The organism is Bradyrhizobium sp. (genome assembly GCF_030654605.1).
Lineage (GTDB): Bacteria > Pseudomonadota > Alphaproteobacteria > Rhizobiales > Xanthobacteraceae > Bradyrhizobium.
In genome coordinates this window covers 1-55,037 of sequence record NZ_JAURXB010000065.1, presented here as the reverse complement: position 1 = coordinate 55,037, position 55,037 = coordinate 1, and the positions used below count along the sequence as shown (strand labels likewise).

The window sequence follows — 55,037 nt, the reverse complement described above, 5'->3', positions numbered from 1 at the left end:
ACGGCTGGGCACTGCTGCAGGAAATCCGCAAGCTCACGAACAAGAAGATCCGCTACGTGGTCGCAAGCCACTATCACGCCGATCACATCTACGGCTTGCAGGCGTTTCGGGATCACACCGACGCGCTCATCGTCGCGCAGGAGCGCTCCGGCGAATACAGGGACAATGATACCATTGCCGACGAGAAGGCGAGCCAGCGCCTCGATCAGCGGCGCGGCGCGCTGTATCCGTGGGTCGATGCCAATACCCGCGTGGTGCCGCCGGATATCACCTTCCGGGAGCGCATGACGATCGCGCTCGGCGACCGCAGGCTGACGCTGCTGTTTGCCGGGCCGGCGCATTCCTCCAGCGACATGATGATGATGGTCGAGCCCGACGGCGTGCTGTTCGCCGGCGATATCGTGCAGAACAGCCGGATTCCCTTCATGAACAGCGACGATGTCTCCACCACGCAATGGCTCGAGGCGCTCGGCGAGGTGGAAAAACTCGATCCCAAGGTCATCATCCCCGGCCACGGCCGTACCCTGAGCGAGGCGAAGCAGGCGATCGCCTTTACCCGGGATTATATTCAATATGTACGCGGTGCCATGGCGGCGGCGGTGCAGAACTGGACCGATTTCGATGTCGCCTATCGCGAGGCCGACTGGTCGAAATACCGCGAGTTCCCGGCTTTTGCGAGCAACAACCGCGGCAACGCCTACCGGATTTTTCTGGAACTGGAGCAATCCCAGTTCAAAGCTGGTAAGCCTTGATCGCAACGGATCGGGCGCGGAAATCGATGGCAGACTATGTCGTGGAATTTGGCAAGGACGGCAGGCAGGTCGAGCCCGACGGCCGACTCGACGCGCCGACGTTCCACCGCAATCATCAGGCGATCCGCGCGGTGCTGCAGCGGTATCTTGCGGGCCAGTCCGGCGATGTGGTCGAGGCCGGCAGCGGAACCGGCCAGCACGTGGTGGATTTCGCCCGGCATTTTCCCGACATCGTGTGGTGGCCGAGCGACCTCAACGAGGTGCATCTGAAGAGCATCGCGGCGTGGCGGGCGCATGCGGGCCTGGAAAATATCCGCGCGCCGCTGCGGCTTGATCTGTCGGATCCGGCGTGGTGTCGCGAATGGCCCGGCGGCAGCGCCCCTCCGCTGCTGGCGGTGTTCTGCGCCAACGTCATCCACATCGCGCCGTGGCAGGTCGCCGAGGGCCTGTTCGCCGGCGCGGCGCGCACGCTTCGCCCCGACGGACGGCTGTTCCTCTACGGGCCGTTCAAGCGCGACGGCAAGCACACCGCGCTCAGCAATGCCGTGTTCGACACCAGCCTGCGTGACCGCGACCCCGAATGGGGCGTGCGCGATATCGGCGATCTGGAGAAGCTGGCGGCGAGCGTCGGACTGGTGCTGGTGGAAGCAGCGGAGATGCCGGCCAACAATCTGGTGCTGGTGTTCGAGCGGCGGGCTCAAGCGTCAGACGCGGATTGAGCCTCTAGAAGCCGTCATTGCGAGGAGCACTTGCGACGAAGCAATCCATCTTGCCAACCGGCACCGCTGTGAAATGGATTGCTTCGTCGCAAGTGCTCCTCGCAATGACGAACGATGGGCCTCACGCCCCGCTATCCCGCCAGCCGATCTTGTTCTTCAAGAACGCATACCCCAGCGCGGTGAACGCGGCGCGCTCCTTGTTGTCCTTGCCGTAGCCGTGGCCGCCCGCCGCGGGCTCGTAGAGATACGCTTCATATCCCATCGCCTGCAGCTTCGCCGCCATCTTGCGGGCGTGGCCGGGGTGGACGCGGTCGTCCCGCTTCGTGGTGGCGATCAGGATCGGCGGATAGTTCTGGCCCGGCACCGCGGTGTGATAGGCCGAATAGCTCTGCAGCCAGGCCCATTCCTCCGGTCTGTCGGGGTCGCCATATTCGGCGATCCAGCTCGCGCCGGCCAGCAGTTTGCTGTAGCGGCGCATGTCGATCAGCGGGATCGTGCAGAACAGCGCGCCGAAGCGCTCCGGATAGCGCGTCAGCATGTTGGTGATCAGGATGCCGCCGTTGGATCCGCCCTCCGCCGCGATCCGATCAGGCCGGGTGACGCCGCGCCGCACCAGGTCAGTGGCGACAGCGGCAAAATCATCATGCGTCAGCCGTTTGCCGGCATAGCGGCCGGCCTCGTGCCAGCGTGTGCCGAACTCGCCGCCGCCGCGGATATTGGCGACGACACTGGTGCCGCCCTGTTCGAGCCACAGCTTGCCGATCGCAGAGCGGTAATAGGGCCGCTCCGAGATGCCGAAGCCGCCATAGGCGTTGAGATGCACCGGCGCCTCGCCGGTCAGGGCGGCCGGCCCGGTCTGCACATAGGGAATGCGCTCGCCGTCGATCGAGATCGCCTCGTGCTGGCTGACCACGAGTCCTTCCGCGGAGAAGGTGCGCGGCGCCCGCTTCAGTACGACAGGAGCCGAGATGCCCTCGATCAGCATCAGGGAGGCCGGCGTCAGCGGGTCCTGGATGTTGGCGAGCAGGTCGCCGTTGCTTTCGGCTTCCTCGGCGTCGAGCGGCCAGACATCGGCGACGCCGATCTCGGGCAAGCCCGGCAGTTTGCCGGCGGTCCAGCCATCGGCCGCCGGCGTCCAGACCTCGAACACCGGCTGCAGTTCGTCGAGAATGGAGATCACCAGCCTGCCACTGGCCCAGAAGAAGTGCTGCACCGCGCGGCGCGGTCCGGCCTCACACAGAATCCGGAAATCGCGCTCGCCCGCCAGAAATCGCGACAGCGACATTCCAAGCACGGTGTCGGACGCGTAAGTCCGCGTTCCCACCGTCCACGGCTTGCGTGGCTTCACCGCGAGCCAGTCGCGATGAAAATCCACCTCGGCGTCTTCAGGCAGATCGAGCTTATGTCGCGCGCCGGTCGCGTCACCGAGCCAGACATTGTGGCTGAAGAAATCGAGCTGCTCGATGAACCATATCCGCGGCGCCGCGCCGGTGCGATCGACGCTGGCGTGCACGCTCATATGTTCGGGCGTGGTCTCGAACAGCACCGGCGCCAGCCGCACATCCGTGCCGCGCCGCCACAGCCTGACGGTTCTGGCGTAACCCGATGTTGTCGCCATATCATCGCCATGGGCGCTCGACAGCAGCAGCGTATCGGCATCGATCCACGCCACGCCGCCCTTCGCCTCCGGCAGCGTGAAGCCGCCGGTGACAAAGGCTTTTCTCTCGATGTCGAATTCGCGCAACGTGGCGGCGTCGCTGCCGCCGCGCGAAAGGCTGACGATTCGCCTGCCGCTTCCCGGCAGCGCCTGTGCCCCGGCAAACAGCCAATCCTCATTCTCCTCGGCGGCGAGCTTGTCCAGGTCCAGGATGGTTTCCCATGCCGGACTGGCTTTGCGAAATTCCGCCAGCGTGGTCCGCCGCCACAGTCCGCGCGGATTATTGGTATCCTTCCAGAGATTGTAGACGAAGTCACCGCGCCGGCTGATGAAGGGAATGTTGTCCGGCCGGTCCAGGATATCGGCCAGCGCGTCACGATCATCAGCAAATCCGGCGTCGCCGAACTTCTGCAGCGTGAGCGCGTTCTGCCGCTCGACAAAGGCAAGCGCCCGTTCGCCCTCGATCTCTTCCAGCCACAGATACGGATCGTCGTCGGGGGCTGCGATCGTCGGCCTGTCGTCGATGGACATGGAGCACCCCGGGAAACAGCATGAATGGCGGATGGGTCATTTACGCGGCTTTCGTGCGTGCTGTCCAATGTGCGCTGCTCGCATGGCGCGCGCCCGTTTGCGTCGGTTGATCGGGCGGAAGCTTGCCGCCATAGTATCGGGAATCAATGCGGCCGAATGCTTCGGGCCGCATCTGCGCGGAAACAATAAATGATCGACGTGACTGCAGCCGACGAAATCGCCGATGACGCCCGCGCGCGATCCAATGTGGCGCGGCTGGCGGCAGCGCAGGCGCTGACCGGCGCGAATTCGGCTGTGATTTTCGCCACCGGCTCGATCGTCGGCGCGACGCTGGCGCCGGATATCTCGTTCGCGACCGTGCCGCTCTCGATGTATGTGGTGGGCCTGGCCGCCGGCACCTTGCCGACCGGTGCGATCTCGCGCGCCTATGGCCGCCGCACAGCCTTCATCATCGGCACCGGCTGCGGCATGCTGACCGGCCTGCTCGGGGCCTACGCCATCCTGCGCGGCTCGTTCGTGCTGTTCTGCGTCGCGACGTTTCTCGGTGGGCTCTACGGCGCGGTGTCGCAATCCTACCGCTTCGCCGCCGCCGACGGCGCCAGCGTCGTTTTCCGTCCCAAGGCGGTGTCTTGGGTGATGGCGGGCGGCGTATTCGCCGGCGTGCTCGGTCCGCAGCTCGTGCAGTGGACCATGGATATCTGGCCGCCCTATCTGTTCGCCTTCAGCTTCCTGATGCAGGCGGTGGTGGCGCTGGTCGCGATGGCGGTGCTGGCGGGGGTCGATGCGCCGAAGCCGGCGCCGGCGGACATGCATGGCGGCCGGCCGCTGCTCGAGATCGCGCGGCAGCCACGCTTCATCGCCGCCGCGCTTTGCGGCATCGTCTCCTATCCCATGATGAATCTGGTGATGACCTCGGCGCCGCTGGCGATGCAGATGTGCGGCCTCTCCGTCAGCGATTCCAATTTCGGCATTCAATGGCATATCGTGGCGATGTACGGGCCGAGCTTCTTCACGGGCTCGCTGATCGCGCGCTTCGGGGCGCCGAAAATCGTCGCGCTCGGGCTGGTGCTGGAGGCCGTCGCCGCTGCGATCGGATTGTCCGGCCTCACCGCGATGCATTTCTGGGCCACACTGATCGTGCTCGGGGTCGGCTGGAATTTCTCCTTCGTCGGCGCTTCCGCCCTGGTGCTGGAGACGCACCGGCCGCAGGAGCGCAACAAGGTGCAGGCCTTCAACGATTTCCTGGTGTTCGGGATGATGGCGGTGGGATCGTTCGCATCGGGCCAGCTGCTGGCGAATTACGGCTGGTCCGCGGTCAACATGGTGGTGTTCCCGCCGGTGCTGCTGGGGCTCGCGGTCTTGATGTTCGCGTCGCTCGCGAGGCGCCGGGCGAAACGGGCCGTGCCGCAATTTCCCGATCCGGGTATTTGATTGCTGATTTTATTGCTGCTTGAACGTGGGAGGTTTCATGCCGTCGCGAGCCCGTCTCGATGAGTTCATCGCCGTCGTCGTGTCAGGCGATCATGCCGGCGCCATCGAGCGCTATTATACCGAGGATGCCAGCATGCAGGAGAACGCAGCACCTCCGCGCGTGGGCCGTGACCTGCTGGTGGCGCAGGAGCGCGCCACGCTGGATCGGGTCGAGACCGTGGTTTCGACATGCGTGGCCTCGATCCTCGAGGGCGACCGCGTCGCGATCAACTGGATTTTCGACTTCACCTACCTTTCCGGCAAGACCGCCCGGATCGATGAAGTCGCGCTGCAGGAATGGCGCGGCGACCGGATTTTCCGCGAGCGGTTCTTTTACGATCCGCCGAAACCGAAAGCCTGATGACACCTGCTGACAGTTCGGTGGCGGTCGAAGCGTTTCACTTGGTAGTTTGCTAATCGTCGTCATGGCCGGGCAAAAGCGCGAAGCGCGTCTTCGCGCTAGGTGACCCGGCCATCCACGTCTTTGCATCTACAGCAAAGAAAGTCGTGGATGCCCGGGTCAAGCCCGGGCATGACGAATTCGAGAAACCGGCATTGAACGAGTCCAAGCCAATCGCAATCGACGAAACCTCGGCCCGCTACGAGGGCTGGCGCATCGTCGTGGTCTGTTTTCTGGTGGCGACCTTCGGCTGGGGGCTCGGCTTCTATGGCCAGAGCGTCTATGTCGCCGAGCTGCATCGGCTGCACGGCTGGCCCACCTCGCTGATCTCGAGCGGCACCACGGTCTTCTATCTGTCTGGCGCCCTGCTGGTCGTATTCGTCAGCGAAGCGATCAAGGCGATCGGTCCGCGCAACTGCCTGCTGGCCGGTGTCTTTACGATGGCGGCGGCCGCCGTGCTGATCGGCCAGGTCACCGAACCGTGGCAGCTCTATGCCGCCAATGCGCTGCTCGCGTTCGGCTGGGTCGGCACCAGTCTCGGCATCATCACCAACACGCTCGGGCTCTGGTTCGACAGGAAGCGTGGCATGGCGATCAGCCTGGCGCTGAACGGCGCCAGCTTCGGCGGCATCATCGGCGTGCCGCTGCTGGTGGGGGCGATCGGGTATTTCGGCTTCCCCGGCGCCATGGTCGCCGCCGCGATCGCCATGATCGTGGTGATGGTCCCGATCATCCTGATCTTTGTCGGACGTCCGCCGCTGCATCCGAGCGCCGCGGTCGCCGCCTTGTCCGCGGACGCACCGTCCGCGACGCGGGTGCGGGCGCAGGCGTTCCGCGACATCGGCTTTCTCTCGGTCTCGGCCTCCTTCGCGCTGGTGCTGTTCGCGCAGGTCGGTTTCATCGTCCACCTGATCGCGTTCCTCGATTCGGTGGTGGGCCGGGAGCGCGCCGCATTCGCGGTCGCGCTGATGACCGCGATGGCGGTGGTCGGCCGCGTGCTTTTCTCGTTCGTGATCGACCGACTCAACCAGCGCCTCGCCTCGGCGATCTCGTTCGTCAGCCAGGCCCTGGCACTCCTCGTCATCATCAACCTGCAGAACGACATCGCGCTGATCGCGGCCTGCGCGCTGTTCGGCTTCTCGGTCGGCAATCTGATCACGCTGCCGGCATTGATCGTGCAGCGCGAATTCGCTCCCTCCTCGTTCGGCGTCCTGATCAGCCTGATCACGGCGATCAACCAGGTGACTTACGCGTTCGGCCCCGGTGTCATCGGCCTGCTGCGCGATGCATCGGGAAGTTATGCGCTGCCGTTTTACGGTTGTATCGGGTTGGAATTGGTGGCGGCAGTGCTGATCATGATTCGGGGGCGGCCAAAGGTGTCGTCACCCGGCTTGACCGGGTGACCCAGTATTCCAGAGACGGTCGTGTTCAACCGAGAAGCCGCGGCGTACTGGATCGCCCGGTCAAGCCGGGCGACGACAGTTTTCATTGTTCGCTTCGCTCCGATGTGGAGGGATCAGGTCTCCCTCGCCCGCAACAATTCCTCCAGATCCAACCGTTTCGTGAACATCGCCAGCGATCCGTCTTCCTTGCGCGGCCATTCCGCCTCGGGCCGGTCCCGATACAGCTCGACGCCATTCTCGTCGGGGTCGCGCAGGTACAGCGCCTCGCTGACGCCGTGATCGCTGGCGCCGTCGAGCGCAATGCCGGCCTCGATCAGGCGATGCAACGCATCGGCCAGTGCTGCGCGGGTCGGATACAGGATCGCGGTGTGAAACAGGCCGGTGGTGCCGGGCGGCGGCGGATGGCCGCCCTTGCTCTCCCAGGTGTTGAGGCCGATGTGGTGATGATAGCCGCCGGCCGCAATGAACGCCGCGCCCGAACTCAGCCGCTGCGTCACCTGAAAGCCGAGCACGCCGCAGTAAAACGCCAGCGCGCGATCGAGATCGGCGACCTTGAGATGAACATGCCCGATCCTTGTGCCGGCGATGATGGGGGGATTGTCGGGCATATGTATTCTCCGCTTGAGGTATTCGTGCCCCGGACGCAGCGCAGCGCACTCGGGATCGCGCGTAGCGCGACTCCGGCGGTGCGCTGCTGAGCCGGGGCCCATGTTCTCGCGCGCATGCATGGGTCCCGGCTCTGCGGAGCAGCGTAAAGGACGCTGCACCGCGTCCGGGACACGAGTGCGTGATTCCTCTCACACCAGCTCCGACACTTCCCCATCCGGCAACCCGAACTCGAACGTGTTCAGCGTCATCGCCACCAGCGTGTAATAGCCGCACAGTCCGATGATTTCGACGATGCCGCGCTCGCTGAGAACCGTTACAGCCTCCGCGTACAGCCCCTTGGGAACGCCGTGGCCTTCATGCAGCGACTTCGCCACGTCGTAGATCATCTGCCCCTTGGGATCGTCGAAGGTGGGCGTGCGGCGGTCGCGGATGTCCTCGATGATCTTCAGGTCCATGCCCCCCTTCAGCGCCAGCCGCTTGTGGGCAAACCATTCGTAATGCGAGGTCCAGTGCCGGGCGGTGACCAGGATCGCGATCTCGGACAGTTTGGCCGGAAAAATCGTGTTGTAGCGCATCACCTCGCCGAGCCGGGTGGCGTGCCGGGCCATTTCGGGACTGTTGAGCCAGGCCATCATCGGCGCCGGCGGGGCGCCGCGCTTGCCGGCGATCGACTCGTCATAGGTTTGTTTCTGGTCCGCGTTCATTTCGCCAGGCGAAAGCAACTTCAGCCGCATCTCGGTTTCCCCTTGTTTTTCAATCGTTGCGCGCGCCTGCGACGCCGGACCGCACAGCCCCATCATATTCCGCATCACGAACGGGTGCGCCAGAGATATATTGAATTCCGCGATGCGACGGCTAAGGTCGATCCAACATCTCCAAATGGAAACGCCTGACATGTCCGATCTGGAAAAATTCCGCAGTGAGACCCGTGCCTGGTTGCAAGCGAACTGTCCGCCGGAAATGCGCAAGCCGATGACCTCGGACGACGACACCTTCTGGGGCGGCCGCAATACCAAATTTTCCTCCGAGCCGCAGCGCGTCTGGTTCGAGCGGATGCGCGACAAGGGCTGGACCGTGCCGGATTGGCCGCGGGAATATGGCGGCGGCGGACTCGATCCCGCCGAGCACAAGGTCCTGCGCGCGGAGATGGCGGCGATGGGTGCCCGTTCGCCGCTGTCGAGTTTCGGGATCTGGATGCTCGGGCCGGCGCTGTTGAAATACGGCACCGAGGCGCAGAAGCAGGAGCATCTGCCGAAGATCGCCGCCGGCCTGATCCGCTGGTGCCAGGGCTATTCCGAACCCAACGCCGGCTCCGACCTCGCCTCGCTGCAGACCCGCGCCGAAAGCGACGGCGACGATTACCTCATCACCGGCCAGAAGATCTGGACCTCCTACGCCAACTACGCCGACTGGATTTTCTGCCTGGTGCGCACCGACGCGACCGCGAAGAAGCATGACGGCATCAGTTTCATCCTGTTCGACATGGCCTCGAAGGGCGTCTCGACCAAGCCGATCCTGCTGATCTCGGGCTATTCGCCGTTCTGCGAAACTTTCTTCGATAATGTGCGGGTCCCGAAGTCGCACGTGGTCGGCACCGTCAACCGCGGCTGGGACGTGGCAAAGTATCTGCTGCAACATGAGCGCGCGATGATCTCGGGCATGGGTGAGCGCGGCGTCGGCCGGCCGCTCGGCCAGGTCGCTGCCGATTCGGTCGGGAGCGACGAGCAGGGCCGGCTGGAAGATCCGATGCTGCGCGGCCAGATCGCGACCTTCGAGATCGACGAGGCGGCACTGTCAGCCGCCGCCGAGCGCGCGGTCGATCTGGCCAAGGCGGGGCAGGCGCATCCGGCGTTTTCCTCGGCGATGAAATATTACGGCACCGAGCTGAACAAGCGTCGCCACGAGATCCTGATGTCGGCCGGCGGCGTCGACGCGCTGGAGTGGGAAAGCGAGCGCTCCAGGGGCGGCGCCCGACCGCGCGCCTGGCTGCGCACCAAGGCCAACTCGATCGAGGGCGGCACGTCGGAAGTGATGCTCGGCATCGTCGCCAAGCGCATTCTGGATCTGCCGGGGGCGTAGCACACTCCTCATCCTGAGGAGCGGCCTCTTCGCCGCGTCTCGAAGGATGGGCCACGGGCTCTCATGGTTCGAGACGGCGCAAGGGCGCCTCCTCACCATGAGGGATCAAACAAGGCAAATTAGTCGAACATCAACGCACCGGAATCCCCCTCATGGCACTCGTCCTCAACCAAGAACAATCGATGCTGCGCGACAGCGCGCGGGGTTTCATCAGCGACAAGGCGCCGGTGTCGCATCTGCGGCAGCTGCGCGATGCCAGGGACGCGACGGGCTTTTCCCGCGAGCTGTGGAAAGGCTTTGCCGAGATGGGATTTTCCGGCCTGCTGGTGCCGGAAGCGTTCGGCGGCAGCGGGCTCGGCTGCGTCGAGGCCGGCATCGTGATGGAGGAAATCGGCTGCACCCTGATGCCGTCGCCGTATCTGGCGACATCCGTGCTCGCGGCGTCGGCGCTGTCGCGCGGCGGCAGCGACGCCCAGAAGTCGCAATATCTGCCGAAAATATCCGATGGTTCGCTGCTGGCCGCGCTGGCGATCGACGAGGGCGCCAAGCATCGTCCGCTGATGACCAAACTGCAGGCGGTGCGCTCCGGTAACGGATTCAAGCTCTCGGGCGACAAGGCCTTCGTGGTCGACGGCCACACGGCGGATCTGTTGATCGTGGCGGCGCGCAGCGCGGGCTCGGCCGGCGAGCGCGACGGGCTGACGCTGTTCCTGGTCGATCCCAAAGCAAAGGGAATTGCGATCGAGCGCACCGCGATGGTCGATGCGCACAATGCCGCGCGCATCGTGTTCGACAATGCCGAAGTCAATGCCGACGGCGTGCTCGGCGAGGTCGATCAGGGTTTTGCCTTGCTGGAAGGCGTGCTCAATATCGGCCGCGCCGCGGTGGCGTCCGAGATGGTGGGGCTCAGCGAGGAAGTGTTCGGCCGCACCGTCACCTATCTCAAGGAGCGCAAGCAGTTCGGAAAACTGATCGGTGAATTCCAGGCGCTGCAGCACCGCGCCGCCCAGCTCTATGTCGACATCGAGATCACCCGCGCCGCGGTGCTGAAGGCGCTGCAGACGCTGGATGCGAGTTTCGACAAGGCCGGCGCCGCGGTGGCCGTGGCGAAGGCCCGCGCCGGCACCACCGCGACACTGGCGGTGCAGGAAGGCGTCCAGATGCATGGCGGCATGGGCATGACCGACCAGTTCGACATCGGATTCTTCATGAAGCGCGCGCGGGTCTGCCAGGAATTGTTCGGTGACAGCAATTTCCACGCCGATCAATTGGCGCGGATGAAGAGTTATTGAGGCTCCGCTCCCTCAGCCGTCATTGCGAGCCAACGGGTCGCGCGAATGCGCGCCCGATGACAGGCTCCGCGAAGCAATCCATCTTTCTTTGCGCGGCAACATGGATTGCTTCGTCGCAAGCGCTCCTCGCAATGACGAAAGGCTGCAAGCGGCGCATCACAACAGGTCGTCATCGCCCGCTTTCGCGGGCGATGACGCGTTGGAGGATGGCGCCGCCGGTGGCTCCGTCCCGCAAGCTTACCGGATCGGCGGGGCGTACTGGATGCCGCCGGCGCTCCAGAGCTGGTTCAGCCCGCGCGGAATCTTGAGTTTCGACTCCTCGCCGACATTGCGCTCATAGACCTCGCCGTAATTGCCGACGTGGCGGATGATGCGCGCGGCCCAGTCCTTGGACAGGCCGAGCACCTCGCCGTAAGCGCCCTCGGTGCCGACCAGCCGCATCACGTCGGGCTTCTTCGACTTCAGCGCCTCGTCGATGTTCTTCGAGGTAATGCCGAGTTCCTCGGCATTGATCATCGCATACAGCGACCATTTCACGATCATCATCCAGTCGTCGTCACGCTGCCGCACCACGGGTGCCAGCGGTTCCTTGGAGATGACGTCGGGCAGGATGACGTGGTCGCCTGGTTTGCCGAGGTTCAGCCGCAGCGCGTAGAGCTGGGAGATGTCGGCGGTGAAGGTGTCGCATTGGCCGGAGCTGTAGGCCTTGAAGACGTCGTCGAACTTGTCGAACTTCATCTCCGTGTATTTCATGTTGTTGGTACGGAAATAGTCGGCGAGGTTGAGCTGCGTCGTGGTTCCGCCCTGTACGCAAACCTTGCTGCCGTCGAGCTCCAGGCCAGAGTCGATCTTGCGCGCCGCGGGCAGCATGAACCCTCCGCCGTCATAATAGGCGACGGCCGGGAAATAGAGCTCGAAGTTGGTCTCGCGCGACATACTCCAGGTCGAATTGCGCGACAGAATATCCACCTTGCGGCTCTGCAGCTCCCTGAAGCGCTCATTGGCGTCGAGCGGTACGAATTTTATCTTCTTGGGATCGTCGAAGATGGCGGCCGCCACGGCGCGGCAGAAGTCGACGTCGAAGCCGGCCCAGTTGCCCTTGTCGTCCGGCATCGAGAAGCCGGGGAGGCTGGCATTGACGCCGCACAGCACTTCGCCGCGCCGGATCGTCCGCTTCAGGGTCTTGGTGTCGTAGCGTTCGTAGGTAATGGCGGCAGCCGCGATCGCTATTGCGACCGCCAATCCAATCAGCAGGCCGCCTCGAAATGTGCGAAACATTTTTTCTCACCAATGCCAGGGAAAGGGAAAGGAAAAGCCGTGAAACCAGACGGCAGCGATCAGAGTTCCGGCTTCTGCCGGATGATCACCTTGGTGCCGACCGGAACGCGCTCATAGAGGTCGGCGACGTCGGCATTGACCAGCCGGAAGCAGCCGGACGAAACCGCGGTGCCGATCGTATCCGGCCGGTTGGTGCCATGGATGCGGTAGACCGTGGTGCCGAGGTACATGGCGCGGGCGCCGAGCGGATTGCCGGGTCCGCCGGCCATGAAGCGCGGCAGATAGGGCTGGCGCTGGATCATCTCCGGCGGCGGCGTCCAGTCCGGCCACTCCGCCTTTTTGGTGATGTTGACCAGGCCCTGCCACTGGAATCCGTCGCGGCCGACGCCGATGCCATAGCGCAGCGCGCGGCCGCCGCCCTGGACCAGAAAGAGATGGCGATCCTTCGTTGAAATGATGATGGTGCCCGGCGGCTCGGAGGTGCGGTACAGCACCGCTGTTTTCCTGAACTGGGGATCGAGCTCCACGCTGTCATCGGCAATCAGTCCCGGCTGGTCGCCGACATCGGGCTTTTGCGCAAAACTCTGCGAGGCCGAAAGCAGCAGTCCGGCCGCGGCGGCCATGGTCCAGATCACGTGGCGAAACTTCGTCATGTTGAGTTCTCCCGGTGGCGGCTTCGCCAAGTGATGGAACCATCAAATCTCAGTGGCAACTTGATGGCAAGTTTTGGGCGGGCACCACCCCATATGCTTGGCATTTCAGGCGTTCTTCCCGATAAAAACCTCAGTGTCGCCAAACGCTTCGTTACTGTGCATGGGGTTGTTTTCGACGTTTTTGGTTCTTGCCGCGCCGGAGTTCGGCAGATCTGCCTTATTTCGGCGCGATCCACAGCCGCAGGCCGTACGAGACCAGGGTCACAGCCCCGACCCCGCCGAGCCAGAGCGCCGCAAACCACAACAAGCGTTGCGCCAGCGGCCGGGGATTTGGTTTGATCTGCGTCAATGGTACCCGCTCCCGGCCTCTACCTTGCCGCGGAAGACATAATAGGCCCAGCCGGTGTAGCCGAGAATCAACGGTATCAGCACGGCGACGCCGAACAGCATGAAGATCTGGCTGTTCTCGGGCGAAGCCGCCTGCCAGATGGTGATGCTCTGCGGTACGATATACGGCCACATGCTGATGCCGAGTCCGGCATAGGACAGCGCGAACAGCGTCAACGTCAGGAAGAATGGCTGGTAATCCCGTTTCCTGGCAAGGCTGCGCAGCAGCAGCGCGGTGACGACCGCGACCGCGATCGGCACCGGCGCCGTCAGGACGATACCCGGCCAGGAGAACCAGCGCTGGGTATACTGGATGTGCAGGAACGGCGTGGCGATGCTGACCGCGCCGATGGCGCCGATCATCGCGAACAGCAAAAACCAGCTGAGATGATAGGCCTTGTCGCGCAGCGGCCCGTCGGTCTTCATGACTAGCCAGGTCGCGCCCAACAGCGCGTAGCCGATCACCACCGCGATGCCGGTCAGGATGCTGAACGGCGTCAGCCAGTCCCACCAGCCGCCGGCATAATGCCGCGCCTCGACATGGACACCCTGCAGGATGGCGCCGAGTGCCACGCCCTGCGCCAGCGCCGCCAGCAGCGATCCCGAGAAGAACGGGATGTCCCAGCGGTTGCGCTCGCTCGGCCTGGTCCGCCAGCGAAACTCAAAGGCGACGCCGCGAAAGATCAGGCCGATCAGCATCGCGATCATCGGGGTGTACAGCGCCGGCATCAGCACCGCATACGCCAGCGGAAACGCCGCCATCAGGCCGCCGCCGCCGAGCACCAGCCAGGTTTCGTTGCCGTCCCACACCGGCGCCACGCTGTTCATGATGACGTCGCGGTCGGATTTCTTGGGAAACAGCGGAAACAGAATGCCGAGGCCGAGGTCGAACCCGTCCATGACGACATAGACGAAGACGGCAAAGGCGATGATGAAGGCCCAGACGGTGGCGATGTCGATGGCGGCGGTCATCATGCGCGCCCCTGTGCGGGCGTGATGCCGGCGGCGCGCGCCGGGGTATCGCCGCTCGGTCCCTGTTCGCCGTGGTGCGGCGCCGCCGCCATCATCCGGAGCATGTAGATCACGCCGGCGCCGAACACCGCGAAATAGACCATGATGAAGGCGATCAGCGACGAGGCGACCGCGGGCGCTGCCAGCGGCGAGGCGGAATCAACCGTCCGCAGCAGCCCGTACACCGTGAAGGGCTGGCGTCCGGTCTCGGTGGTGATCCAGCCCGCCAGCACCGCGATGAAGCCGGAAGGCGCCATGGCGATCGCGAACATCAGCAGCAATCGCGAATGATAGAGCGTGCCGCGCCAGCGCGCCCACAGGCTGAGCAGGCCGAGTCCCAGCATCAACAATCCCATGCCGACCATGATCCGGAACGACCAGAAGGTGATGGCCACCGGCGGCCAGTTTTCGCGCGGCACGGTGTCGAGGCCGGCCATTGGCGCATCGAGCGAATGTTTCAGGACCAGCGACCCCAGTTTCGGCACTTCGATGGCATATTTCACCTTGCCGGCGGCCTGGTCCGGCCAGCCGAACAGGATCAGCGGCGCGCCGTGCGGGTGGCTGTGGAAATGGCCTTCCATCGCCATGATTTTCACGGGCTGGTGCTCCAGCGTGTTGAGGCCGTGCTGGTCGCCGGCAAAAATCTGGATCGGCGCCACTAGGGTGGCCATCCACATCGCCATCGAAAACATCACGCGGGGTCCGGCGAGATGCGGGTCGCGCAGCAAATGAAACGCGCCGACCGCGCCGACCACCAGCGCGGTGGTCAGATACGCCGCCAGCACCATATGGACGAGGCGATAGGGAAACGACGGGTTGAAAATCACCTTGAACCAGTCGGCGGCGATGAACTGTCCGTCGGCATTGATGGCGTAGCCGGCCGGCGTCTGCATCCAGGAATTGGCCGACAGGATCCAGAACGCCGAGATCAGGGTGCCCACGGCAACCATCAGGGTGGCGAGGAAATGCAGGCGGTGGCCGACCCGCTCGAGGCCGAACAGCATGACGCCGAGAAACCCGGCCTCGAGGAAGAAGGCGGTCAGCACCTCGTAGGCCATCAGGGGGCCGATCACGGGGCCGGTCTTGTCGGAGAACGCCGACCAGTTGGTGCCGAACTGGTAGGACATCACGATGCCCGACACCACGCCCATGCCGAAGGCGACAGCGAAGATTTTCAGCCAGTAATTGAACAGGTTGATGAAGACCTCGCGCCCGGTCCACAGCCAGAGCGCCTCCAGCACCGCGAGATAGCTGGCCAGCCCAATCGAGAAGGCGGGGAACACGATGTGAAACGACATCGTGAAGGCGAACTGCGCCCGCGCCAGTACCACGGCATCCCAGCCCTCGAACATCGGCACCATCCGTCAAGGTTGGATCGTGCCGTCTGGATACCATGCAATGCGGCTTGCGGATATCGCGAACGAACGAATGGCAGGTTCCCGCGCGGCGCCCTTGTATGGCGCCGCTTTCTGCAGGCTCGATCAGCCGCTGGCGTTCAGCAAACGCGCGACGGTGCGGTCGATCTGCTCGTACTGGCCTTCGCCGGCGTGCTGGAACACGATTTTGCCGTTCTGGTCGATGATGTATTGCGCCGGCCAATACTGGTTGCGCCACGCGTTCCAGGTCTTCGAATCATTGTCCTGCGCCACCGGATAGGTGATGCCGTGCCGCTTCAGGGCGGCCTGCACGTTGGACGCCGATCGCTCGAACGGGAACTCCGGGGTGTGGACGCCGACCACGACGAGGCCGCGATCCCGGTACTTCTCATTGAGCGCGACCACGTGCGGCAGCGCGTTGATGCAGTTGACGCAGCCATAGGTCCAGAAATTGACCAGCACCACCTTGCCGCGCAGGTCCGCGACCTTGAGCGGCGCGGAATTGAACCATTTGCCGATGCCGGTAAAGTCGGGGGCTGCGCCTGGTACCGCTGCGACTGCGAAGGGAGCCGTGGTATCGCGCGCGGCCTCGCCGGCGATGCCGAGACTGGCGGCGCCGATCAGGCCAAGGGCAAACACGGAAGCGGTGGCTGCGAGCAAACGTTTTGTCATGGAACACTCCATTCGGGGGTGAGCTTGGGTTTCTGGGATTAGAGGCCGAGCTGGCCGTTCGGATAAAATCCGGTCAGCCATGCCAGGATCAGCGTGTCGTATTGAAACCAGGAGGCGACCGCGAAGGCGATCACGATGGCGCCGAAGCCCTGCTGCAGTCTGGGGGAGATCGCGGCGACGCGGCGGACGCGGGTGGTGACGGCCTGGCCGCCATAGGCGATCGCCAGCATCGGGATCGCAGCACCCATGGCGTAAACCACCAGCAGCACGCTCGCCCATGCGGTGTCGGTGGAGGTCGCAACCACGGTCAGGATCGAGCCCAGTACCGGCCCGGCGCAGGGCGTCCAGACCAGGCCGAGCGTGGTGCCCAGCACAAAACCGCCGAGATTGCCCTCGAGATTTCCTTTGCGCGACGCGCTGCCGACGGGACCTGACCCGATCAGCCCGTTGAGGCGGATCGACAGCCATTCGAACGGCTTGGGCCAGATCATCAAAAGCCCGAAGCCGAGCAGCAGCACGGTCGCGGCGGTGCGCAGGCTGTTGGGATCGAAGTCGAAGATGCGGGTGATCGCGCTCAGCGCCAGCGCCGTGGCGGAAAACGACATGACAAAGCCTGCCGCGATCATCGCAGGTCGCACCTTGCCGGTCTGGCCGACCGAAGCGCCAAGCAGGATCGGCAGCATCGGCAGCGTGCAGGGCGCCGCGATGGTGACGATGCCGGCGAGCAATGCGAGAACGAGGTTGAGCATCGAATGAGATTCCATGAACGATCCCCGGGCGCTGGCCTTGCGGCCGTGCGGGGCTTGTCATGGTTCTTCGGGCTGCCGGGCGGGGGCGTTACGTCGGCGGCGCGGCGGCGGCGTCACGTGTTGGTGAGAAAATCGGCGGGTGCAATCCCGGCACCGTCAGCAACCCCCAAATACAGAGCGACCCGGAGGGGGGCATCCCGTCCGGGTCGTTGGAGGTAACTTGGAAGGTAGAAGACTTGGTAGGCTAGAAAAACTCAATTCAGCGGGTGGTCTCGCTGTCGTAGGAGATCACGCAGACCTCCGAGGGATTCTTGTTGCTGCAATCGACCACTTGCTCGCGGACCAGCATCGTTCCGGTGTCGCGCTGGGCGCGGGGGGCGGAGTTCTGGGCGGACAGCGAGGCCAGGGTGCAGACCGCACCGAGCGGGATAATGAAGAGGCGGAAGGAAGGCTTCAGCATGTTCGTTCTCCTGTTCGGCGTTGGCGTTGCGTTGCTGATGATGGGTATAGGGGCTGAGTTTTTCCGGGTGATGTCGTGATTTGTTTCAATTGTTTCGTCGGAAGTAATCTCTTCCGCCGTCCCAAAGCCCGTTTTCAGCCTTGATGCTCCTGTCAACCGGTTGAAATAACTCGATTTTATGCCGCGAGGCTGTCGACGCCGGCGCCCTTAAGCAAGTCTGCAAGCTGTTTGCGGGCATAGAACATCCTGGTCTTCACCGTGCTCTGGGGAATGCCGATGATGGCGCCGGCCTCTTCCACCGACTTCTCATGGTAGTAGACGAGGTTGATGATCTCGCGATGCGCCGGCGACAGTTTGGCGACGCAGGCGCGCAGGATCGCCGAGGTGTTGCTGCGGTCCAGTGAGGCTTCGGGGGTGTCGGCCTGGTCGGCGATTTCGAGCACGTCTTCCTGGTCGATGTCCTCGTGGCGGCGCTGGCGCAGCGCGGTCAGCGCCTTGAAGCGGGCGATCGACAGCAGCCAGGTGGAGACTTGCGAACGGCCCTCGAACTGGGCGGCGGTGCGCCACACGTCGAGGAAAACCTGGCTGACGAGGTCTTCGGCCATGGTGGTGTCCCGCACGATGCGCAGGATGAAGCGGTAAACCCGGACGTTGTGTCGGGAGTAAAGGATATGCATCGCGGTCCGGCCGCCATCGGAGATGCTCTGCAGCAGCATTTCATCCGAGGTCGCCTGGGCGGCAATGATGCCTTGGCGGGCTGCGGCGTTGATGGCTACGACGTTCTGCATGACACGCTCCTGGTATTCGCCATTGGCGGCGTTTCGTTGGAGCGGAGTGATAGTTAACCCCGGTTTCGGGACGTCTGCACGCCAACGGGAAAATGGTTTCATGCGCAGGAGAATTGTTTCGTCGCAGGGGTCGCGACGACACATTCGAGGGCGAAATGTGTACGATTTCAAAAAGCTGGCCCCGAGGGGCATCGCAGGTTGAGGGTGGGGAACGATTCTCGTTCTGCTGCGTATGGATGCTCTTGCGGGGGAAATCGGTGTCGTCCCGGCCTCCGCGCCGGGACCCATAACCACAGGGCGTCGTGTTGCGCGAAGCTGGATCGACAGTCTCGTTTAACGGCTAATAGCGGTGGCTATGGGTCCCGGCTCAAGGCCGGGACGACGTCGAAGGGGATGCTTGGAAGATCACCCCTTCTCGCCGACCGGCGAAAACAGATAGCCGCCGCCGCGGATGGTGCGGATCACCGCCGGCTTGGTCGGATCGATCTCGATCTTGCGCCGGATTCGCATGATGCGCAGGTCCACCGCGCGGTCGAACGCCTCGGCGTCGCGCGCGTTGGCCAGCTCCAGCAGCCGCTCGCGCGACAGTACCCGCTTCGGATTGGCCGCGAACACTTTCAGCAGGCCGAATTCGGAAGCGGTCAGCGGATGCTCGTTGCCCTCGTCGTCGCGCAGCGCCTGCGCCTCGAGATCGAGCCATTTGGTGCCGAACCGCACCAGCTGGTCCTTCGCCTTGGCGCTGGCGGCCTCGGGTGCTGCAGCCGGCGCCCTGGCCGGCGCAGAGCGCCGCAGCACCGAGCGGATCCGCGCCATCAATTCCCTGAGTTCACAGGGTTTGGCGATGTAGTCGTCGGCCCCGAGCTCCAGCCCGACCACGCGGTCGATCGGGCTCGCGGTCGCGGTCAGCATGATGACCGGGACATTGGTGCGCCCCTTGAGGTCGCGGATGATGGAAAGCCCGTCTTCCTCGGGCATGTTGAGATCGAGCACCACGAGGTCGGGCACCGCGATTTCGATCGCCTCACGCAGGGTCTTGCCGCCGTCGCACAGGGTCACGCCGAAGCCGTGCATCTTGAGGTACTCGCCGACCATCTCGCGGGCCGGCGCCTCGTCGTCGACGATGATGATGTGTTGCTGACTCTGGGTCATGACATTTCAGTCGCAGGCAGCGTGACGGTGAAGGTCGACCCCCGTCCGGGTCCGGCGCTGTCGGCGGTCACCTCGCCGCCATGCATGTCGATGATGCGCTTGACGATGGATAGACCCAAGCCGGTCGAGCTTTCGCCGGCGGTGGGTTTGGCCGACAGCCGCTGGAAACGGCCGAACAGGCGGCCGAGGTCTTCCGGCGAGAGACCCGCGCCCTCGTCGGCGATGCGGATGATGGTGCTGTCCTGCTCATGGGTGACCATGACCGTGATCCTGCCGCCGATCGGTGAATATTTGATGGCGTTGCTGACCAGATTGTCGATCGCCTCGCGCATCCGGTCGGTATCGCACATCGTGACGATATTCGGCGGCGCCGACACCATGATGGTCTGCTGCTTGTTGACCGCCAGCGGCTGGTTGGCGTCGGCGACCTCGCTGACCAGAGCGGCGATATCGACCGGCTCGCGCCGGATCGAGATATCGAAGGCATCGGCCATCGCGTCCGAAATCAGGTGGTCGACCATCGAGGTCAGGCGCTTGGTGGCGTCGCGGATGTGTTCGACCTGGGCAGTGATGCTCTCCTTGGAGGAGCCGGCGCCGATCAGTTCGGTCAGCATTTCGGTGCGGCCGAGGATGACGCCGAGCGGATTCTTCAGGTCGTGGGCGACGGTGCCGAGAATTTCGTTCTTGAAGCCGTTGGCGCGCTGCAGCCGCATCCATTGCGACGACAGCCGGCGGTTGGCCTGCATCAGCGCGCGGGTGCGCTGCGCGACGCGGTCCTCGAGCTGGGTGTTGGCCTCGTGCAGCTGCTGGTAGAGAATCACATTGTCGAAAGCGATCGACAGCCGGCTGGAGAAAATCTCGACCAGCGCGCGGTCGGTCTCCGACAGCGGGCGTTCCGCTTGCAGCAGCACCACCACCTCGCGGCCGCTGCCGGTGCGCAGATAGAGCACGCTGCGGTGGTCGGCGAACTCGTTCTTGCGGCGATGGAAGGCCGCTTCCACCATCTGCCGCAGGTCCGGATCGAGCGATTTCGATCCGGTGGTGCCGATGAACCGGCTGTAGCAACCGGAGCCCGCGAGCACCGAGAAGTCGTTGCCGGCGCTGCTGCCGTCGTCGCGCAGCACCAGGATGCCGGCGCAATCGACATTGAGCAGCGAGGCGAGCTGGGTCAGCACGCCCTCGGCGAGCCGCTGCATCGACTTGAAGTCGTACAGGGTAGAGGCGGCATCGATGATGATTTCGAGCCCGCGCCGGGTCTGCACCATGCGCTCGAGCTGCTGATAGCTGCGCAAGGCCGCGGTCAGCGAGGTGAACAGCTTGTCGGCGGTCAGCTCCGTCTTCGCCTTGTAGTCGTTGATGTCGTACTGGACGATGACGCGCCGCTCCGGCGCCTGGCCGGGCTGTCCGGTGCGCAGGATGATGCGGACGGTCTCGTTCTTGATCTCGTTGCGGATATATTCGACGAGGTCGAGGCCGGCGGCGTCGGTTTCCATGATGACGTCGAGCAGCACGGCGGCGATATCGGGATGCGCCTGCATCAGCTTGCGGCCCTCGGCCGCCGAATAGGCCGACAGGATCTCCAGGGTCTGGCCGTTGAGATTGTAGTCGCTGAGCGCGAACCGCGTGCCTTCATGCACGGCCTGGTCGTCGTCGATCACGGCGACTTTCCATTTACGCGCAGTCGAGGCTACCGGAGCGGTTCCGGAATCGTCGATCAGGTGGAGGACATCGTCCTGTTCGGCCATTGCGGAATCCCGTCACTTGCTTGTTCTGTGGTCGCGGAACCGCCCTTGGCGGCCCGCGGCATAATAATGCGAAATGTGGTGCCTTGTCCCAGCCTTGAATCCAGCATCATCCGGCCCCCGAGCTGCTGGGTAACCAGATTATAGACGATGTGCAGGCCCAATCCGGTGCCGCCCTCGTTGCGGCGGGTGGTAAAGAACGGGTCGAACGCCTGCCGCTGCACGTCCGGCGTCATTCCGGCCCCGTTATCGGCGAAAATGATTTCGACATCGTCACTGCCGCGCGGCCGCGCCGAAATCGAGATGTTGCCGCTGCGGCCGTCGGCAAAGGCGTGATTGGCGGCGTTGAGGAAAAGATTGGTCAGAATCTGGCCATACGAGCCCGGATAGCCGTCGATCACGAGACCCTCCGGCACGTCGACCGACAGCGTGATCGCGGATCGCTTCAGCACTGGCCTCAGACTCGCGATGATCTGGTCGGTCGCCTCCGACAGGCTGAACTGGCGGCGTTCGGCATGCGAGCGGTCCACCGCGACCTGTTTGAAGGACTGGATCAGTTCGCCGGCGCGATGCAGGTTCGCCACCAGCTGACTTGCCGCGTCGCGGGACGAGCGGACGAATTCCTCGAGCTGCGACTTGCGCAGCTGGCCGTCGGATTTCAGCTCGGCCTCGAACATTTCGGCGCGGCGCGCGAAACTGGACGCCACCGTCAGGCTGATGCCGATCGGATTGTTGACCTCGTGGGCGACACCGGCGACCAGGCCGCCGAGCGCCGCCAGCCGTTCGGCGTCGATCAGGTTCTGCTGGGCGGCGTTGAGTTCGAGCAGGGCGCCCTCGGCCTTTTCCTTCGAGGTGCGCAGTTCGTCCTCGGTTTCGCGCTTGGCGATGGCGTTTTCGCGGAACACCTCGACCGCGCGCGCCATCGCGCCCACCTCGTCCTTGGCATTGGTGCCCTGCACGCGCCGGTCGTAGTCGCCTGTCGTGATGGCGTGCATCGACGCCATGATCTGCTGCAGCGGCAGCCGGATCGAGAGCGCGATGATGACGCCGGCGGTGAGGATGATGCCGAGAAAGATCACGGCGATCGACAGCACCTTGCGGGAGATGCTGGTCAGCGTGCGGTCGAAGGTGGCCTGCGCCTTCTGCTCGCGCTGGCGCATCTTGACCGACAGATTGTCGATCGCGCCGATCGCTTCGGCCTGGCTGGCGTCGATGGTGTTGCGCAACAGCTCGGTCCGGCTCGCCAGTTGCTCCGACAGTTTGGCAAAGCCCTCGCGCAGCGCCAACGTTCGTGCCTTCAGCCGCTGCAACGCCATGCGCTGCAGGTCGTTTTCGGCCAGTTCGGACATCTCCGGGATGGTTTTTTCGATGGTCTCGGTATTCCTGCGGGCGTCCTCGGCCGACGCCGTCGCCAGCGACAGATAATAGGCGTTGGCAGCGACCAGCATCGCGGTGAACGCCTCGCGGGATTTGCCCAGCGAAGGCCAGATCAGGGCCTCGCGGCGCCCGGTGGCGCCTTCGATGATCGAATACAGCCCCGCCATGTCCTTGGCCGGAGCCAGCACCTGTTCCTGGTAGGTTTTCGTGATGGTGGCCTGCACCGCGCGCAGCTCGCCGAAGCCGTTGAGGAATTTATCGGTGACGCGCTCGAGTTCGGCGACCGACCCCGACAGCATCGGGTCGGTCGATGCGCGCGTGGTCAGCGTGCCCAGCACCGCCTCGCGCAGCAGCAGGATCTCGGCGAACAGCTCCGGGCTCGGCTGATTGATGTAGCGATGGATCAGGTTCTGCAGCCGGCTGGTTTCGCTTTCCAGCAGCGCCAGGATCTTGTCGGATTCCCGCACCTGCCGCACGTCGTCCCAGGCCGAACCGAGCACCTGGGCGCCGTTCCAGATCATGCCGGCGAGCACCACGACCACGGCCGAATTCAGCGCGGCAATCGACAGGATGCGCCAGCGGATCGGCACCGCGCGGACCAGCCCGACGATCCGGGCACGGCCCCGCGCGGCGAGACCCGCGGGCCGTTCCATGGTTTCGTCGTGCCGCGGCAATGCCAAGGCTAATTCACTCCACCTTGCGAATTCGTCAGATCAGCCGCGCCACCGTGCCATCGCGCGGCATTTTTTGCGTCGATTCCAGCCATCGCGGCTTCGAACCGGACGCCGCTGTAATCTATTGCAGAGTTTCGATGGTGCAAAAATGCAGCGGCATTGGCCAACACATCGGCCGTCACGCAGGTCCCGATTAGGGCTGCAGCCACATTGCTGCGATTGAGGTCTTCGGCCGTTGAACCGGCGGCGCGAAATTCCCGCGCCACGGCACTCGTCGAGACCGCCGTCAGCGACAGCGTGACAACGAGTGTTACGGTCCGCGAAAGGCCGGCGCGGCTGTACACAGGCAAAACTCATCCCCTTGTGATGATGTCGGCGGTGGGCAAGAAAGGTTCAACCCATTTAGCAGATACCGCCGAAGGATGGCTATCCTGCCAGCGCCACGGAGGGCGTCAATGGTGCGCTGCCATCCTTCGAGACGGCCACTTCGTGGTCTACTCCAGCGACAACGGCGAAGCCGTTGCGCGGGGATGAGGTTAACTTGTTGAAACACAACAACCTCATGCTGAGGAGCGAGCGTCGCGAGCGTCTCGAAGCATGGGTAGCAAGCGACTCACCGATCTTGCATCGTCGGTACTGGCCGGTCGCCGCCGGAAAGCGGGATCGAAACGATGCGAGGGGACATGCCCTATCAAAGCTCATGCCGGCCGATGAGTCCAATCGTCACAGGGTGAGGCGGTTCGAACCCGAAAAAGGCACAGCACTGCAGTGCACCGTCGCGTGGCCTTGCAACGGCAAATCATCTCATCGTCCGCATCAACTTCCGTGTTTCACCCAACAAATCCCGAATCTGCCGGCGTTCGGCAATCGCGTCGCTGGTAAAAAGGCCGTGCCGGCGCGCATTGCGGTTTCCTTTCTGTCCGCCCGAGCCTCTCCCGCCGCCGTGCATGCGGCAGCGCGACTTGCCGCGCACCGCCGCCGAGCGGCACGACCCGCCCGAGCGTGTTTTGGCGCCGCAACGTGGGCTCATCAGCAATTGACGCGTTTTTGGCGCGGGGTTGCTCATGCTTCTGCGCTCCGCTCGTGGTTTGTCGCAGTCCGGCAATCGCGCATGATCATCCGGTGCGGCAGGGGCGGTTCAACTTCGATGTCAGGGTTTTGGCGTTTGATCGCGGCCGAACGGCACCATTGCAGGCTATGAGCGGTTCGAAATTGCCGGATGTTGTAATTGTGCCGGTGATTTGCCCGACGTGTCAAAATGTTTTTCGGCGAGCAGGTCCATGGCACCGCCCTCGTATGTTTGCATGGGCTCGTTTTCAAGTTTTTTGATTGGCCCCGTCAATGCTGCGCTGCGCTGGACCTTTTGCGGATTGAAACCGCAGGCTCAGGGCCCTATTGAAGGCCGTCATGCGCGAGAGCGGCGTTTCGGCCGCCACAGATCAGATTGGTTATATGGTGAATTCGGCTCTGAGATTTTTGCGGCTCGCGGCCGTTGCCGCAATGGTCGCACTGGCGTCTCCGGCATGGGCGGTCACCGAGATCATGTGGTGGCACGCGATGTCGGGCGAACTCGGCCGGCAGCTGGAGAAGCTGGCGTCGGATTTCAACGCATCGCAATCCGAATACCGGATCGTGCCGAGCTACAAGGGAAATTACACCGAAACCGTCACCGCGGCGATCTTTGCGTTTCGCTCGCGCAGCCAGCCCGCCATCGTTCAGGTCAACGAAATCGCCACCGCGACCATGATGGCTGCGAAAGGCGCGATCTATCCGGTGTACGAGCTGATGCGAAACGAGTCCGAGGCGTTCTCGCCGGCCGCCTATCTTCCGGCGGTGACCGGCTATTACTCCGACGTCGCCGGCAACATGCTGTCGTTCCCGTTCAACGCCTCGACGCCGATCCTTTATTACAACAAGGACCTGTTCCGCGCCGCCGGCCTCGATCCCGAAGTGCCGCCGAAGACCTGGCCCGAGGTCGGCACAGCCGCGAAAAAACTGCGGGCGTCCGGTGCGGTTTGCGGTTTGACCACATCCTGGCCGTCCTGGATCAACGTCGAGAATTTTTCCGCATTCCACAATCTGCCGATTTCCACCAGGGCCAATGGCTTCGGCGGTCTCGATGCCGAACTCAATTTCAACAATCCGGTGATGGTGCGCCATGTCGCGCAACTGACGGAATGGCAGGCCACCAAGGTGTTCGATTACAGCGGCCGGGCGCAAACCGCGGAGCCGCGCTTTCAGAAGGGCGAATGCGGCATCTTCCTGGGGTCGTCGGCGACGCGCGCGGACATCAAGGCCAATTCGAAATTCGAGGTGGGCTACGGCATGCTGCCGTACTGGCCCGACGTCGCGGGCGCGCCGCAAAACACCATCATCGGCGGCGCCACCCTGTGGGTGCTGCGGGACCGGCCGCGCGTCGAATACAAGGGCGTCGCGAAATTCTTCGCCTATCTGTCGAAGCCGGAGGTTCAGGCCGCCTGGCACCAGAACACCGGCTATCTGCCGGTGACCCGGGCGGCGTTCGACCTGACCCGCGCGCAGGGTTTTTACGACCGCAATCCGGGTGCGGCGATCTCGATCGAGCAGATGACCTTGAAGCCGCCGACCGAAAATTCGCGCGGCGTACGGCTCGGCTCCTTCGTGCTGGTCCGCGGCGTGATCGAAGACGAACTGGAGCAGGCCTTCAGCGGCAAAAAATCCGCGCAGCAAGCGCTGGATGCCGCCGTCGAGCGCGGCAACCGCCTGCTGCGCCAGTTCGAGCGGGCGAATCCGGACCGGTAGCGGCGATATCCGATGCACGCGCTGCCGAGCCTGACGACGTCAGAGACTTTCCAGGCATGGCGCGCCGACGCCGCGCAATGGTTGTCGGCGGCGCTGGACATTGCGCGCAGCCACGGATTGCCGCATGCGGATGCGCATGTCTTTGCGACCGGGACCAATCTCGTGGTCGGGCTCGACGACCGGCTGATCCTGAAGGTCTTTCCGCCGTTCCTGCGCCACCAGTTCGAATCGGAGCGGATCTCGCTCGCGCAGTTGCGCGGTAGGCTCGGTGTCCCGATTCCGGAAATCGTGCTCGAAGGCGAACGCGACCAATGGCCATATCTGGTCATCACGCGGCTGTCCGGCGTGCTCGGCACGCAGGCGTGGCCTGGATTGCCGGAGGACCAGAAGGAACGCGTGCTGGCTGAGATCGGCGAGACCATCGCGCAGGTGCAGCGCGTTCCGGTCGGCGATCTCGCCCGGATCGAGCCGGGATGGGAGAGGTTCATGGCCCGGCAAATCGATGGTTGCCGGGCGAGGCACCAGCGCCTCGGATTGCCGGAAAAATTTCTCGACGGACTGGACGACTTGCTTGTCGACGCCGAGGCGCTGGTTGCGCTGGACGCGCCGCCGGTGATCCTGACCGGGGAATACATCCCGGAGAATTTCTTGCTGAACTGCGACGACGGAGGCTGGCGGCTTTCGGGGCTGATCGACTTCGGCGATGTGATGACGGGAAGGGGCGAATACGACCTGCTCGGCCCCAGCGCCTTCATGACCGCGGGGATGCCGCGTCGCGTCCGCAGCCTGTTCGAGGGCTACGGCTATTCCCGCGCGGAGTGCGATTTCACTTTGAAGCGCCGGCTGATGGCGCTGCTTCTGCTACATCGCTTCAGCGATCCCGTCAGGCACATCTGTATCGAGGGCTGGCAGCAGAAAGCCAGCGACCTTCTCCAGTTGCAGGAATTGCTCTGGCCGGATCGGTAGGGTGTCATCCCTTCGACTGGATCAATCTGGCCGCGTGGCTGAGCACCCCGACGATCGCCTGGAGACCGGAGCCGCCGCCGCCTCCACCGCCCCAGCCCTCGACATATTTGCCGCCGAGGGCGCGCACCTGGCGCAGGGCGCCTGATATCAGCGCCCGGCATTGCGAGATCGCCGACAGCGCCTGGGCCTTGTTGGTCGCGGCACGTAGTTGCGAGGCGGCGGTTTGCAGCGCGCTGCGGGTCGAACCCATGTTGGCGCTGGATAGTTGGCCGCCCAATTTGTCGACCACATTGGCCACGCAGTCGTAGAGCGCCTTGCCGTTATTGGTGGCGCAGACCGCGAGGCCCCCTCCGGCTGCACCGTCAGCTGCCGCCGCGGCCGCCGCCGCCCCGGCGCCCGCCGCCGCTTCGCGGCTTGAAGAAAGCGATCCGAGCATGACCAGCGCCGCCAACAGCGCCGCTCTGGCCGATGTGGCGAGGATCTTTTCGCCGCGATTCCGTTTTTCAAATGTCTGCGTCACCATTGCGTCACCCCTCGATTTTTGATGCCGGTTCAAATGGAAACTACCCCTTAGACTGGATCAGCTTGGCCGCCCGAGCGAGTACGCCGACAATGGATGTGAGGCCGCTATCGCCCCAGCCGGTGACGAAGGCGTTGTTGGCCGCTTTGACTCTTCGCAAGGCGGCGGAAATGGCGGCCTGGCACTGGCTGATTGCAGAGAGTGCCTGGGCCTTGGAAGTGGCGGCCCGCAGTCTCGAAGCCGCGGTTTGCAGCGACCGCTGGGTTTCCGGAACCTGTGCCCGAGCAACGTCTCCGCTCATGCGATCGAGCACATTGGCGACGCATTCGTAGAGCGCCTTGCCGCTATTGTTGCTGCAGGATGAGAGGCCGGCATTGGCGGTTGCTGAAGCTGCTTCCAATATCGCCGCGGCCGAAGCCTGACGATCCGTAAGAAGGGTACCGGATATGACAAGCGCCAGGAGAACAACGGTCCGGGCGCACAGCGCAACAATCTGTCCACGATATCTTCCATTTGCAAAGGCCTGCAATCGCATCGAACTATCCCCCATGTTTGAAACATATGACATCCGGCAAACCGGACTCGATTACTGGAATCCCGCCGGCGTAACCGAATTGCCCACCGTGAATTCGCACGGCACCGTCGTCATCTTCGGTTCTCCCTTAAGCGCGAACAGCCTCTCCCACCGTGATTTGCGGCACACAACGCCACCGGGGGCGTCCTCGACGATGACAACGGCGTAAAGTCGGTCCCGCTTCTGAAACGCCTTGATGCTGGTGTCCTCGGGAAACGTCTGCAGCAGCGTCAGCACGCCGTGCCCGCTGTCGGTGTCGGCGGCGATCCCGGCGATGCCGGAAATGGTGCGCCATTTGCCGGCCTCGATCGTCGCGCCGATGAAGACGCCTTCGGCGAGGGTGTTCTGCAGAATCTTGTGTTTGAGAAATTCCGGGCCGAGTTCGGGCGCCAGCCGCAATTTGTTCTTCAGGCTCGGCGAATAGAACACCTTGTCGGTACCGCCCTGAAACACGATGGTGGTGCCCTCGGGGCCGCCGGCGAGCAGGTTCTGGAATTCACGCCCGCTCAATATGCCCGCGGCAGCCGGCAGGGCGGGGCATATCAGCGCCGCGAGCGTGATGGCGGTCCGGAAACGCCGGTGGCCGTTGGTTGCGGGCCTGGCCGTGAAGGTTCTGGATGGCATGGCGGCAATTGGAATGTGCACCAAGCGCGCGGGAGCGCCGCTTTGGCAGGAATAATGCGAGGTACAATTTTGAAATCCAAGCATACCGCGGGTTGACCGTCAATTTGATGACGGACCTTCGTTGAAGACAGGCGTCGGGCGTGACAGATTGCGGCGATGCGAATGGGCTTTGTGAAATTGCTGCTGGTTGCCGGGCTGAGCTTGCTCGCGGTCGGGCCGTCATTGGCGGCAGGTGAGTCGCGAAAGACCGTGGCGAAGGCGGCGCCTCGGCTGGCGCTGGTGATCGGCAATGCCAATTACGTCAGGCTCGGCCGGCTGAGCAACCCGGGCAGCGATGCGCGGCTGATCGCCGGGAAGCTGCAGCAACTCGGCTTCGACGTCACCCATGCGGCCGACCGGGACCTCAAGGGCATGACATCAGACGTCGAGGATTTCGCGCGCAAGGTCAGGGAGCACGGGCCGGAGACGGTGGCGGTGGTGTATTACGCCGGCCACGGCGTGGAGAACGATTCCGTCAATTATCTGGTGCCGGTCAACGCCGATATCAAAAAGCGCAGCGATATCGCGCCACAGTCGGTGAGCGTGAAGCGCATCGCCGATCGACTGTCGGCGGCCGGCAACCAGCTCAATATCCTGATCGTCGATGCGTGCCGCGATAATCCGCTCCCGCAAGGTGTGACGGCTTCGGGGACCCTCGGCCTGGTGCCGATGGGGGCGGTCTATGGCGTGTTCATCGCCTCGTCGACCGGATCGGGCAAGATCGCGTTCGACGGCGAGGACGGACACAGTCCCTACACACGGGCGCTCGGCGAAGCCATCACGGCGCCAGGCGAAAAACTGGAAGACGTGTTCAAGAGCGTTCGCCGCCAGGTCCGGCTGTCGACGGGCGAGGCGCAGATTCCCTGGGAATCCACGTCGCTCGAACTCGATTTCTATTTCGTTCCACCGGCACCCCCGCCGAGCCCCGCCGAACAATTGTTCGCAGCCGCGAGCGAGACCGGCAATCTCGCATTATACGATCTCCTGATCGACCGGTTTCCGGCCAGCGCCGAGGCCGCTGCCGCGCGCCCGATCGTCGACAAACTCAGGCAGGCTGCCGCCAGCGAGCCGCCTGCGGCCTCCGCCGCGCTCGTGCTGGCGCGCGCCAGGCAGGCGCGCACGCCGGAAGCGTATGATCTGGTGGCGTCGCTGTTTCCCGATACGACCGAGGCCGAGGAAGCCCGCGCCGCGGCGTCGCGGCTGCGCGAAGCCACCGTGCTCGATAGCGCGGGGCCGACCCATGAAGGCCGTGAGCTCGTCACCCTGATCCAGCAACAACTGGCGCGGCTCGATTGCAGGACGGGAGAGCCGAACGGCGTATTCGAGACGTCAACCATTCAGGGCCTGCGGCGCGCCTCCTTGCTGTCGGACGAGCGCTATCTCTGGTACCGCCCGACCATGGCGGCACTACGCGCGCTTCGGAAGATCGATGCCAATGACGGCTGCGGCCGGCAGAAAACCGTCACCGCCCCGCGCTGCCTGCGGATCAACAATGAGGATTATTGCCAATAGCTGCCGCGCGCCGGCGTCGTGACGGCATCTGCACGATCGAACTACAGCTCGACCATATCGAAATCGCTCTTTGCCGTGCCGCATTCCGGACAGACCCAGTCATCCGGAACGTCGGCCCATCGCGTGCCGGGAGCGAGGCCTTCGTCCGGATCGCCCGCGGCTTCGTCGTAGATGTATCCGCAGGTCCGGCATTGCCATGATTTAAAGGGCTCGGCGTTCATCTGGATCGTCCTTCTTGCGATATGGGAATTTTCCCGGCGAGGCGTCGCTATGCAGCAGGCACGACCGGGGCGGGCGGGAACGTCATCCGGTCGTCGGTTCGGCAATAGCGGTCCGCGAACATGCGCCCGACCGGATGATAGCGGTCCATGTGCACGCGCATGGCGTCGGGATCCCACAATTCGTCGCGGATATGGAAATTGATGCCTTCGCCCATGATGAGCTGGCGGTCGCCGTTCACATCGATGGTCTTCCAGGTCTTGCATTCCATCGACCATGGCGCGTCGGCGAGCCGCGGCACCGCGATTTTGGTCGAGGGCAAAAGTTTCAGGCCGAGATAGCTGGGCTCGCCGATCTCGGGCGGAAAGTCGCCGCTGGAATCGTGCATCGCGCGCGCCAGCGGCTCATCGGTCATGTGGACGACGAATTCCCCTGATCGCTGGATGTTGACCACGGTGTCCTTGACGCGGCCGTCGGGCCGCAAATTGGCGGCGAACATGCAGAGCGGCGGATCCTCGCAGAACACGTTGAAGAAGCTGAACGGCGCGGCGTTGACCACGCCGGTGGGGCCGATGGTGGTGACCCAGGCGATCGGCCGCGGCAACACGAAGGCCGTCAGTACCTTGTAGCGTTCGCGATGTGCGAGTTCGTCAGGTGTATATTGCATGGGTGCATTTCCAGTTTGACCGGATTTCCGGAAAGCCACCTTGTCGTAAAAATGGACGCGGTTCGAGATGGGGCGTCGATTCCCCCTGGTAAACGACGAGTCGGCACTTTTGAGCATTGCCGGCTCCCCGCGGCGGGCCATCCACCCCGCGCCCAACAAACGAGCCTCACAAAATATTTGCATTATTTTTAGGCAACAAAGTCTCTTTGTATGCAAAGCGAGACGCGGTCGAACCACGATGCGCGAAGCCAATTTTGGCCATTAGCTAGCTGAATCATGATCTTAGCTAAGCATTAGCCTTCCATTAAGATTTGGCACGAACCTTGCGATGGTTCCAACGCCGATTTCGTCCGTAGCTTTGGAGCATCACATGAAGCGTCGCGATTTTCTGAAATCCGTCACCGGAGTAGCGGCAGGCGCCATGGTGCCGGCGCCGGCGATCTGGTCCGCCGCCAAGGCCCAGGCCCGCTCCGAGACGCTGCTGATCGTCTCGGAAAGCGGTCCCAACAATCTCGACATCCACGGCGTCGGCACCAACGTGCCCGGCTACGAGGTGTCGTGGAATTGCTACGACCGGCTGATCACCCACGAAATGAAGACCGGTCCGGGCGGCGTGGCGTATTACGACCGCGACAAGTTCAAGCCCGAACTCGCCGAAGACATGAAGGTCGGCGACATGTCGGTGACCTTCAAGCTGAAGAAGAACGCCAAATTTCACGACGGCGCGCCGGTCACGGCGAAGGATGTCAAATGGTCGCTCGACCGCGCGGTCAGCGTCGGCGGCTTCCCGACCTTCCAGATGGGCGCCGGTTCGCTGACCAAGCGCGAGCAGTTCGTCGTGGTCGACGACAACACGGTGCGGATCGACTTCGCCAAGAAGGACCGCCTGACGATTCCCGATCTCGCCGTGATCGTGCCCTGCGTGATCAACTCCGAACTGGTGAAGAAGAACGCCAGCGAGAAAGACCCGTGGGGTCTCGAATATACCAAGCAGCAGACCGCGGGCTCCGGCGCCTACAAGGTGACGAAATGGACCGCCGGCACCGAAGTGATCATGGAGCGCAATGACGACTGGGTCGGTGGCCCCATGCCCAAGGTCAAGCGCGTGATCTGGCGCATGGTGCCGCAGGCCGGCAACCGCCGCGCGCTGCTGGAGCGCGGTGACGCCGACATCTCCTACGATCTGCCCAACAAGGATTTCGTCGAACTGAAGGGCGGCGGCAAGCTCAACATCATGTCGGTTCCGTATTCCAACGGCGTCCAGTACATCGGCATGAACGTCAAGATCCCGCCGTTCGACAATCCGAAGGTGCGCGAGGCGGTGGCCTGCGCGATTCCCTATCAGAAGATCATGGATGCGGTGCTGTTCGGCCTCGGCAAGCCGATGTTCGGCGCGGCCGCCAACGCGCCGACCGAGGTGGCGTGGCCGCAGCCGACCAAATTCGTCACCAACATCGAGAAGGCCAAGGCGCTCTTGGCCGAGGCCGGTTTTCCCAACGGTTTCGAGACCACGCTGTCGTTCGATCTCGGCTTCGCCGGCGTCAACGAGCCGCTCTGCATCCTGGTGCAGGAAAGCCTCGGGCAAATCGGTATCAAGACCACGATCAACAAGATCCCGGGCGCCAACTGGCGCACCGAGCTGAACAAGAAGGCGCTGCCGCTCTACACCAACGTGTTCTCCGGCTGGCTCGATTATCCCGAGTACTTCTTCATCTGGTGCTACGACGGCAAGAATTCGATCTTCAATACCATGAGCTACCAGTCGAAGGAGATGGACGCCTTCATCCATGGCGCCGTCGACGCCGCCGCGATCGGCGACAAGGCTGTTTACGAGAAGGACGTGAAGGGCTTCGTCGACCTGGCGTTCAAGGACATTCCCCGCATTCCGCTCTACCAGCCCTACGTCAACGTCGCGATGCAGAAGAATGTCTCGGGCTACCAGTACTGGTTCCACCGAAGGCTGGATTACCGCGCGCTGGTGAAGGCGTAACGCCACATGCTGACCATGATCGGCAAACGGCTGATGTTCGCGATCCCGAGTCTGATCGGGGTCGTGATCGTCACGTTCCTGCTGACCCGCGCGCTGCCGGGCGATCCCGCGGCGTATTTCGCCGGCCCGGCCGCGACCAAGGAGGCGGTCGAGCAGATCCGCAAGAAACTCGGGCTCGACAAGCCGCTGATCGAGCAGTTCTTCCGCTACACCGCCGATCTCGCGCGCGGCGATTTCGGCAATTCGCTCACCACGGGCCAGCCGGTCGCGACCGAAATCAAGAACCGCCTGCCGGCGTCGGCCGAACTGACGTTGCTCGGTCTCGTGGTGTCGATCGCGATCGCAATTCCGCTCGGCGTGCTCGCGGCGACAAGACCGGGTTCGTGGATCGATCATCTCTGTCGCGTTACCACGACGGCCGGCGTGTCGCTGCCGGTGTTCTTCACCGGCCTCGTGCTGGTCTATGTGTTCTATTTCAGGCTGGGATGGTCGCCGGCGCCACTGGGCCGGCTCGACGTGTTCTACAGCGCGCCGCCGACGGTGACCGGCTTCTATCTGATCGATGCCATCATCGCGCGCGATTTCGAAACGTTTCGTTCGGCGCTGAGCCAGTTGATCCTGCCGGCGGCAACGCTGGCGGTATTCTCGCTGGCGCCGATCGCGCGCATGACGCGGGCCTCGATGCTGGCGGTGCTGTCGTCGGATTTCGTGCGCACCGCGCGCGCCAGCGGGCTGTCGCCGGGCACCGTCATCGTCACCTACGCCTTCCGCAACGCCATGCTGCCGGTCATCACCACGCTCAGCATGGTGTTCTCGTTCCTGCTCGGTGCCAATGTGCTGGTGGAAAAAGTGTTTGCCTGGCCTGGCATCGGCTCCTACGCGGTGGAAGCCCTGATCTCCTCGGACTTCGCGCCGGTGCAGGGTTTTGTCCTCACCATGGCGGTGATGTACGTGCTGCTCAATCTCCTGATCGATGTTCTCTATGGCGTGATCGATCCACGCGTCAGGCTGGAAGGGTGAGGCCAAGAGCATGAGCAGCGTAGCCCCCGCCGTCGAACCCGCTGTCCCCGCGCGCACTTCGGGTCTCGCCTCGATCTTCGAACACACCCGCTATGTGCTCGGCGAGAACCGGGTTACCGCGTTTGCGTTCGGTTTGCTGGTCGTCATCCTGTTCGCGGCGCTGTTCGGTCCCTACGTCGTTCCCTACGATCCGCTGGCGTCGAATACCGCGTCGGCGCTGAAACCGCCGTCGGCGGCGCACTGGTTCGGCACCGACCAGTTGGGCCGCGATATTTTCAGCCGCGTCATCGTGGCGACGCGGCTCGACGTCTTTATCGCGGTGGCATCGGTGGCGCTGGTGTTCCTGATGGGCGGCCTCGCCGGCATCGCCGGGGGCTATTTCGGCGGCTGGACCGACCGCATCGTCGGCCGCATCGCCGATACCATCATGGCGTTCCCGCTGTTCGTGCTGGCAATGGGCATCGTTGCCGCGCTCGGCAACACCGTGCAGAACATCATCATCGCCACCGCGATCGTGAATTTCCCGCTCTACGCCCGCGTCGCCCGCGCCGAGGCCAATGTGCGGCGCGATGCCGGCTTCGTCCAGGCGGCGCGGTTGTCGGGCAACGGCGAATTCCGCATCCTGCTGGTGCACATTTTGCCCAACATCATGCCGATCATGATCGTGCAGATGTCGCTGACCATGGGATACGCCATTCTCAACGCCGCCGGCCTGTCCTTCATCGGCCTCGGCGTACGGCCGCCGACCGCCGAATGGGGCATCATGGTCGCGGAGGGCGCCGGCTTCATGGTCTCGGGCGAATGGTGGATCGCGCTGTTTCCCGGCCTGGCGCTTATGATCGCGGTGTTCTGCTTCAACCTGCTCGGTGACGGCCTGCGCGACATCGTCGATCCGCAGCGGCGAACCTGAGGGATCACACCATGACCGCGCAGCCGCTGCTCGACGTCAATGACCTAACGGTCGAATTCGCCACCCGCCGCGGCATCGTTAAGGCCGTGCAGCACGTCAATATCACCGTGGCAAAGGGCGAGACGCTCGGCGTCGTCGGCGAGTCCGGCTCCGGCAAGTCCGTCACCTCCTACGCGGTGATGCGGATCCTCGATCGCGCCGGCAAGATCGCCGAGGGCTCGGTGATGTTCTCCGGTATCGACGTCAAGAACGCGACCGAAGACCAGATGCGCGATTTGCGCGGCCGCGAAATTTCGATGATCTTCCAGAATCCGCGCGCGGCGCTGAACCCGATCCGGAAAGTGGGCGACCAGATCGAGGACGTGCTGCGCCAGCACGTCCAGGCCGGCGCCAGCGACCGCGGCGAGAAGGCGATCGAGGCACTGGAAGCGGTCAAGATCGCCCGGCCGCGCGAACGCTACCACGCCTATCCGTTCGAATTGTCCGGCGGCATGTGCCAACGCGTGGTGATCGCGCTGGCGCTGGCCTGCAATCCGCAGCTATTGATCGCGGACGAGCCGACCACCGGTCTCGACGTCACCACGCAGAAGGCGGTGATGGACCTGATCGTCGAGTTGACCCGAAGCCGGGGCATGTCGACGATCCTGATCACCCACGATCTCGGCCTGGCCGCCGCCTATTGCGACCGCGTGGTGGTGATGGAAAAGGGCCACGTGGTCGAGACCGCGTTGTCGGCCGATATCTTTGCCAATCCCCAGCACGCCTACACCAGGAAGCTGATGCGCGCGACGCCGCGGGTCGGCGTCTCCCTGCGCGATCTGCTGCCGGAGGAGGAGGCGGCGAAGCTGGCTCCTTTAACCTCTCCCCGCTCGCGGGGAGAGGTCGACGCGCGAAGCGCGGCGGGTGAGGGGGACTCTCCAGGCACCGCGCTCGCTGGAACTCCCCCTCACCCCGACCCTCTCCCCGCAAGCGGGGAGAGGGAGAAGAGGCCCGGGGGTGACGATATTACAAAACCCCTGCTTCTCGTCGAAAAACTCGTGAAGGAATATCCGCGCCAGGGTGCCACGGCGACGCTGGCAAAGCTGTTCTCGCGCAAGCCGCCTGTCGAGCTCGAAAAATTCCGCGCGGTCGACGGCATCAGCTTCTCCGTCGGCCATGGCGAGAGCGTCGGGCTGGTCGGGGAATCCGGCTGCGGCAAATCCACCACGTCGATGATGGTGATGCGGCTATTGGACCAGACCTCGGGCCGCATCCAGTTCGACGGCGACGAGATCGGCGCGATCCTGCCCAATGCGTTTGCGCGGCTACCGCTGCGCAAGAGCATCCAGATGGTGTTCCAGGACCCGACCGACAGCCTCAATCCGCGCTTCACCGCGGCCCGCGCCATCGTCGATCCGATCATGCAGCTCGGCGACATCAAGGGCCGCGACGCGCTGCGCGCCCGCTGCGAGGAACTGGCCGGCATGGTCGGCCTGCCGGTCAACCTGCTCGATCGCTTTCCGCATCAATTATCCGGTGGACAGAAGGCCCGCGTCGGCATCGCGCGCGCCATCGCGCTGCACCCGAAACTGGTGATCCTCGACGAGCCGACCGCCGCGCTCGACGTCTCGGTGCAGGCGGTGGTGCTGAATTTGCTGCAGGACCTGAAAGCGTCGATGGGGATGAGTTATCTGTTCGTGTCGCATGACCTGAACGTGGTGCGGCTGTTGTGCGACCGCGTCATCGTGATGCGCTCGGGGCGTATCGTCGAGCAGGGTTCCGCGGAAAGCGTCTTGGGCAATCCGCAGGATGCCTATACAAAGGAATTGCTGACGGCGATTCCACATCCACCGCTGCCGGTTCACTGAAGCAACGGGGAGAGACATGGCTGCCGATCCGCTGGACAGTTATATCGATGTCGTTGGCAAGGCGCTGGCGCTGCCGATCGAAGACGCCTGGAGGCCGGCGGTGAAGGCCAATCTCGAGGTGTCGCTGCGGCTGGCGCGGCTGGTCGATGAATTCCCGCTGCCTGACGAAACCGAGCCCGCCAGTGTCTTTGCAGCCTGATATCGCCATGAACGCAAATCCCGACGAACTGTCGGCCTCCGAAATTGCGCGGTCCATCGTCGGCCACCGGATGACCGCGCTCAGCGTGACGGAAGCCGCGCTGGCGCGAATCGCAAAGCACGATTCGATCCTGAACTCCTTCACCGACCTCACAGCCGATCGCGCACGCGCCAGGGCGAAGGCGATCGATGCGGCCATCGCAGCGGGCCAAAATCCGGGCCCGCTGGCCGGCGTGCCCTTCGCCGTGAAGAATTTGTTCGATGTGCAGGGGCTCTCCACCCGCGCCGGATCCAGGATCAATCGCGATCTCAAGCCGTCATCGCGCGACGCCACCTTGATCGAGCGCATGGAGGCGGCCGGCGCGGTGCTGGTCGGCGCGCTCAATATGGGCGAATACGCCTATGATTTTACGGGCGAGAACGTGCATGACGGGCCGTCGCGCAATCCGCACGACGTGACGCGGATGACCGGCGGCTCGTCGGGCGGCTCCGGCGCCGCGGTCGGCGGCCGGCTGGTGCCGCTGGCGCTGGGCTCCGATACCAACGGCTCGATCCGGGTGCCGTCGTCGTTCTGCGGCATTTTTGGCCTGAAGCCGACCTACGGCCGGCTGTCGCGCGCGCGCTCGTTTCCGTTCGTGGCGAGTTTCGATCATCTCGGCCCGTTCGCGCGCAATGTCGGCGATCTCGCGCTGGCCTATGACGCGATGCAGGGTCCCGACGCCGACGATGCGGCGTGCTGCACGCGTGCCGTCGATCCGGTCAGCGGGCTGTTGGCGCAGGACATAGGCGGCCTTCGCGTCGCCATTGCCGGGGGATACTTCCAGAAGAATGTGTTCCCCGAAGCCGTTGAAGCCGTCGCCCGTGTCGCAAAGGCACTCGGCGCCACAAAAACGGTCGAGATCCCCGAAGCCGCGCGCGCCCGCGCCGCGGCCTATGTGATCTCCACCATCGAGGGCGCCTCGCTGCATCTCGATCGGCTGCGCCGGCGCCCCAATGATTTCGATCCGGCGGTGCGCGACCGCCTGCTGGCCGGCGCGATGGTGCCGGCGCCGCTGGTCGACCGTGCGCAGAAATTTCGCCGCTGGTACCGCGCGCAGGTGCTGGAAATCTTCAAATCGGTCGACGTGATCATCGCGCCGGCGACGCCCTGCGTCGCGCCGAAACTCGGGCAGGTGACCTTCATGCTCGACGGTGTCGAACTGCCGGTGCGTGCCAATATCGGCATCCACACCCAGCCGATTTCCTTCATCGGCCTGCCGGTGGTCGCGGTGCCGATTCCGCTGCAGCCGATGCCGATCGGCGTGCAGATCATCGCGGCACCCTGGCGCGAGGATATCGCGCTGCGGGTGGCCCATGCGCTGGAGCGCATGGGGGTCGCGGCGGCGCCGCGTCCGAAGGAGTTCTGAGATGGAGGTCGATCTTCCCGACGTGCTCGCCGAGGTGACCGCGCAGTTCGCGCGCTACGAAAAGGCGCTGGTCGAAAACGACGTCGCCGTGCTCGACGAATTGTTCCGCGCCGATCCGCGCACGCTGCGCTATGGCATCGGCGAAAACCTCTACGGCTATGACGCGATCATGGCATTCCGCGCGGCGCGCTCGCCGGTCGGGTTGATGCGCAGCACGGCGCAGACGGTGATCACCGCTTACGGCCGCGATGCCGCGGTGGCCTCGACGCTGTTCTATCGCGACGCCTGGGGCGGCGGCCGGGTCGGGCGGCAGATGCAGACCTGGGTGCGGTTCCCCGAGGGCTGGAAGATCGTCGCCGCGCATGTCAGCATCATCGACGAACCCAAATCTTCCAAAGACATGGGTCAGAAGACATGAGCCTCGATGATCTTCCGGTGCTCCGGCGCGTCGACCGCGCCTCTCCCTTGCCGGACAAGATCACGCGCGCCGAGGAGCTGCGGCTGCAGCTCGCCGACGAGATCGTGCGCGGTGCGCTGCCGCCCGGTGCCGCGCTCGATGAAACCGATATCGCGCGGCGCTTCAACGTCTCGCGCACCCCGGTGCGCGAGGCGCTGCGCCAGCTCGCCGCCAGCGGCCTGATCGACACGCGGGCGCATCGCGGCGCCGTGGTGGCGCAGCCCTCGATCGAACGGCTGACCGGCATGTTCGAGGCGATGGCCGAACTTGAAGCCCTGTGCGCCGGCCTTGCCGCCGAGCGCATGACGGCAGTCGAGCGTCATGCCCTGGAAGGGATCCACGAGGAATTGCGGGTGCTGAGCTATGCCGGCAATCCCGACCGGTTTCACGAAGTCAACGAACGCTTTCACAACGCGATCTATGCCGGTTCGCAGAATGGCTACATCGCCGAAATGACGCTGGCGACGCGGGTGCGGGTGCAGCCGTTCCGCCGCGCCCAGTTCCGCAATCTCGGGCGTCTGGCGAAATCCCACGCCGAGCATGACCGCGTCGTGGTCGCCATCATGCGCGGCGACCGCACCGGTGCCGCAGCCGCGATGCGCGCGCATATCGAACTGGTGCGCGGGGAATACGAGATCTACGCGGTGTCGGTGTAGGTCTGCTGAACGGGGAGTGGCGAATCCGTCCACGACTGTCATCGCCCGGCTTGACCGGGCGACCCAGTATCCCAGAGACGTTAGAGATAAGCCGAGAGGCCGCGGCGTACTGGCTCGCCCGGTCAAGCCGGGCGACGACAAGCTTTGCTTGTGGCGGCTGACAGCCACCATCGCTGCTCGTCATTTACAACGCCGCCTTCTCCGCCATGAACGCCCGCCACCCGCCGAACGCGGAAATATCGCGCGCGGCGCCGACGTCGACAGCTTCGACCAGAAACCCCTTGATACCGCGGCCATCGGCCAGACGCACCGTACCGATCGACAGCGGCGGCGGGATCGCGGCGACGAACTTTCCGAAACTGGCGGCGGACAAGGCCCACAATTCGACTGCGATCGGCGTTCCCGTTCCCGCCGCGACCCGCAGCATGCCGGGTTTTGGCGGCGTGGTGGACAACGCATAAAGCTTGTAGTCCGGCGCGGTCGTGGTGGCCTCGAGCAGGCGACCTCCCAGCGCCTTCAATTCGCCGTTCAGTGCCATGCCCGACAGATGCGCGCCGACCACGGCGATGGCGATTTCATCGCCGTTCAGCTTGGTGGACAGCGTCGCGAGTGGCGGCTGTGCCAGGCTTCGCGCGCCCATCGCAAGGCCGGTGTCGGCATGGAAGACGCGGCCGATCGAGGCCAGTTGCGCGTCCTGTCCGGCGGGGGCCAGCAGCGTGATGCCGAACGGAATGTCGTCGGGCCGGATCGCCGCCGGCAGCGCCAGCCCGCAGAGGTCGAGCAGATTGACGAAGTTGGTGTAGGTGCCGAGCCGGCTGTTCAATTCAACCGGGTTGGCCAGCACCTGCGCGGTCGAATAGGCGGTCGGCGCGGTCGGCAGCACCAGCGCGTCGATATTTTCAAAGGCGCGGTCGGCGACCTTGCGCAACGCCTGCAACCGGTACAGCGCGGCAAACGTGTCGGCGGCGGAAAGCCGCGCGCCGGCAATGGTGATTTCGCGCGTCACCGGATGGATGGCCTCCGGCGCGGACGCCAGCAGATCGCGAATGACGAGATAACGTTCGGCGACCCATGGCCCCTCATAGAGCAGCCGCGCGGTCTCATAGAACGGCTCGAGGTCGAAACCGACCAGGCTGGCGCCGAGCGAAGTCCAGCGCTGCAGCGCGTCGTCATAGGCCTGCTCCGACGCCCTGTCGCCGAAGAAGATCAATTGCCCGTCGCGCGGGACGCCGAGCCGGAGTTTTGCCGGAAACCCGGTCATCTGCGCCAGCGGCCGGTTGCGCGAATAGGGATCGGCCGCGTCGGGCGCTGCCATCGCGGCCAGCGCCGTCATGGCATCATCGACGTTGAGCGCGAAGATCGAGACGCAGTCCAGCGTGCGGCAGGCCGGCACCACGCCTGAGGTCGAGATCAGCCCGAGGCTCGGTTTCAGCCCGACGATATTGTTGAGCATCGCGGGCACCCGGCCGCTTCCCGCGGTGTCGGTGCCGAGCGCCAGCGGCACCAGTCCGGCCGACACCGCCACGGCCGAGCCCGAACTCGATCCGCCCGGAATGAGATCGCCGCGCATCGGGTTGCCGGGGATGCCATAGGGCGAGCGCACGCCGACGAGACCGGTGGCAAACTGGTCGAGGTTGGTCTTGCCGATCACGATGGCGCCGGCCGCGCGCAGCCGTGCGACCGCCGTCGAGTCATGCGCGGGCATGTAGGAGAAGGCGGGGCAGGCGGCGGTGGTGGCGAGACCCGCGGCGTCGATATTGTCCTTCACCGCAACGGGCACGCCAAACAGCGGCAGCTGTGCAGGATCCTTTTTTGCCAGCGCTTCGGCTTCCGCCACCGCGTCCTTCTCCTCGCGCAGGCTGATGAAGACAGCGGGATCATTATGGTCGCGGATCCGCTGATACGCACGGGCGACGGTCTGCGCGGGTGTCATCGCGCCGGCGCGATGGGCGGCGACGATTTCGGCGATGGTTTCAGTCACGCGTTGCCCCGATCGGACACGAACTCATTCAGCGGGTGCGGCAAGGGGAGTCTCCGGATGCGAAACGGGAAGGGAAGAAGCGCCTGCTTTCGCCAGCGCTAGGAATACCGCAGCAACCAGGGCATAAGCCAGCGCGACGCCGGGAGTTACCCCCAATCCGCCGCCGATACCGACGGCTTCGCCATGCATGAAGCCGAAATAGGTCAGCACCGCGCCCGACAGCGCGAAGGCCGAGGCCTTGACGAAGTCGCGCTCGATCACGAAGACGCCGATGGCGCCGAGCACCAGGCCGGTGAGGATCGCGCCGCCGCCCATCACTTCCAGACCGTGATAGAGCACGCCCTGCTGCGGCAATGCGGCGATCGCGGCTGTCTTGACCGCATCGACCTTGTCGGCGGCGAGCCCGCCCACTGCCTGCGCGGCAATGAGGGTCGAGCCGAGCATGGTGTCGATCTGCAGCTTGGCCCAGGCCGCCAGGTGCGGCGTCAGCGCCAGCACCACCGCGGGGGCATGTTTCATCGGCGTGGTCTGGAATGCCTGCGCGCCGATCAGCATGCCGATATAGAGCAGGATCGGCGAGATCGCGACCACCGGCACCAGCGCCAGCAAAACCGAGATGATGCCGAACCAGCTCAGCACCACCACCATGATGCCGGTCGCCGCCGAATAGCCGATCCGGCCGCCCATCGCCTTCCAGCCGGGATGGCCGATATAGACCGCGTTGATGAAGGGATTGCCCATCAGGCAGCCGATCAGGCTGACGACGCCGTCGGCGGTCAGCACTTTCGTGGTCGGATATTCGTCGCCGGCAGCCTCGGCGCTTTCGACATTGTCCATCGCCTCGACCAGATCGTAGATGCCGAACGGGATCGCGGTGACCAGAATGATGCCGAGGAATTCGAAGCCGGAAAATACCTCAGAGATCGCGGGGATCGGTACCGAGAAGCCGAAATTGGCAAAGGCGTCGCCGAGGCCCTTGACGCTGAGGCCGCCGAGGCCGAGCCCGAACAGATTGGAGCCCCAGGCGATCAGCATGCCGGCGGCGATCGCGACCAGGCCGGCCGGGATCGCTTTCGGATATCTGACGCCGCCGAACCAGCTCGCCATGATGATGGCGAAGCAGACGAGGCCGATCTGCGGCGTCATGTACATCTCCAGCGCCGGCCGCATCGAGATGAAGGTCACGGAGACGCCGGCCAGTGTGCCCAGCAGCGCCGCGCGCGGCGTGATCCTGCGGATGTACGGCGCGATGAAGCCGCCGATCATCAGGATGAAACTCTGGAAGAACACCCAGACCAGGCCGGCCGACCAGCCCTTGATCGGATCGCCGGTCTTCAGCGTGATCGGCAGCATGATCACGAAGGTGACGATGAACATGTGCGGCACGCTGACGCCAGACGGCAGCGCGCAGACATCGTTGCGGCCGGTTTCTTGCGCGAGCCGGTAGGCCAGCCACGCATAGTAGAACGTCGAGAGGCACATCATCAGGCCGAGCGCCGGCAGGATGCGGCCGAACACCAGCGAATCCGGCATCTTCAGCACGAAGCGCAGCAGCCCGGTCAGCACCAGCATGTTGACGAGGATGTTGGTGCCGAAGCCGAACAGCGCATTCCAGTCGCCCGGCGTCCACAATGCAGGTTTGAAGTCGCCCTTGCTCGCCGTGCTGGTCGTGCTCATTGCGATGCCCCCACTATCCGTCGGTTGGAAATCTCCGTTGCCAAAGTCTCCGGTATCATGGCCGCGAGCACCGCGGCGGAATCGCTGACCCAGCCGAAGATGCCGCCCTGGGCCTTGATCATGTTCAGGCCCATCTCGTGGAATTCGGGGAAATAGGACGCGCAGCAATCCGCCAGCACGACGCAGCGGTAGCCGCGGTCGTTGGCCTCGCGCACCGTGGTATTGACGCAGACCTCGGTGGTGACGCCGCACACCAGTAAATTCTCGATGCCGTAGTTCGCGAGGATCTCGCCGAGCGCGGTGGCGTAGAACGCGCCCTTGCCGGGCTTGTCGATCACGATCTCGTCGTCGAGCGGATAGAGTGCTGCAATGAAGTCGTGGCCGGCCTCGCCGCGGATCAGGATCCGCCCCATCGGGCCGGGATCGCCGATTCTTTTGCTCGGCGCTCCCCGCGCGATCTTGGCCGGCGGCGCGTCGGAGAGGTCAGGCAGATGTCCTTCGCGGGTATGCACCACCAGCATTCCCGCCGCCCGAGCAGCGGCCAGCACGCTGGCGCAAGGAGCGATCGCGCGCGCCAGTTGCGAGACGTCGTTGCCGAGCGTTTCGCCGAAGCCGCCGGGTTCGAGGAAATCGCGCTGCATGTCGATGATGACAAGCGCCGTCGCCGCCCAGTCGAGCGCGATCGGCTGCGGCTCCGCGGCGAGCAGGCTGGTGGTTGCGGATATCGCCATGGCTGACTGCGCTCCGGGAGCCGAAAACGGCTTCCTGATCGAAGCAAGCGGTGTGCCATTGTGTACAGCGGGGGCGAGACATGGGCTTTTGCAAATTGCTGCGTCTTACCAGATGCTTGGGGTTGCATGACCGGGAGGGGCCGCGGTGTTGGAGCGACCGCAAGATATGCTTTTGCTTAATTTATGAGCAGCGCCATTTGCGAGGTGCGGCAGCGATCGTCTAGCTTGACGTCAGAGCCTCACGCGCGACCGCGCCACTCGTCTGACCCGGAGTACCCGATGTCGAATTCGTTCGAACGCCGCCACGATATCCTGATCGACGCCCCGCCGGAGGCGGTTTACGACTACGTCTGCAATCCGAATTCCTGGCCGGAATGGCTGGCAGCATCGCACCACATCGACAGCGCCGACCGCGCGCTCGACGCCGGCGAAGGTTTTCGCGAGCAATGGCACATCCGCCGCGGCGAGGTGGTGCTGGACTGGAAGGTGACCGAGAGCGATCGCCCGAACGCCTGGACCGTGCGCGCCGAGACCGACTTCATCGGACCCATCATCGTTCGCTACACGTTTGAGCGGGTCGGCGACGCCACCAGATATACAAGACATCTCAACAACCCAAGCCGCCCCTCGGCCGCCAGCGCCGAGCAGATCCAGCGCGTGGACGAAGAGGCGCAGATCGGGCTGAACAATATCAAGCGGCAAGTCGAGCAGCGCTGGGCCGCGCAAGGTGCGCCTCAATCGGCGGGCTGACGACGGCATCGCTCCTGGATTGCCTGCGCCACTGCAACGCACGCGGTCAGGTGAACGATGAGAGTATCCGCAGCAACTGCTCGCGGTTCTCCTTGCCGATCTTCTCGGCCACATGCCGTTCGTGTTCGGCTGCGAGCAGCTTGAATTGCCGCAACGATGCCTCTCCGCGCGCGCTCAGATGCAGCGCGTGGGATCGCCGGTCGGTCCTGGATCGAACACGCCTGACCAGCTTGCGATCCTCGAGACTGTCCAGCAGGTGCACCAGCCGGGCGCGCTCGATGCCGAGCCGCTGCGCAACCGCCATCTGGCTCAGGCCCGGGTTCGCGCCGATCACCGTCAGCACCGAATATTGCGTCGGCTTGATGTCGACCGCCGCGAGGGTGCGGACAAAATCCTGGAAGATCCAGATCTGGAAGCGCCGCACCGCGTAGCCGGCATGGCCGAGCAACCCGTCGAGGCCGATCTCGCCGTCACCTTCCGGGGCGCGCGCCTTGCCGTTTGCCATGCGCTTGCCGCGGGCAACCGCAGGAATTTTCAGGGCCGTCCGGGCCGCCCGGTTGGACATTTCGCTTCTCCAGCCTGTGTTCCCTTGTAGCCCATCGCGGCGGCGGGAGAAAGATTGTTGTTGACGACAACAATTGTTCCAACCAACAATATCGCCAAAGCGGCCCGGAAGCGGCCGCAGGCGTTCCCATGGTCATGCGGAAGTCCGTCCGGTCATCCCGGAGAAAGACCGCGAGGAGGAAACCGATGACTTCAGCCGCCGGGCGCGCGCATCCCGACACGCTGTTTGCGGCTCCTGCGATCACAGTCGATCGCCGGGCCGACGGCAGCATCATCGTGAAATCGACCGTGGCGCTGCAGGCGGCCGCGCGCTGCGTCGGCGACTGGCTGGAGCACTGGGCGCGGCAGACGCCGGCGAAGGTCTTTCTCGGCGAGCGCGCAAAGGTCGACGCGCCATGGACGACGGTGACCTACAGCGACGCGCTGCGGCAGGTGCGCTCCGCCGCCAGCTGGATCCTGGCGCAGGGGTTGAGCGCACAGCGTCCGCTGGTCATTCTCTCCGACAACAGCGTCGATCATGCGCTGTTCGCGCTGGCGGCGATGCATGCCGGCGTGCCGGCGGCGGCGATTTCGCCGGCCTACTCGCTGATGTCGCGGGATTTCGACAAGCTGAAGAGCATGGTCGGGCTGCTCGATCCCGGCGCGATCTACGTGTCCGGCACAAAACCGTTCGCGGCGGCGCTGGCGGCGATCAAGCCGCTGCACACTGCGGTGATCGTGACCGGCGAAACTGACGGTGGTGACGCCGTTCCATTTCGTCAGGTCGCCGCTACTTCCGAAAGCGCTGCCGTGGCAAAGGCGTTCGCGGCGGTCGGGCCGGACACTATCGCAAAATTCCTGTTCACCTCCGGCTCGACCGGCATCCCGAAGGCCGTCATCAACACCCAGCGAATGCTGACCTCGAGCCAGCAGGCCAAGGCGCAGACCTGGGCGTTTCTGGAAAACGCCGATGACGATCTGGTGATCCTGGACTGGTTGCCGTGGAGCCACACTTTTGGGGCCAACCACAATTTCAACCTCGTGCTGCGCAACGGCGGTACGCTCTATGTCGACGGCGGCAAGCCGGCGCCGGGCCTGTTCGCGACGTCCCTGGCCAATCTGCGCAGCGTGATGCCGACGGTCTATTTCAACGTGCCGCGCGGTTTCGATATGCTGATATCGGCCCTGCGCGAGGACGACGAACTGCGCCGTCGCTTCTTCGGCGAGGTGAAGTTTGCGTTCTATGCCGGCGCCGCGCTGCCGCAGAATATGTGGGACGCGATGGAGGAGCTGTCGATCAAAACGGTCGGCCGGGCGCTGCCGATGGTGTCGGCCTGGGGCTCCACCGAAACCTCTCCGCTGGCGACCGACTGTCATTTCCAGGCGAAGCGCTCCGGCAATATCGGCGTGCCGATCCCCGGCACCGAACTGAAACTGGTGCGGTCGGGCGACAAGCTCGAGGTGCGGGTGCGCGGGCCCAACGTCACGCCGGGCTACTGGAAGGCCGGGGATTTGACCGCGCAGGCGTTCGACGCCGAAGGCTTTTATCTGATCGGCGACGCCGTGACGTTTGCCGATCCGGACCGGCCGGAGCTTGGATTGTTCTTCGACGGCCGGGTCGCGGAGGACTTCAAGCTCAACTCCGGCACATGGGTCAGCGTCGGCACCTTGCGCGTCGCCGGGATCACGGCGCTTTCCCCGCTGGCGCAGGACATTGTCGTTACCGGCCATGGCGGCGATCACGTCCGCTTCCTGGTATTTCCCAACATCACGGCGTGTCGCGCGCTGGCCGGCTTGCCGGACAGCGCCGATACGAATGAAGTGATCGGCGATGAAAAGGTGCGCGCGGGCATCGCGGCGGGGCTGGCCAAACTGAAAGCGCAAGCCGGCGGCGGCTCCTCAACGCACGCCACCCGGGCGCTGCTGCTGGCGGAGCCCGCCTCGGTCGACGGCGGCGAGATCACCGACAAGGGCTATATCAACCAGCGCGCGGTGCTGACGCGGCGCGCGGCCGCGGTGGCGACGTTGCAAGACGATGCCTCGGGCGAGTGGATCGGGTGCCCGGGCTGAGGCCCGTCACCTCCCCACCTTGCTCGAGCCCTGCGTGATCAGCCGCGCCGCGCGCTGGTCCCTGGCGTGGATCCAGAGCCAGGAAATCGCGACGCTGAGCCGGTTGCGCAGGCCGATCAGGAAATAGATGTGGGCGATGCCCCAGATCCACCACGCGAGAGTGCCGCGCAATTTGAAGCGACCGAAATCGATCACCGCCTTGCGCTTGCCGATTTGCGCGAGGCTGCCGGCATGCTGGTAGCGGAACGGGCTCAGCTTCTCGCCGCGCAGCCGCGCCTTGATAGTGTCGGCGACATAAACGCCCTGCTGCTTGGCCGCCGGCGCGATGCCGGGGACCGGTTTGCCGTCGGGACCGTTGATCGTGACGGTATCGCCGATCGCGAAAATATCGGGATGGCCGGGAACGGTGAGGTCGGGCTCGACCTGCAGGCGGAAGGCGCGGTCGGCAGGAGCGCCGAGCCACTGGGCTGCGGACGAGGCGCGCACGCCGGCGGCCCAGATCAGGGTTTTCGCCGCCAGTCTGTTGCCGCCATAGGCCACGCCGTCGACAGAGCATTCGGTGACGGCCTGTCCCAGCATCACTTCGACGCCGAGGCTTTCCAGCGAGCGCTGCGCGTAGGCCGAGAGATCGTCGGGAAAGCCCGCCAGCACGCGCTGACCGGCCTCGATCAGCACGACGCGCGCCGCGTGGGTGTCGATGTTGCGGAAGTCGGGCCGCAGCGTGTCGCGCGCCAGTTCGGCGATGGTGCCGGCGAGTTCGACGCCGGTCGGGCCGGCGCCGATGATGACGAAGGTCAAGAGCGCGGCACGGCGCTCCGGGTCGGTCTCGCGCTCGGCGCGCTCGAAGGCGACGAGAATGCGCCGCCGCAGCGTGGTGGCGTCCTCCAGCGTCTTCAGGCCGGGCGCGAACGGCTCCCATTCGTCATGGCCGAAATAGGCGTGGCGCGCGCCGGTGGCGAGCACCAGCGTGTCGTAGGGCAGGCTGTCGCCGTCATCGAGCAGCACGCGCTTGTTGGCCGCGTCGACGCCGCTGACGTTGGCGAACAGGGTGGTGACTTCGGGCCGGTCGCGCAGGAGATAGCGGATCGGCCAGGCGATCTCCGAGGTCGCCAGCGAGGCGGTGGCGACCTGATAGAGCAGCGGCTGGAACAGATGGTGGTTGCGGCGGTCGACGAGGGTGATGCTGACCGGCGCGCCCTTGAGGCGATGGGTCGCCTGCAGCCCGCCAAAACCGGCGCCGACGATCACCACGCGGTGGAGGTTTGAAGGCCGCGCCTGCGCTGAGGTCATGGGCTGAGCTTTCAGTTTCCGGTCCCTCCTTATGTATTGGTTTGCAGGGCGTGGTCCAAGACCAGTTTTCAAATCGGTCGATAGCGGTAATGTATCGTCAGCCGCCGATGTGCGATCGCAGTGGTCGATGGGGATCGCCACCATCCGCGCTGTCCGCCGGGCGCCTAGTCATCTACGCGCTCGAGTTCTGTTGATCGGCATGAAGGTTTCAACCATGGGTCGAGGATGCCTGAAGCGAGCGCCGGCCGTGCCCGGGAGCCAGACCCAGCGCCGCAGCGGCCCTACCCCAAATCCTGAACTATAATTCTTGCCATTCTCAGCGGATGCGAATTATGGTGCAGAGGTGCACGGGTCGGGCCGAAGGTTCTAAGAGGGGGCCGGCGGTTCGGGCTTGCTGCGGACCGGTAATTTCGCGCACAAAACACGTCACCTAAAAGAGTGAGACCCGAGAACGGAGCGTTAAGGCTGTTCGAACGGGGATAGGGCATTTGACGGCAACGTCTTTAGTGAGGAGGGAACGAATATGAGAACGGCTTTCTGGCTGGCGGGCGCTACGGTTTTGGCGCTGGCAAACCCCGCGCTCGCGGGAGACACCATCAAGATCGGGTTCGTCTCGACCTTTAGCGGGCCGACCGCGGTGATCGGCAACGACATGCGCAATTCGTTCGAGCTCGCGCTCGATCACATCGGCCGCAAGATGGGCGGCAAGCCGGTCGAGGTGATCTACGAGGACGACGGGCAGAAGCCGGATGTCGGCAAGCAGAAGACCGAAAAACTGATCCAGTCCGACAAGGTCGACTTCATCGCCGGCTATATCTGGTCGAACGTGCTGCTGGCCTCGCTGAAGCCGGTGGTGGATTCCAAGACCATGATGGTCATTGCCAATGCCGGCCCGTCCCAGGTCGCCGGTGAATTGTGCTCGCCCTATGTGTTCTCGACCTCGTGGCAGAACGACCAGACCCCGCAGGCGGTGGGCGAATACATGAACCAGAAGGGCGTCAAGTCGGTGTTCCTGATCGGCCCGAACTATGCCGCCGGCAAGGACATGCTGGCCGGCGTCAAGAGCACGTTCAAGGGCGAGGTCAAGGGCGAGGAATACACGGTGTGGCCGAGCCAGCTCGACTTCTCCGCCGAGCTTTCGAAAGCGCGCGCCTCGGGTGCGGCATCGATCTTCGTGTTCTATCCGGGTGCCGCCGGCGTCCAGTTCCTCAACCAGTATGCCCAGGCCGGCCTGAAGGCGCAGATGCCGCTCTATACGGCCTTCACCATCGACGAATTGTCGCTGCCGCTGCAGAAGGAAAACGCGCTCGGCGTCCCCGGGGCCCAGCAGTGGGTCAACGACCTGCCCAACGAGCAGAACAAGAAGTTCGTCGCCGACTATCGCAAGAAGTACACCGGCCTGCGCCCGACCTTTTACGGCGCGCAGTCCTATGACGCCGCGCAGCTGATCGCCAGCGCCGTGGAAGCGGTCAAGGGCGACACCTCGAAGAAGGACGAGATGAAGGCGGCGATGCAAAAGGCCAATTTCAAGTCGGTGCGTGGCGCCTTCAAGTTCGGCAACAACCACATCCCGATCCAGAACTTCTACCTGCAGGACGTGGTGAAGGACGCCGACGGCTCGCTGGCGCTGAAGACCGTCGCCACCATCGTCAAGGACAGCCAGGACAAGTACCACGACAAATGCCCCATGAAGTGATCTAGTGGGCTTTGCAATACGGCGGCGGCGCTCAGGTGCCGCCGCTGTTTTCCTGTCGGCACATGTCTTGCTTTGCAACCAGATGACTTCCAGACACACCTAGAGCGTCCATGCTGCTTGTCGTCGAACAATTCCTGAACGGGCTGCAGTTCGGTCTGCTGCTGTTCCTGCTGGCGGCGGGATTGACGCTGGTGTTCGGCATCATGGACTTCGTCAATCTGGCGCACGGTTCGCTCTACATGATGGGGGCCTATTTCGCGGCGACCTTCGTGGCGTGGACCGGCAATTTCGTCCTCGGCTGCGTGTTGGCGCTCGGCGCCACGCTGCTGCTCGGCATCCTTCTGGAATTCGTGGCACTTCGGCACCTCTACAATCGCGATCATCTCGATCACGTGCTGGCGACCTTCGGGCTGATCCTGTTCTTCAACGACGCGGTAAGGCTGATCTGGGGTCCGGCGGGCCTGGCGCTGCCGCTGCCGCCCTGGCTGACGGTGCCGTTCCAGATCATGCCCGGCGTGTATTATCCCGCCTATCGGCTCGCCATCATCGTGGTCGCGCTGCTGGTGGCGCTGCTGCTCTATCTCGTGGTGATGCGAACCCGGATCGGCATGCTGATCCGCGCCGGCGCCTCGAACCGCGAGATGATCGGCGCGCTCGGCATCAACATCAAGCTGCTCTATACCTTGGTATTCGGCCTCGGCGCCGCGCTGGCCGGTCTCGCCGGGCTGATGCAGGCGCCGATCCTCACCGTGCAGATCGGGATGGGCGAGAACATCCTGATCCTCGCCTTCGTCATTATCGTCATCGGCGGCATCGGCTCGATTCGCGGCGCCTTCCTGGCCGCGATCTTCGTCGGCATGATCGACACGCTGGGCCGCGCCTTCCTGCCTGATTTGCTGCGGCAGGTGCTGAGTTCGGCCGCCGCTTCCACCGCCGCTCCCGCGCTCTCCTCGATGCTCATCTATCTCCTGATGGCCATCGTGCTGGTGGTGCGGCCGGAGGGGCTGTTCCCGGCCGGCCGCCCATGAAGGCTTCGCTCAACGCCCGCACCATCATCGTGGCGCTGGTGGTCGCCGGCCTGCTGTTGCTGCCGGTCTACACCACGCTCAGCGGCAACATGTTCGGGCTGACGCTGTTCACCCGCATCATCATCTACGCGCTGGCGGCGGCCAGCCTCAATCTCATCATGGGCTATGGCGGCATGATGAGTTTCGGGCATGCCGCCTATCTCGGGATCGGCGGCTATGCGGTCGGCATTCTCGCCCATGAAGGCATCGGCTCCGGCTTCATCCAGTGGCCGGTGGCGCTGGCCGCCTCGGCGCTGTTCGCGCTGGTGATCGGCGCGCTGTCGCTGCGCACCCGTGGCGTCTATTTCATCATGATCACGCTGGCCTTCGCGCAGATGGCCTATTACGTCGCCTCGGGACTGGCGCGCTATGGCGGCGACGATGGTCTGACGATCTACAAGCGCAGCGATTTCGGCGGGCTGATCGACCTGTCGAACCGCGTGCAGTTCTATTATCTCTGCCTGTTCTGCCTGTTCGGCGGCATCTACCTGATCTGGCGCATCGTCAATTCGCGCTTCGGCATGGTGGTGCAGGGGCTGCGCTCCAACGAGCGGCGCATGCAGGCGATCGGCTTTCCGGTCAACCGCTACAAACTGGTGTGCTTCGTCATCTCCGGCACCATCTGCGGCCTTGCCGGCGCGCTGCTCGCCAATAACACCGACTTCGTCAGCCCGGCCGCGATGTACTGGACCCGTTCCGGCGATCTCATGGTGATGGTGATCCTCGGCGGCATGGGCTCGCTGTTCGGTCCGGTGCTGGGCACCATCGCGTTTCTGCTGCTGGAAGAGGCATTGTCGCAGTTCACCGAATACTGGGCCCTGATCATGGGCCCGCTGCTGCTCTTGATCGTGCTGTTCGCGCGGGGCGGCATCGACGGAATGCTGGGGAGGGCGCGCCGTGGCTGAACCCCTGCTCCGCGTCGAGGATCTGGTCTGCCGGTTCGGCGGCGTGATCGCGACCGACCATGTTTCGCTCGACGTCAACAGCGGCGAGCTGCACGCGATCATCGGGCCGAACGGCGCCGGCAAGACCACGCTGATCAGCCAGCTGACCGGGCAGTTGATTTCGCATTCCGGCACCATCAGCTTTGCCGGCCAGGATATCACGCGGCTGCCGGCGCATCGCCGCAGTCGGCTCGGGCTGGCGCGCTCGTTCCAGATCACCTCCCTGCTGCCCGACTTCACCGCCGCCGACAACGTCGCGATGGCGGCACAGGCGCATGACGGGCACTCCTTCCGTTTCTGGGGCGATGCCCGCAAGGAAAAGGGCCTGCGCGACGCGGCGCGCTCGGCGCTGTCGCGGGTCGGGCTCGAACGTCGCGCCGACACCGTGGTCTCGGAACTGAGCCATGGCGAGCAGCGCGAGCTCGAACTCGCGGTCGCGCTCGCGACCAAACCGCAACTGCTGCTGCTCGACGAACCGATGGCCGGGCTCGGCGCCACCGAATCCGCGCAGATGGTAAAGCTGCTGCAGGAGCTGCGGCGCGAAGTCACCATCGTGCTGGTCGAGCACGACATGAACGCGGTGTTCGCGCTGGCCGACCGCATCACCGTGCTGGTCTATGGCCGCGTCATCGCCTGCGACGCGCCGGCGGCGATCCGCCAGCATGACGAGGTCAAACGCGCCTATCTCGGCGATCAGCATGTGGTGACCCGACATGACTGATGCCGCGCCGCTGCTCGAAGTCGATGCCATCGAGACCTGCTACGGCCTCAGCCAGGTGCTGTTCGGCATGTCGCTGTCGGTACGGTCGGGCGAGATGGTGGCGCTGCTCGGCCGCAACGGCATGGGCAAGACCACGACGATCCGCTCCATCATGGGGCTGACGCCGGCGCGCGCGGGCAGCGTCCGGTTTGCCGGACACGAGACGCGCCTACTGCCCTCGTTCCGGATCGCGCAGCTCGGCATCGGTCTCGTTCCCGAAGGGCGCCAGATCTTTCGCAATCTGACCGTGCGCGAAAACCTCGTCGCCGCCTCCGGCAACCGGCTCGGCAATCCCGATCCCTGGACCATGGAAAAAATCCACGCGCTGTTCCCGCGGCTGTCCGAGCGCGGCGCCAATATGGGCGACACGCTGTCCGGCGGCGAGCAGCAGATGCTCGCGATCGGCCGCGCGCTGATGACCAATCCGCGGCTGTTGATTCTCGACGAGGCCACCGAGGGCCTGGCGCCCCTGATCCGCGACGAAATCTGGAATTGCCTGTCGCTGCTGAAATCCAAGGGACAGTCGGTGCTCGTGATCGACAAGAATGTCGAAAACCTCACGCGCATCGCCGACCGCCACTACATCATCGAGCGTGGCCGCGCGGTCTGGAGCGGCACGTCGGACGAACTGATCGGGGCGCCGGAGCTGCAGCACCGGTATCTGGGGATCTAGAAATTCCGAGCCCGGAAATTCGATTTCCGTCAGCGTCCCTGTCTTGTATCTGCCGCTGACGGGATCATGATGTCATGGTTGATCGCTTGAAGCTGATCGACCATGGCGACGCATCAAGCGCGCCGGGGTTATGTCGCCTTCACTTGGTGCGCCTCCGCGGAGCACATTCACGACGCGGCACCCCTCAAGTCAGCGAGCCGTCAGGGCCAGCCCTGGCGGCTCACTTGTTTTGGGTGCATCCTCGTCATTGCGAGGAGCGAAGCGACGAAGCAATCCAGCTTTCTTGCGTGCTGCGCCAAAGCTGGATTGCTTCGCGGAGCCTGTCATCGGGCGGCGCGTTGCGCCGACCCGTTGGCTCGCAATGACGAGTTGAGCGGACCGCGGCCCCTCAAAACATCTCGAAATATTCCCGCTGCTCCCAGTCCGACACTTCCGACTGAAAACGCTCGATCTCGGCGCTCTTGATGTGGACGTAGTAGTCGACGAACTCCGCGCCCAGCGCCTCGCGAAAGAACGGGTCGTCCTTGAGCGCGAACACCGCTTCGCGCAACGTCTTCGGCAACAGTTCCGCCTTGGTCTCGTACGGCGTATCCGCCGAGGGACCTGGGTCGAGCGCGCGGTCGACACCATCGAGGCCGGAGAGAATTTGCGATGCCATGTAGAGATAGGGATTGGCGGCGGGCTCGCCGATGCGGTTTTCCAGCCGCGTCGCGGCATCATTGGGACCGCCGAGCACGCGGATCATGACGCCGCGGTTGTCGCGTCCCCAGATCGCGCGGTCCGGCGCCAGCGAATAGGAACGGTAGCGCTTGTAGCCGTTGATGGTCGGCGTCGTGAACACGGCCGAGGCGCGGGCGTGCCGCAGCAGCCCCGCGAGATAGGAGCGGCCAAACGGACTCAGCACGTCGCCGCCGTCCATGGCCATGAAGGCATTCTCGCCGCTGGCGCGCGAGACGATGGATTGATGCAGGTGCCAGCCCGAGGCAAACACATTCGGCAGCTTCGGCCGGCACATGAAGGTGGCGTGATAGCCGTGGCGCTGGGCCACCTGCTTCACGGCACTGCGGAACAGCATCATCGTGTCGGCCGATTCGAGGCCGGGCGCCGTGCGAAAGGTGAATTCGACCTGGCTCGGTCCGAACTCAACCTCGATCGAGCGCAGCGGCAGCACGAGATCGGCGATGTTGCTGCGCAGGATTTCCAGGATCGGGTCCATCTCGTCGTGGCGCAGCTCGGTCAGG

General features: G+C 64.4%; 52 protein-coding genes and 1 pseudogene (1 of these 53 running past the window's edge). 25 read left to right on the top strand and 28 right to left on the bottom strand.

What is annotated here, in order from left to right; genetic code table 11:
- Both Q7U29_RS05585 and Q7U29_RS05580 read left to right on the top strand, forming a co-directional pair.
- Positions 1 to 752, top strand: the 3' portion of a protein-coding gene (locus Q7U29_RS05585; protein WP_304739346.1) for an MBL fold metallo-hydrolase. Its footprint begins 28 nt before the window's first position; only the last 752 of its 780 coding nucleotides appear in the window; its start codon lies beyond the left edge, outside the window; it ends in the stop codon at positions 750 to 752.
- 26 nt (positions 753 to 778) lie between these two features.
- On the top strand, positions 779 to 1,471 hold the full coding sequence (locus Q7U29_RS05580) for a DUF938 domain-containing protein (RefSeq protein ID WP_304739344.1): 693 nt from the start codon (positions 779 to 781) through the stop codon (positions 1,469 to 1,471).
- Between the two features lie 121 nt (positions 1,472 to 1,592).
- Here Q7U29_RS05580 and Q7U29_RS05575 read toward each other — a convergent pair whose 3' ends face one another.
- Positions 1,593 to 3,659: a prolyl oligopeptidase family protein gene (locus Q7U29_RS05575; RefSeq protein WP_304739342.1), complete on the bottom strand. Its 2,067-nt coding sequence runs from the start codon at positions 3,657 to 3,659 to the stop codon at positions 1,593 to 1,595.
- A 189-nt stretch (positions 3,660 to 3,848) separates the two neighbouring features.
- On the opposite strand from Q7U29_RS05575, the gene Q7U29_RS05570 reads away from it, so the two are divergent.
- The 3 genes from Q7U29_RS05570 to Q7U29_RS05560 all read left to right on the top strand — a co-directional run bounded on the left by Q7U29_RS05570 (position 3,849) and on the right by Q7U29_RS05560 (position 6,932).
- The gene (locus tag Q7U29_RS05570) at positions 3,849 to 5,090 is read left to right on the top strand and encodes an MFS transporter (protein WP_304739340.1); all 1,242 of its coding nucleotides are present in this window, start codon (positions 3,849 to 3,851) and stop codon (positions 5,088 to 5,090) included.
- Positions 5,091 to 5,127: 37 nt separating this feature from the next.
- Complete coding sequence (locus Q7U29_RS05565) at positions 5,128 to 5,490, top strand: nuclear transport factor 2 family protein (RefSeq protein ID WP_304739338.1); 363 nt, start codon at positions 5,128 to 5,130, stop codon at positions 5,488 to 5,490.
- Positions 5,491 to 5,684: 194 nt separating this feature from the next.
- The gene (locus tag Q7U29_RS05560; protein WP_304739336.1) at positions 5,685 to 6,932 is read left to right on the top strand and encodes an MFS transporter; all 1,248 of its coding nucleotides are present in this window, start codon (positions 5,685 to 5,687) and stop codon (positions 6,930 to 6,932) included.
- Positions 6,933 to 7,045: 113 nt separating this feature from the next.
- On the opposite strand, the gene Q7U29_RS05555 is transcribed toward Q7U29_RS05560, so the two are convergent.
- Together Q7U29_RS05555 and Q7U29_RS05550 are read right to left on the bottom strand one after the other, a co-directional pair.
- Positions 7,046 to 7,540: a VOC family protein gene (locus Q7U29_RS05555; RefSeq protein WP_304739334.1), complete on the bottom strand. Its 495-nt coding sequence runs from the start codon at positions 7,538 to 7,540 to the stop codon at positions 7,046 to 7,048.
- 189 nt (positions 7,541 to 7,729) lie between these two features.
- Positions 7,730 to 8,275, bottom strand: a complete 546-nt coding sequence (locus tag Q7U29_RS05550; RefSeq protein WP_304739332.1) for a carboxymuconolactone decarboxylase family protein — start codon at positions 8,273 to 8,275, stop codon at positions 7,730 to 7,732.
- Positions 8,276 to 8,435: 160 nt separating this feature from the next.
- Here Q7U29_RS05550 and Q7U29_RS05545 point away from each other — a divergent pair, with 160 nt between their 5' ends.
- Both Q7U29_RS05545 and Q7U29_RS05540 read left to right on the top strand, forming a co-directional pair.
- Complete coding sequence (locus Q7U29_RS05545; RefSeq protein WP_304739331.1) at positions 8,436 to 9,620, top strand: acyl-CoA dehydrogenase family protein; 1,185 nt, start codon at positions 8,436 to 8,438, stop codon at positions 9,618 to 9,620.
- A gap of 152 nt (positions 9,621 to 9,772) precedes the next feature.
- Entirely contained in the window at positions 9,773 to 10,912 is a 1,140-nt protein-coding gene (locus Q7U29_RS05540; RefSeq protein WP_304739329.1) for an acyl-CoA dehydrogenase family protein, read from the top strand.
- 237 nt (positions 10,913 to 11,149) lie between these two features.
- On the opposite strand, the gene Q7U29_RS05535 is transcribed toward Q7U29_RS05540, so the two are convergent.
- The 14 genes from Q7U29_RS05535 to Q7U29_RS05470 form a co-directional block, all read right to left on the bottom strand.
- Positions 11,150 to 12,190: an amino acid ABC transporter substrate-binding protein gene (locus Q7U29_RS05535; protein ID WP_304739327.1), complete on the bottom strand. Its 1,041-nt coding sequence runs from the start codon at positions 12,188 to 12,190 to the stop codon at positions 11,150 to 11,152.
- A 59-nt stretch (positions 12,191 to 12,249) separates the two neighbouring features.
- Positions 12,250 to 12,843, bottom strand: a complete 594-nt coding sequence (locus Q7U29_RS05530) for a L,D-transpeptidase (RefSeq protein WP_304739325.1) — start codon at positions 12,841 to 12,843, stop codon at positions 12,250 to 12,252.
- Positions 12,844 to 13,060: 217 nt separating this feature from the next.
- Complete coding sequence (locus tag Q7U29_RS05525) at positions 13,061 to 13,192, bottom strand: DUF2474 domain-containing protein (protein ID WP_304739323.1); 132 nt, start codon at positions 13,190 to 13,192, stop codon at positions 13,061 to 13,063.
- Complete coding sequence (gene cydB, locus Q7U29_RS05520; RefSeq protein WP_304739455.1) at positions 13,189 to 14,202, bottom strand: cytochrome d ubiquinol oxidase subunit II; 1,014 nt, start codon at positions 14,200 to 14,202, stop codon at positions 13,189 to 13,191. The genes Q7U29_RS05525 and cydB overlap by 4 nt, the downstream gene beginning before the upstream one ends.
- On the bottom strand, positions 14,202 to 15,593 hold the full coding sequence (locus Q7U29_RS05515) for a cytochrome ubiquinol oxidase subunit I (protein ID WP_304739321.1): 1,392 nt from the start codon (positions 15,591 to 15,593) through the stop codon (positions 14,202 to 14,204). The genes cydB and Q7U29_RS05515 overlap by 1 nt, the downstream gene beginning before the upstream one ends.
- Positions 15,594 to 15,722: 129 nt before the next feature.
- Positions 15,723 to 16,289 (bottom strand): thioredoxin family protein, encoded by a 567-nt coding sequence (locus tag Q7U29_RS05510; protein ID WP_304739319.1) that lies wholly within the window; start codon positions 16,287 to 16,289, stop codon positions 15,723 to 15,725.
- Positions 16,290 to 16,327: 38 nt separating this feature from the next.
- Complete coding sequence (locus Q7U29_RS05505) at positions 16,328 to 17,038, bottom strand: cytochrome c biogenesis CcdA family protein (RefSeq protein WP_304739453.1); 711 nt, start codon at positions 17,036 to 17,038, stop codon at positions 16,328 to 16,330.
- A 259-nt stretch (positions 17,039 to 17,297) separates the two neighbouring features.
- A complete protein-coding gene (locus Q7U29_RS05500) occupies positions 17,298 to 17,498 on the bottom strand; it encodes a hypothetical protein (protein WP_304739317.1) in 201 nt (66 codons plus the stop codon).
- A 176-nt stretch (positions 17,499 to 17,674) separates the two neighbouring features.
- Positions 17,675 to 18,286, bottom strand: coding sequence for a sigma-70 family RNA polymerase sigma factor (locus tag Q7U29_RS05495; RefSeq protein WP_304739315.1), 612 nt, complete (start codon positions 18,284 to 18,286; stop codon positions 17,675 to 17,677).
- Positions 18,287 to 18,691: 405 nt separating this feature from the next.
- A complete protein-coding gene (locus Q7U29_RS05490) occupies positions 18,692 to 19,435 on the bottom strand; it encodes a response regulator (RefSeq protein ID WP_304739314.1) in 744 nt (247 codons plus the stop codon).
- A complete protein-coding gene (locus Q7U29_RS05485) occupies positions 19,432 to 21,180 on the bottom strand; it encodes a DUF3369 domain-containing protein (protein WP_304739312.1) in 1,749 nt (582 codons plus the stop codon). Before Q7U29_RS05485 ends, Q7U29_RS05490 begins: the two co-directional genes overlap by 4 nt.
- Positions 21,150 to 23,207, bottom strand: a complete 2,058-nt coding sequence (locus tag Q7U29_RS05480; RefSeq protein WP_304739310.1) for an ATP-binding protein — start codon at positions 23,205 to 23,207, stop codon at positions 21,150 to 21,152. Before Q7U29_RS05480 ends, Q7U29_RS05485 begins: the two co-directional genes overlap by 31 nt.
- 29 nt (positions 23,208 to 23,236) lie before the next feature.
- Positions 23,237 to 23,572: a hypothetical protein gene (locus Q7U29_RS05475; RefSeq protein ID WP_304739308.1), complete on the bottom strand. Its 336-nt coding sequence runs from the start codon at positions 23,570 to 23,572 to the stop codon at positions 23,237 to 23,239.
- Positions 23,573 to 24,027: 455 nt separating this feature from the next.
- Positions 24,028 to 24,294, bottom strand: coding sequence for an HGGxSTG domain-containing protein (locus tag Q7U29_RS05470; RefSeq protein ID WP_304739306.1), 267 nt, complete (start codon positions 24,292 to 24,294; stop codon positions 24,028 to 24,030).
- A 434-nt stretch (positions 24,295 to 24,728) separates the two neighbouring features.
- On the opposite strand from Q7U29_RS05470, the gene ugpB reads away from it, so the two are divergent.
- On the top strand, positions 24,729 to 26,009 hold the full coding sequence (gene ugpB, locus Q7U29_RS05465) for a sn-glycerol-3-phosphate ABC transporter substrate-binding protein UgpB (RefSeq protein WP_370691698.1): 1,281 nt from the start codon (positions 24,729 to 24,731) through the stop codon (positions 26,007 to 26,009).
- Positions 26,010 to 26,021: 12 nt separating this feature from the next.
- Positions 26,022 to 26,975: a phosphotransferase gene (locus Q7U29_RS05460; RefSeq protein ID WP_304739304.1), complete on the top strand. Its 954-nt coding sequence runs from the start codon at positions 26,022 to 26,024 to the stop codon at positions 26,973 to 26,975.
- Positions 26,976 to 26,979: 4 nt separating this feature from the next.
- On the opposite strand, the gene Q7U29_RS05455 is transcribed toward Q7U29_RS05460, so the two are convergent.
- From Q7U29_RS05455 to Q7U29_RS05445, 3 genes are read right to left on the bottom strand one after another with little or no spacing between them, the layout of a single operon-like run.
- Positions 26,980 to 27,495, bottom strand: a complete 516-nt coding sequence (locus Q7U29_RS05455) for a hypothetical protein (RefSeq protein WP_304739303.1) — start codon at positions 27,493 to 27,495, stop codon at positions 26,980 to 26,982.
- 43 nt (positions 27,496 to 27,538) lie between these two features.
- Entirely contained in the window at positions 27,539 to 28,030 is a 492-nt protein-coding gene (locus tag Q7U29_RS05450; RefSeq protein ID WP_304739302.1) for a hypothetical protein, read from the bottom strand.
- A 51-nt stretch (positions 28,031 to 28,081) separates the two neighbouring features.
- Entirely contained in the window at positions 28,082 to 28,693 is a 612-nt protein-coding gene (locus tag Q7U29_RS05445) for a hypothetical protein (RefSeq protein ID WP_304739301.1), read from the bottom strand.
- Between the two features lie 162 nt (positions 28,694 to 28,855).
- Between Q7U29_RS05445 and Q7U29_RS05440 the strand changes: the two genes are divergently transcribed.
- Positions 28,856 to 30,244, top strand: a complete 1,389-nt coding sequence (locus tag Q7U29_RS05440) for a caspase family protein (RefSeq protein WP_304739300.1) — start codon at positions 28,856 to 28,858, stop codon at positions 30,242 to 30,244.
- A gap of 41 nt (positions 30,245 to 30,285) precedes the next feature.
- On the opposite strand, the gene Q7U29_RS05435 is transcribed toward Q7U29_RS05440, so the two are convergent.
- Both Q7U29_RS05435 and Q7U29_RS05430 read right to left on the bottom strand, forming a co-directional pair.
- Positions 30,286 to 30,465 (bottom strand): rubredoxin, encoded by a 180-nt coding sequence (locus Q7U29_RS05435; RefSeq protein ID WP_304739298.1) that lies wholly within the window; start codon positions 30,463 to 30,465, stop codon positions 30,286 to 30,288.
- A gap of 47 nt (positions 30,466 to 30,512) precedes the next feature.
- A complete protein-coding gene (locus Q7U29_RS05430; protein ID WP_304739296.1) occupies positions 30,513 to 31,130 on the bottom strand; it encodes a flavin reductase family protein in 618 nt (205 codons plus the stop codon).
- A 370-nt stretch (positions 31,131 to 31,500) separates the two neighbouring features.
- On the opposite strand from Q7U29_RS05430, the gene Q7U29_RS05425 reads away from it, so the two are divergent.
- The 8 genes from Q7U29_RS05425 to Q7U29_RS05390 are packed head-to-tail and all read left to right on the top strand — an operon-like array spanning position 31,501 to position 39,614.
- Positions 31,501 to 33,120 (top strand): ABC transporter substrate-binding protein, encoded by a 1,620-nt coding sequence (locus tag Q7U29_RS05425; RefSeq protein ID WP_304739294.1) that lies wholly within the window; start codon positions 31,501 to 31,503, stop codon positions 33,118 to 33,120.
- A 6-nt stretch (positions 33,121 to 33,126) separates the two neighbouring features.
- Positions 33,127 to 34,140 carry an ABC transporter permease gene (locus Q7U29_RS05420; protein ID WP_304739292.1) on the top strand — a complete coding sequence of 338 codons (1,014 nt, stop codon included), beginning with the start codon at positions 33,127 to 33,129 and terminating at the stop codon, positions 34,138 to 34,140.
- Between the two features lie 10 nt (positions 34,141 to 34,150).
- On the top strand, positions 34,151 to 35,050 hold the full coding sequence (locus Q7U29_RS05415) for an ABC transporter permease (protein WP_304739290.1): 900 nt from the start codon (positions 34,151 to 34,153) through the stop codon (positions 35,048 to 35,050).
- An 11-nt stretch (positions 35,051 to 35,061) separates the two neighbouring features.
- Positions 35,062 to 36,897: an ABC transporter ATP-binding protein gene (locus Q7U29_RS05410; RefSeq protein WP_304739288.1), complete on the top strand. Its 1,836-nt coding sequence runs from the start codon at positions 35,062 to 35,064 to the stop codon at positions 36,895 to 36,897.
- Positions 36,898 to 36,913: 16 nt separating this feature from the next.
- Complete coding sequence (locus tag Q7U29_RS05405; RefSeq protein ID WP_304739286.1) at positions 36,914 to 37,096, top strand: DUF4089 domain-containing protein; 183 nt, start codon at positions 36,914 to 36,916, stop codon at positions 37,094 to 37,096.
- Positions 37,097 to 37,103: 7 nt separating this feature from the next.
- A complete protein-coding gene (locus tag Q7U29_RS05400) occupies positions 37,104 to 38,501 on the top strand; it encodes an AtzE family amidohydrolase (RefSeq protein WP_304739284.1) in 1,398 nt (465 codons plus the stop codon).
- Position 38,502: 1 nt separating this feature from the next.
- Positions 38,503 to 38,919 (top strand): oxalurate catabolism protein HpxZ, encoded by a 417-nt coding sequence (gene hpxZ / locus Q7U29_RS05395; RefSeq protein WP_304739282.1) that lies wholly within the window; start codon positions 38,503 to 38,505, stop codon positions 38,917 to 38,919.
- On the top strand, positions 38,916 to 39,614 hold the full coding sequence (locus tag Q7U29_RS05390) for a GntR family transcriptional regulator (RefSeq protein WP_304739280.1): 699 nt from the start codon (positions 38,916 to 38,918) through the stop codon (positions 39,612 to 39,614). Before hpxZ ends, Q7U29_RS05390 begins: the two co-directional genes overlap by 4 nt.
- Positions 39,615 to 39,798: 184 nt before the next feature.
- Here the strand turns inward: Q7U29_RS05390 and atzF are convergent, their stop codons facing one another.
- The 3 genes from atzF to Q7U29_RS05375 are packed head-to-tail and all read right to left on the bottom strand — an operon-like array spanning position 39,799 to position 44,003.
- On the bottom strand, positions 39,799 to 41,595 hold the full coding sequence (gene atzF / locus Q7U29_RS05385) for an allophanate hydrolase (RefSeq protein WP_304739278.1): 1,797 nt from the start codon (positions 41,593 to 41,595) through the stop codon (positions 39,799 to 39,801).
- Between the two features lie 24 nt (positions 41,596 to 41,619).
- Positions 41,620 to 43,272, bottom strand: a complete 1,653-nt coding sequence (locus tag Q7U29_RS05380) for a regulator (protein ID WP_304739277.1) — start codon at positions 43,270 to 43,272, stop codon at positions 41,620 to 41,622.
- Positions 43,269 to 44,003 (bottom strand): cysteine hydrolase family protein, encoded by a 735-nt coding sequence (locus tag Q7U29_RS05375; RefSeq protein ID WP_304739274.1) that lies wholly within the window; start codon positions 44,001 to 44,003, stop codon positions 43,269 to 43,271. Before Q7U29_RS05375 ends, Q7U29_RS05380 begins: the two co-directional genes overlap by 4 nt.
- 279 nt (positions 44,004 to 44,282) lie before the next feature.
- Here Q7U29_RS05375 and Q7U29_RS05370 point away from each other — a divergent pair, with 279 nt between their 5' ends.
- The gene (locus tag Q7U29_RS05370) at positions 44,283 to 44,753 is read left to right on the top strand and encodes an SRPBCC family protein (RefSeq protein ID WP_304739272.1); all 471 of its coding nucleotides are present in this window, start codon (positions 44,283 to 44,285) and stop codon (positions 44,751 to 44,753) included.
- A gap of 46 nt (positions 44,754 to 44,799) precedes the next feature.
- Here the strand turns inward: Q7U29_RS05370 and Q7U29_RS05365 are convergent, their stop codons facing one another.
- On the bottom strand, positions 44,800 to 45,258 hold the full coding sequence (locus Q7U29_RS05365) for a MarR family winged helix-turn-helix transcriptional regulator (protein WP_304739452.1): 459 nt from the start codon (positions 45,256 to 45,258) through the stop codon (positions 44,800 to 44,802).
- Between the two features lie 245 nt (positions 45,259 to 45,503).
- Between Q7U29_RS05365 and Q7U29_RS05360 the strand changes: the two genes are divergently transcribed.
- Complete coding sequence (locus tag Q7U29_RS05360; protein WP_304739270.1) at positions 45,504 to 47,366, top strand: feruloyl-CoA synthase; 1,863 nt, start codon at positions 45,504 to 45,506, stop codon at positions 47,364 to 47,366.
- A gap of 6 nt (positions 47,367 to 47,372) precedes the next feature.
- Here the strand turns inward: Q7U29_RS05360 and Q7U29_RS05355 are convergent, their stop codons facing one another.
- Entirely contained in the window at positions 47,373 to 48,656 is a 1,284-nt protein-coding gene (locus Q7U29_RS05355; RefSeq protein WP_304739268.1) for an NAD(P)/FAD-dependent oxidoreductase, read from the bottom strand.
- Between the two features lie 523 nt (positions 48,657 to 49,179).
- Between Q7U29_RS05355 and Q7U29_RS05350 the strand changes: the two genes are divergently transcribed.
- From Q7U29_RS05350 to Q7U29_RS05330, 5 genes are all read left to right on the top strand, one after another.
- A complete protein-coding gene (locus Q7U29_RS05350) occupies positions 49,180 to 50,352 on the top strand; it encodes an ABC transporter substrate-binding protein (RefSeq protein ID WP_304739266.1) in 1,173 nt (390 codons plus the stop codon).
- A 110-nt stretch (positions 50,353 to 50,462) separates the two neighbouring features.
- The gene (locus tag Q7U29_RS05345; protein WP_304739264.1) at positions 50,463 to 51,380 is read left to right on the top strand and encodes a branched-chain amino acid ABC transporter permease; all 918 of its coding nucleotides are present in this window, start codon (positions 50,463 to 50,465) and stop codon (positions 51,378 to 51,380) included.
- Positions 51,377 to 52,324 (top strand): branched-chain amino acid ABC transporter permease, encoded by a 948-nt coding sequence (locus Q7U29_RS05340; protein ID WP_304739262.1) that lies wholly within the window; start codon positions 51,377 to 51,379, stop codon positions 52,322 to 52,324. The genes Q7U29_RS05345 and Q7U29_RS05340 overlap by 4 nt, the downstream gene beginning before the upstream one ends.
- On the top strand, positions 52,317 to 53,084 hold the full coding sequence (locus Q7U29_RS05335; protein ID WP_304739260.1) for an ABC transporter ATP-binding protein: 768 nt from the start codon (positions 52,317 to 52,319) through the stop codon (positions 53,082 to 53,084). The genes Q7U29_RS05340 and Q7U29_RS05335 overlap by 8 nt, the downstream gene beginning before the upstream one ends.
- Complete coding sequence (locus tag Q7U29_RS05330) at positions 53,077 to 53,796, top strand: ABC transporter ATP-binding protein (RefSeq protein WP_304739258.1); 720 nt, start codon at positions 53,077 to 53,079, stop codon at positions 53,794 to 53,796. The genes Q7U29_RS05335 and Q7U29_RS05330 overlap by 8 nt, the downstream gene beginning before the upstream one ends.
- Positions 53,797 to 54,184: 388 nt before the next feature.
- Here Q7U29_RS05330 and Q7U29_RS05325 read toward each other — a convergent pair.
- A pseudogene (locus tag Q7U29_RS05325) lies at positions 54,185 to 55,037 on the bottom strand (glutamine synthetase family protein); the annotation flags it as partial.

What these genes read in the sequence shown, in the direction of transcription:
- Q7U29_RS05420 (WP_304739292.1), top strand. Translation starts at nt 33,127, where the DNA reads ATGCTGACCATGATCGGCAAACGGCTGATGTTCGCGATCCCGAGTCTG.
- Q7U29_RS05490 (WP_304739314.1), bottom strand. Translation starts at nt 19,435, where the DNA reads ATGACCCAGAGTCAGCAACACATCATCATCGTCGACGACGAGGCGCCG.
- Q7U29_RS05545 (WP_304739331.1), top strand. Translation starts at nt 8,436, where the DNA reads ATGTCCGATCTGGAAAAATTCCGCAGTGAGACCCGTGCCTGGTTGCAA.
- Q7U29_RS05405 (WP_304739286.1), top strand. Translation starts at nt 36,914, where the DNA reads ATGGCTGCCGATCCGCTGGACAGTTATATCGATGTCGTTGGCAAGGCG.
- Q7U29_RS05540 (WP_304739329.1), top strand. Translation starts at nt 9,773, where the DNA reads ATGGCACTCGTCCTCAACCAAGAACAATCGATGCTGCGCGACAGCGCG.
- Q7U29_RS05565 (WP_304739338.1), top strand. Translation starts at nt 5,128, where the DNA reads ATGCCGTCGCGAGCCCGTCTCGATGAGTTCATCGCCGTCGTCGTGTCA.
- Q7U29_RS05430 (WP_304739296.1), bottom strand. Translation starts at nt 31,130, where the DNA reads ATGCAATATACACCTGACGAACTCGCACATCGCGAACGCTACAAGGTA.
- Q7U29_RS05370 (WP_304739272.1), top strand. Translation starts at nt 44,283, where the DNA reads ATGTCGAATTCGTTCGAACGCCGCCACGATATCCTGATCGACGCCCCG.
- Q7U29_RS05440 (WP_304739300.1), top strand. Translation starts at nt 28,856, where the DNA reads ATGGGCTTTGTGAAATTGCTGCTGGTTGCCGGGCTGAGCTTGCTCGCG.
- Q7U29_RS05425 (WP_304739294.1), top strand. Translation starts at nt 31,501, where the DNA reads ATGAAGCGTCGCGATTTTCTGAAATCCGTCACCGGAGTAGCGGCAGGC.
- Q7U29_RS05345 (WP_304739264.1), top strand. Translation starts at nt 50,463, where the DNA reads ATGCTGCTTGTCGTCGAACAATTCCTGAACGGGCTGCAGTTCGGTCTG.
- Q7U29_RS05470 (WP_304739306.1), bottom strand. Translation starts at nt 24,294, where the DNA reads ATGAGCAACCCCGCGCCAAAAACGCGTCAATTGCTGATGAGCCCACGT.
- Q7U29_RS05535 (WP_304739327.1), bottom strand. Translation starts at nt 12,190, where the DNA reads ATGTTTCGCACATTTCGAGGCGGCCTGCTGATTGGATTGGCGGTCGCA.
- Q7U29_RS05505 (WP_304739453.1), bottom strand. Translation starts at nt 17,038, where the DNA reads ATGCTCAACCTCGTTCTCGCATTGCTCGCCGGCATCGTCACCATCGCG.
- Q7U29_RS05445 (WP_304739301.1), bottom strand. Translation starts at nt 28,693, where the DNA reads ATGCCATCCAGAACCTTCACGGCCAGGCCCGCAACCAACGGCCACCGG.
- Q7U29_RS05515 (WP_304739321.1), bottom strand. Translation starts at nt 15,593, where the DNA reads ATGTTCGAGGGCTGGGATGCCGTGGTACTGGCGCGGGCGCAGTTCGCC.
- Q7U29_RS05365 (WP_304739452.1), bottom strand. Translation starts at nt 45,258, where the DNA reads ATGGCAAACGGCAAGGCGCGCGCCCCGGAAGGTGACGGCGAGATCGGC.
- Q7U29_RS05450 (WP_304739302.1), bottom strand. Translation starts at nt 28,030, where the DNA reads ATGCGATTGCAGGCCTTTGCAAATGGAAGATATCGTGGACAGATTGTT.
- Q7U29_RS05550 (WP_304739332.1), bottom strand. Translation starts at nt 8,275, where the DNA reads ATGCGGCTGAAGTTGCTTTCGCCTGGCGAAATGAACGCGGACCAGAAA.
- hpxZ (WP_304739282.1), top strand. Translation starts at nt 38,503, where the DNA reads ATGGAGGTCGATCTTCCCGACGTGCTCGCCGAGGTGACCGCGCAGTTC.
- cydB (WP_304739455.1), bottom strand. Translation starts at nt 14,202, where the DNA reads ATGACCGCCGCCATCGACATCGCCACCGTCTGGGCCTTCATCATCGCC.
- Q7U29_RS05460 (WP_304739304.1), top strand. Translation starts at nt 26,022, where the DNA reads ATGCACGCGCTGCCGAGCCTGACGACGTCAGAGACTTTCCAGGCATGG.
- Q7U29_RS05575 (WP_304739342.1), bottom strand. Translation starts at nt 3,659, where the DNA reads ATGTCCATCGACGACAGGCCGACGATCGCAGCCCCCGACGACGATCCG.
- Q7U29_RS05340 (WP_304739262.1), top strand. Translation starts at nt 51,377, where the DNA reads ATGAAGGCTTCGCTCAACGCCCGCACCATCATCGTGGCGCTGGTGGTC.
- Q7U29_RS05480 (WP_304739310.1), bottom strand. Translation starts at nt 23,207, where the DNA reads ATGGAACGGCCCGCGGGTCTCGCCGCGCGGGGCCGTGCCCGGATCGTC.
- Q7U29_RS05380 (WP_304739277.1), bottom strand. Translation starts at nt 43,272, where the DNA reads ATGAGCACGACCAGCACGGCGAGCAAGGGCGACTTCAAACCTGCATTG.
- Q7U29_RS05485 (WP_304739312.1), bottom strand. Translation starts at nt 21,180, where the DNA reads ATGGCCGAACAGGACGATGTCCTCCACCTGATCGACGATTCCGGAACC.
- Q7U29_RS05435 (WP_304739298.1), bottom strand. Translation starts at nt 30,465, where the DNA reads ATGAACGCCGAGCCCTTTAAATCATGGCAATGCCGGACCTGCGGATAC.
- Q7U29_RS05330 (WP_304739258.1), top strand. Translation starts at nt 53,077, where the DNA reads ATGACTGATGCCGCGCCGCTGCTCGAAGTCGATGCCATCGAGACCTGC.
- Q7U29_RS05510 (WP_304739319.1), bottom strand. Translation starts at nt 16,289, where the DNA reads ATGACAAAACGTTTGCTCGCAGCCACCGCTTCCGTGTTTGCCCTTGGC.
- Q7U29_RS05350 (WP_304739266.1), top strand. Translation starts at nt 49,180, where the DNA reads ATGAGAACGGCTTTCTGGCTGGCGGGCGCTACGGTTTTGGCGCTGGCA.
- Q7U29_RS05375 (WP_304739274.1), bottom strand. Translation starts at nt 44,003, where the DNA reads ATGGCGATATCCGCAACCACCAGCCTGCTCGCCGCGGAGCCGCAGCCG.
- Q7U29_RS05530 (WP_304739325.1), bottom strand. Translation starts at nt 12,843, where the DNA reads ATGACGAAGTTTCGCCACGTGATCTGGACCATGGCCGCCGCGGCCGGA.
- Q7U29_RS05500 (WP_304739317.1), bottom strand. Translation starts at nt 17,498, where the DNA reads ATGCTGAAGCCTTCCTTCCGCCTCTTCATTATCCCGCTCGGTGCGGTC.
- Q7U29_RS05410 (WP_304739288.1), top strand. Translation starts at nt 35,062, where the DNA reads ATGACCGCGCAGCCGCTGCTCGACGTCAATGACCTAACGGTCGAATTC.
- Q7U29_RS05495 (WP_304739315.1), bottom strand. Translation starts at nt 18,286, where the DNA reads ATGCAGAACGTCGTAGCCATCAACGCCGCAGCCCGCCAAGGCATCATT.
- Q7U29_RS05360 (WP_304739270.1), top strand. Translation starts at nt 45,504, where the DNA reads ATGACTTCAGCCGCCGGGCGCGCGCATCCCGACACGCTGTTTGCGGCT.
- Q7U29_RS05580 (WP_304739344.1), top strand. Translation starts at nt 779, where the DNA reads ATGGCAGACTATGTCGTGGAATTTGGCAAGGACGGCAGGCAGGTCGAG.
- Q7U29_RS05555 (WP_304739334.1), bottom strand. Translation starts at nt 7,540, where the DNA reads ATGCCCGACAATCCCCCCATCATCGCCGGCACAAGGATCGGGCATGTT.
- Q7U29_RS05570 (WP_304739340.1), top strand. Translation starts at nt 3,849, where the DNA reads ATGATCGACGTGACTGCAGCCGACGAAATCGCCGATGACGCCCGCGCG.
- Q7U29_RS05355 (WP_304739268.1), bottom strand. Translation starts at nt 48,656, where the DNA reads ATGACCTCAGCGCAGGCGCGGCCTTCAAACCTCCACCGCGTGGTGATC.
- ugpB (WP_370691698.1), top strand. Translation starts at nt 24,729, where the DNA reads ATGGTCGCACTGGCGTCTCCGGCATGGGCGGTCACCGAGATCATGTGG.
- Q7U29_RS05400 (WP_304739284.1), top strand. Translation starts at nt 37,104, where the DNA reads ATGAACGCAAATCCCGACGAACTGTCGGCCTCCGAAATTGCGCGGTCC.
- Q7U29_RS05415 (WP_304739290.1), top strand. Translation starts at nt 34,151, where the DNA reads ATGAGCAGCGTAGCCCCCGCCGTCGAACCCGCTGTCCCCGCGCGCACT.
- Q7U29_RS05390 (WP_304739280.1), top strand. Translation starts at nt 38,916, where the DNA reads ATGAGCCTCGATGATCTTCCGGTGCTCCGGCGCGTCGACCGCGCCTCT.